A 57,248-nucleotide genomic window follows, 5' to 3' on the forward strand; every position below is an offset into this window, starting at 1 on the left:
CGACTTCGCAATCAAGTACGGCTACCAACGATTCAACACACCGGTGCTGTTCGTCGCAGTCGTGATCTTGATCGTGCTGGTGCAGGCAATCCAGTCGACCGGCGATCTCGTGGTTCGTTCAATGGCGCACAAGCGGTAACTGATCAGCTCGAGACCATCGCGATCGCTGTTCGCAGTCCGCGCCGCTTACCCGTCTGCGGATCGACGCCGAACACTTCCTTGATTCCGCCTCGGATGCGGAACTTCAACTCCGAGTGCGTCTCCGGAGCGTCGTCCTGGGAAGCCGAGAGAAACCTGTTGGGCAGCGACAACTTCCAGATGGTGCGCAGAGTCAATCCGTACTGCTTCCACAGCGGCCCGGTCGTGTACGGGAGGTCGTACTTGTCACACAAGTCCCGCAGCGGCACCGCGATTTCCGAGTACCGATTGCTCGGCAGATCCGGGAAGCAGTGATGCTCGATCTGGTAGCAGAGGTTGCCGCTCATGAAGGCCATGACGGGACCGGCATGAAAGTTGGCAGAGCCCAGCATCTGTCGTAGGTACCACTGAGCGCGCGATTCGTTCTCGAATTCCTCGAGCGTGAACTTCTCGGCACCGTCGGGAAAGTGCCCGCAGAAGATGACGGCGTAACTCCAGTAGTTTCGGATGAGGTTCGCAACGACGTTCGCCGTCAACGTGGTCTTCCACGCGGGGCCGGTCAGGGCGGGGAACAGGATGTAATCTTTCGCCACCTGACGCGCGATCTTCTTACCGACGTCCTTGGCCATCTCCGATTTCTCGGACCACTTCACCTCACCCTTGCGGAGTTTGTCCGTTTCGAGGTGATGCAGTGCCACTCCCCACTCGAAGAGGGTCGCGAGCACAAAATTCGTGATCGGTTGAAAGAGGTAGTCGGCGTGCCACTTTTGATCGCGCGTGACGCGCATGATTCCGTAGCCCACGTCGTTGTCCAGTCCGACGATGTTGGTGAACTTGTGATGGGTGAAGTTGTGCGAGTGCTTCCATCCCGAGGACGGGCAGGTGTTGTCCCACTCCCAGTTGCTCGAGTGAATCTCGGGATCGTTCATCCAGTCCCACTGGCCGTGGATGATGTTGTGGCCGAGTTCCATGTTCTCGATGATCTTGCCGACCCCCAGCAGCGCAGTCCCCAGAATCCAGGCAGGCTTCTTCTTGCTGGCGAACAAGACGATGCGGCCGGCCACCATCAGAGAGCGCTGAAACGCGATCGTCCGCTGGATGTATCGAGCGTCGTGCGCGCCGCGCTTCTCCTCGATGTCGAGCCGAATGGCATCCAGCTCGCGCCCGAGTGCCTCGACGTCTTCCTCGGTCAGATGGGCATATTCCTTGATGTCGGTGATCGCCACAGTGTTTCTCCGTATCGGTTTTCTCCGTGCCGCAGGACTGGTCCGTCGGGCGGTACCCCTGGGAGCCGGTGCGGAAACGTCAGCCCCGATATTCATGTGCGTCTTCACGCAATCTATGCCAGAGTCGATATACGTGAGCCCCGAAAACAAGATCACCATCCGCACCGCTACCGAGAGCGACTGGCCGGCTCTCCAACTACTCGACTCGGTGGGGTTCGGTTTTCACCCGTCTCCCGCGGTCAGCGAACTGACGAAGGCGCTCTACAAGCCCGAGGACATCATCCTCGCCGTCGACGGTGACCTACCCGTCGGCGTGGCCATCGAAATCGACATGGAATTCACCGTGCCCGGCGGACGCCAACTCCCCACGCGCGGAATCACCTGGGTATCCGTCGCCCCGACTCACCGTCGACGTGGTGTCCTACGCTCGATGTTCACTGCACTTCACGCCCACATCGAGTCGACCGGAGCACCACTTGCCGCCCTGACGGCAAGCGAGGCCGGCATCTACAACCGCTTCGGATACGGCCCGGCCACCTTCAGCGAAGGCATCACCCTCGATCGCCGCTTCGCACGATTCCGCCCCGAGGTGCCCGACAACGGTGGCGTGTCCATCGTCGACATCAAAGCTGCCTCGACGCTTCTTCCCGAGATCTACGATCGCTGGCGGCTGCAGACACCCGGCGCTCAGGTCCGTCCGCAACCGCTCTGGGACCATATGTTCGCCGACCCGTCCGAGGATCGTGACGGCGCCTCCGGACTGTTCTTTCTGACACACGCGGACGGATACATCGCTTACCGGCACACGAGCGAGGGCCGCGACAGCATCGCCCGGATCGACGAGTTCGTGACGATCACCGAAGATGCGCACGCGGCGCTGTGGCGCACGATCTGCGGCCTCGACCTCGTCACCCGGATCGAGACACGCCAGCATCCTGCCGATCCACTCCGGCTGATGCTCACGGACTACCGCCTTGCCCGGACGACGACGCGCTCCGATCGACTGTGGCTGCGCATCATGGACGTTCCCGCGGCTCTCGAGGCTCGTGAATATGCTGCTGACCTGGACACAGTCATCAAGGTCGAAGATCCGTTCCTGAAGGCCGGCGGAACCTTCGCACTTCAGGTCAAGGACGGCAAGGCCACCTGTACGGCCACTGACGCGGTGCCTGCGATCACGATGCCCTCTGATGTCCTGAGCAGCTTGTACCTGGGCGAGCACCAGGCCAAGACCTTCGCGGCGGCGCACCGACTCCACGCGTCCGATCCGCAGGAGATCCTGAATTTCGACTTCGCTTTCAACGCGCAGAAGCCCGCAATTCTCGGGTACGGATTCTGATGATCTTGCCGACACGGGCATCGACGATTTGTGCCCTCGGTCGTATTCAGGGTTAGCCTCGAACAATGGCGTTTGTCGAAAAGATGGTCAATAGGCTTCCTGAGCGGGTTCTCGTGCGCGTCCTGCCGCACGCAGAAATGCTCAAGTTCCTGGTGGTCGGCGGCATCGCCTTCATCGTCACCACGGTGCTGTTCTTCGGCATCAAGTGGACGGTTCTGCCTCAGCACCCGGTGACGGCCAACATCCTTGCGGTCCTGATCGCGACGGTTCTGTCCTACGTCCTCAACCGCGAATGGTCGTTTGCGCAGCGCGGTGGTCGACAGCGCCATCACGAGGCCGCTCTGTTCTTCATCGTCGCGGGTATCGGTTTGGCCATCAACCAGGTACCACTCTGGACCTCCCGGTACGTGTTCCATCTGCGTCAACCCGAGGTGTCGGTGTTGATGGAAAACTTCGCGGACTTCATCAGCGGATCGATCATCGGGACCCTGCTGGCGACGGCCTTCCGCTGGTGGGCCATGCGTCGGTACGTCTTCCCCGAAGAAGCCACCGACAGCCAGGTCGTTCTCGACATCGAAGCGACTCCCGGCACCAAGACGCCGACAACCGACGCCACCGCCCTCGACTGACTCCCGGATCGACGCACCCGATCGCTCGCGCTTCGATCAGAGTTCGTCGATTGCGATCAACCCGTCCTGCAGCGCCCGCGCAAGCAGTGCCATCTTTGTCGGCGCGATGCTCCTGAACGGGCTGGCCCATCCCTGATCATCATCGGCGACAGGCTCTCCAGCCTGCAGTTTTCCCGCTCTGCACAACACGGTCACGACACAGTGATCACTGGTGCGTAGCCTCCGATTTCCAATTGGATTCGGAGGACCCATGGCTACTTGCAAAACTCGAGTTCTTGCGCTGTCGGCGGCAGGACTCATGCTCGTACTCGGCGCATGCAGCAAGGCCGAGTCGGCGAAAACGCCGACCGACCTCGACGTGACATCAGCGTCCGCCGGACACTACTCACTGGTCTGGGAACACGGCGGCTCGGAAAAGGTGCGTGTATTCGCCGCCACCGACCCGAAAAACCCAGCCGCAGAAGGAAAGGAAATTGGCACGGTCGACGGCTTCTCCACTGAGGTCGACGGCCTCGACCCACTGTCACGCTGGTACTTCGAGGTGATCGACGAGGACGGCAATTCCACCATCGCGTCAACCCGCCACGTGACGCTGCAGGGCGCAGCCAACGTGCGTGATGTCGGCGGATACGAGACAGCCGACGGCCGATCAGTCAAGTGGGGCCTGGTTTTTCGTGGCGACCGCTTGAGCGATCTGACTGCTGACGATCAACAAACGATCGAGAACGCAGGCATCCGGACCGTTGTCGATTTCCGAGGTGACAGCGAGATCGCAAAGGACGGAGCAGACAAGGTTCCCGCGAACGTGAAAGTGGTCAACACGGCAGTCCTGGATGCCGGCACTCAGGCTCTTGCCACAGCGATTACGAGTGCCCTGAAATCTGGTGACCCTGCAATCGTGGAGCAGGTGCTCGGGGGCGGTGAAGCCGTCCGGATCAGCGACACCGGCGCCGTCGACCAACTGTCCAAGCCTGACGGAATGACTGGGTATTCCCAAGCCCTACGGACCATCGCCGATTCCGAGTCCGCAGTCGCTTACCACTGCACGGCAGGCAAAGACCGCACTGGACTGATGACAGCTCTACTTCGGCATTCTGGGTGTTCCTGACAAGACCATCGTCGACGACTTCGTCCTGTCGAACACCTACAACAAAGCCAAGAACGAACAGACCTACACGTTTCTGTCTTCGAAAGGAATCGATGTCGATCTGTTGAAACCGTTGATGGAGCAGCGTCCCAGCCAGATTCAGCCAGTACTCGACAAGATTCGCGACCAGTTCGGTGGGTGGGAGAAGTTTTCGCAGGACGTGCTGAAACTTGACGCCGACACGATCGCAAAGCTCCGGAGCAAATTGCTGACCAAGCAATAACTGATCGACGTTCCGACAGCAATGACCGGCAGCCGCTCCGATGGCTGCCGGTCACGCCCGCACTCCTAGTTACTCAGCCCCAGCCGCTTCGAGCATTCGGCCATTTCGTCGATGATCAGTTCCAGCGACGTGCCACGACGACTGGCGGACAGCACGATTCGATCGGCTCCCAACCCGCGTGCCCACTCGAGTTTCGCTTCGTCGAGCCTGGGCAGTGTCGCACCGAGTACCAGCGAGACGTCGGCAGGATCTCGATCTGCCTTCACCGCAGCAGCTTTCATCGCTGCTACGGCCTTGTCGAGTTCTTCACCGGCCAGTCCCAGCGGCTGGAAACCGTCACCCAACCGGCCTGCTCGCCGAGCAGCAGCGAGACTGTGTCCACCGATGTAGAGCGGAACTCCGGATTCGCGGTGCGGCTTCGGCCAGCTGTACGCACCCTTGAACGAGAAGTAATCGCCGTCGAAATCGACCGCTTCCTTGCCCGCCCAGAGTGAGCGCATCACCGCGATGGCCTCATCGGCTACCTTGCCGCGGCGCTCGAAGTCACCGCCGCACGCCTCGATCTCTTCCTTCATCCACCCCAGGCCGAGGCAGATGCGCAATCGCCCACTGGAAAGGCGATCGAGCGTCGCCAATCTTTTGGCGAGCACTACCGGATTGTGATTGGGCAGCACCAGAACTCCAGTGGACAAGCCCAAGGTGGTTGTGGCACCCGCCACGAACGAAAGCAGTTCGAGCGGATCCGGGATGTCGCAGTCATCGGGAAGATGCGATTTGCCGGTCGGAGAATAGGGGTACTCGCTCGCGGTGTCGGCGATGACCACCGAGTGCTCCACTGCCGAGATCTCGTCGAAACCCAGCGACTCGGCCGCACGGGCGAATTGCAGAATCCAATCAGGGTCTCCGCTTCGACCCAGTTCGACCGGAACGACCACGCCGAGCTTCATACCGTTTCCTCCAGTGTCGCCATCAATTTCGGACCATCCACGACGCGACCGAGGTACCGGTCCGCATCGGGATCTGTTGCAAGCCACACCGCCGCTGCAGCGGGTACGGATGCCGGTGTGGCCGCAAATCCGGCGTCCACGATTGCGTCCGCGCCACCACGGGCTTTCCCTGATTCCGTGATGACAAATCCCGGACTCAGGTTGAACGCTTTGATTCCGGCGTCTCGGTACTCGGAGTTGATCGCTCCGGCAATACGTCCGAACGACGCCTTCGACGCGGCGTACGACAGACCCCAACCACCCTCGCCGGGAGGCGCAGGCGGATCCATGGTCGCCGAACCCGATGCCAGATTGACCACTACGCCGTTGCCGCTCTTGATCATCGACGGGAGTATCACCTGGACCAGAGCGAGTTGGTGCAGATAATTCCCGATCGCCATCGCCTGAGCGTCGTCGATCTCGATGTCGAGCACCCGGTCCATGTTTCCGACAGTCTGCGCATAGGCGTTGTTCACCAGCACGTCGACACGTCCCCACTCGGCCAGCACCCGTTCACCGGCGCCGCGGACGGATGCCAGATCGAGCAGGTTCATCGGAACGGCCAATGCGCGCACACCGAAGGACTCGATCTCGGCAACCGTCGTCTCCAGGCTGCCGGGCACCGGAATCACTTGCTCGCCTTGCCTCGTTCGCGGGGCTGCCCGCCCCTCTCCTTCACGAACGGTGCGAGCAGTGATTGCAACGTCGAATCCGGCGCGCGCGAATGCCAGCGCGCACTCTCGGCCGATCCCCCGGGAAGCGCCGGTCACCAGCGCAACTTCACTCACAGGAACCGCGTGCGGCCGTGCGTCTCGAACTCCTTCTCCAGGTTCACCACGTCAGCTTCGGTCATCAACGTGTATTCGGGAGTGCCTCGGCCCACCCAGTGGAACACTGGTTCGTCGGTCCGCCAGCGATCGGCTTGAAGTTCACGTTTGAGTACCTTGTTGGAGCCCGTGACGGGCAGGTCGGTCGAAACGCGAACAAATCGTGGCGCTGCCTTGGTACCCAGATCCGCCTGCGCGGCAAGGTAGTCGGCGAACTCGACCGGATCGAAATCGGCGAGATCGGCGACCTCGATCGCAGCCATGACCTGATCACCCGAACGCGGATCCGGTACCGCGAAGACACCCGTGGCAATCACTTTGGGGTGCCGACGCAGGATGTGCTCGATCATCAAAGCCGAGGTGTTCTCACCGTCGACCCGGATCCAGTCGCCCTTGCGTCCCGCGAAGTAGATGAAGCCGGCCTCGTCGACGTAGCCGAGATCGCCTGTCCAGTACCAACCGTGGCGAATCTTCTCGGCGATCGCGTCTTCGTTCTTGTAGTACCCCTCGAACTTCTTCGATCCGGCCTTGTCGACCATCTCGCCGATGGATTCGTCGGGGTTCAGCACGTGACCGTGCTCGTCGAGAATTGCGCGGGGTCGCTCTTCGCGCGTATCGGGATCGACGATGACGATGTTCTCGCTCGCGGGACGGCCCAGCGCTCCGGCAGGTTGGTTCGGATCGAGCACTACTGAACCGGCACCTTCACTCGAACCGTATCCCTCGAAAAGTTGTGCACCGAAACGACGGATGAACTCTGCCTTGTCCCCCGGCGACGCCTCGGTCCCGAAGCCGTGGGTGAGGGTGTTCTCGATGTCGTCGGGCAGTTCCGGCGTCGCCATGAGATACCCCAAGGCCTTACCGACGTAGGTGAAATATGTTGCGCCGTAGAACCGAACGTCCGGCATGAATCCCGAGGCCGTGAACTTACGAACGAGGCAGACCGTAGCTCCCTGCGAAAGGGCCGGCGCCCACAGAGCCATCAACGCGTTGCCGTGGAAGAGCGGCATGCAGCAGTAGCAGACGTCGTCGCGGTCGATGTCGTACTTGGCGCAGTTCGCGTAGGCCAACCGCGTCAGACGCCCCTGGCTGCACCGCACTGCCTTGGACATTCCGGTGGTGCCCGAGGTGAAGAGAAGCAAGAACAGCGTCGACGCGTCGACACCGAGGTCGATCTGAGGCGACTCGACGCGATGTGCTGCAATCTTGTCCGGGTACGACGCGTCGTCGACGAGGACGAAACGATCTTCGGTCAGCCCGAGGTCCAGGCCGGCAAGCTTCTCGTAGCCTGCTTTGTCGGTGACGATCAGCTGGCAGTCGACGTACCGGACCTCAGCCTCGAGTTCAGCTCCACGCCTGGTCGGATTGATGCCGACGATCGTGGCCCCGGTCAGGGCCGCGCCGCCGAGCCAGAACAGGAACTCCGGATCGTTCTCGAGAAGTACTCCGATGTGAAACGGTCCGGGCGCGCGAAGCGACTTCGCCAGCGAGCCGCGCGCTGCGCTCTCGCGCACCACCTCGTCCCAGCTCCAGTCCTGCGTCCGCGTCCGCAGGCCCAGGTGCTGATCACCGAGACGGTCGATCAACATCTGCGCGACGTCCTCGCGCTGAGGAGCTGCAAGAGCTGCATTCGAAGATGCTTCGGTGGCGGTGTTCGTCATCGTGTCCTGTGTCCTAGTCGATATCGGAATGTCGATTACTCCAACTGCGATACGACTCGAACGTATCGACGCCTCAGAGCCGGAACCGTCCCAGTCTCGCTCAGTGGTAACCGCCGCCACAGATATGATTTTCTCGTGAGATTTTGTGACGTGAAAAGCGCCACAATACGAAAGGCCATTCCATGACTGCCCCCGCAGATCCGCAGTTGCTTCTGGACCAGGCGGTCTCACGCCTCACCGGTCCAGGTGGGCCATTCGAGATCGTCGAAGAAGAGGTTCTCGGCACCGTCATGCCTGTGATGAAGAACCGCGGTCACGCCATCGGTGAACTCATCTCGGCATCTCGCGCCTGGGGCGACGGCGACTATCTCGTCACCAGCGATCGTCGAATCTCGTTCACCGAGCATGCCGATTCCGTTGCCGCGCTGGCAACTGCTCTGCGGGACAAGTACGGAGTCCGCAAGGGCGACCGTGTGGGCATCCTCGCTGCCAACACTCCCGAATGGGTCATGACGTTCTTCGCGACGCAGGCGCTCGGCGCGATCGCAGTCGGTCTCAACGGTTGGTGGGTTCCGCGCGAGGTCACTCACGGGATCGAGCTCTCACGTCCGAAGGTTCTGGTCGTGGATGCCAAGCGCGGCGCCGCCCTCCCCGAACTGCCGGCAGACATCACGGTCCTCACCATGGAAGAGGATCTGCCCGCGCTCATCGCGGAGTATGCAGGCTCCGACGTGCCGAGCACCGACATCGACGAGGACGACCCTGCCGTCATCTTGTTCACCAGTGGTACCAGCGGCCGCCCCAAGGGCGCACTCCATTCGCACCGCAACGTGATGGCCGTCGTCGACTACCACAAGTACAGCGACGCCATCGGCGCCGCATTCACCGGCCGTGAGTACGACGCTTCCAAGCCGAGCCCACTGCGTTATCTACTCACCTCCCCGCTCTTCCACATCGCCAGCCTGCACAATCTGGTGGTTCCCCGTCTCGCGACGGGCAGTGCCGTCATCCTGACCGAGGGCGGCTTCGACGTCGACAAGGTGCTCGGGTTGGTCGAACGCGAGCGTGTCACCAACTGGGGTGCTGTCCCCACGATGGCATCGCGGCTACTCGAGCACGGCAACATCGCCAAGTACGACGTCTCTTCGTTGACTGCATTCTCGCTGGCATCCGCGCCGTCGTCGCCCGCGTTCAAAGAACGCCTCAAGGAGCAGGTGCCGTTCGCACGCAATGCTCTGGTCGACAGCTACGGCCTCACCGAATGCAGCACCGCCATTGCGGTCGCCGTCGGCGCCGAACTCGAAGAATTCCCAGGCACTCTCGGGCGTCCGATCATCACCGTCTCGATGGAGATTCGCGATCCCTTCGGCGAATGGCTGCCGGACGGCATCGAAGGTGAAGTGTGCGTACGCAGCCCCTTCGTCATGCTCGGATACTGGGAGAACGACGAGGCGACCGAGTCGGCAATTGCCCCCGGACGCTGGCTTCGCACCGGCGATTTCGGCGTAATCGAGAACGGGCGTCTCCGTCTCACCGGTCGTCGTTCCGACCTGATCCTGCGTGGCGGCGAGAACGTCTACCCCACCGAGATCGAGCAGACGCTCGACGAACACCCAGACGTGATCGAGTGCGCTGTCATCGGCATGCCGCACCCCGACCTCGGCCAGGAAGTGTCCGCCGTGGTTGTCCTGCGTCCCGGAGCCGCCACAACGGAGGCGGAGCTGCGTGATTACGCCGCCGAGCGACTGTCCTACTTCAAGGTGCCGTCGAAGTGGCGCATCACCAGCGATCTGTTGCCTCGCAATGCAACCGGCAAGATGGTTCGGCGCGAGATCACCGTATGACCGCGGAGCTGTCACGGATCGTCGCCGAGTCGGCGATCCGTGACCTGCTCTGCGAGTACACGCATCTGATCGATCAGGGCCGATTGCGTGAAGTCGCTGCATTGTTCGCCTCGTCCGACTACGGGCAGTGCGGGCCGGACGGGGTTGCCACCACGCTCATTTCGTCCGACGCCGACGCAGTGTTCGCAGCCTGCAGCGGCTTCATTCGAATGTACGGTGATCCGCCGGTTCCACGAACCAAACATCTGCTGACCAACACGCGAATCGCAGTCGACGGTGAATCAGCGACGGCACTCTCGTACGTCACGGTCATCCAAGGTACCGAAGATCTTGCCCTGCAACCCATTCTGGCGGGGCGCTACTTCGATCGCTTCACCTGCGTCGACGGGTCGTGGCAGTTCAGCTCGAGACTCTTCTGTCTGGACAACATGGGCGAGATGTCCGCGCATGCCAAGCGGGCACTGTAGAGGAACGACGACTGTGGAAATCGGCGTCAACATCTTGGGCCTCGAGGCCCTGTTCGACGGCAAGATTCGCCCGGTTCTGGACTTCGCCGCGCGTGCTGACCGTGCCGGGATCGATCTGATCTGCACCGGCGATCATCTCGGGTTCAATGCCGAAGCACACGCTCAGCGGGTAGCCGAATACAACTTCTTGTTCCCGTTGGATCACCCTTGGTACGAACCGATTTCACTTCTTTCCTCGATCGCCGCAGTGACCGAACGCGCTCGCCTCGGAGTATCGGTTCTGATCGCCACTGTTCGCCCAGCCGCCCTGCTTGCCAAACAAGTTGCAACTCTCGACTCATTGTCCGAAGGTCGAGCCGTCATGGGTTTCGGCGTCGGTTGGCAAGAAGCCGAATACACCGCTACCAACATGCCTTTCGACGCGCGATTCGGGCGCATGGAGGAGGCTGTCGCAGCGTGTCGCGAACTGTGGACCAATGCTCCGGCCACCTTCAAGGGACGCGACTTCGCCTTCGAGAACTACCACAGCCTCCCGCTGCCGATCCAAAATCGCGTACCGGTGCTCTTCGGTTTCGGACCAAGCCGGCGGAACTTCGACCGCATAGCACGCGTCGCCGACGGTTGGACCGTGAACCCGACCGACCTGGGAACGTTCACCGACAGTGTCACATTGCTGCGCAACACGTTCGAAGCCCACGACCGCGAGCCGGATACCGCACGTGTGCAAGTGTCTGCGGCGCCGGTTCGGCGCGACAATCGGTCCGTCGACCTCTCGGCAACCGCTGACAAGGTCCTGGACTGGTCCGACCGCGGCGCGTCTGCCGTGGTGCTTCGGCCTGCCGTATTCGATTGCGCTGCCGAAGAACTACCGGAATTACTCGACTGGATGACCAGCATCAAGGAGGCGTGACATGGACCAGGCACTGCAGGATCTCATCGACAAGCAGGCAATTCGTGAGGTGGTTCTGACGTACTGCCGCGGCATCGATCGCCTCGACTTCGATCTCGTCCGCAGCGCCTACCACCCGGACGCGATCGACCATCACACCGGATTCGACGGCACCATCGACGAGTACATCGCCTGGGCCACAACAAAACTCTCCGCGATCGGCGGCACGATGCACCACATCGGCAACCACCTGGTCGAACTGCACGGCGACCACGCGATCAGCGAGGCATATTCGATGTCCACACACTGGGGCGGGCCCGAAGACATCGGAATGATCAACTTCACCAGTGGTGCGCGGTTCATCGACCACATGGAGCGGCGCGACGGCCGTTGGGCGATCAAGGAGAGATGGGCCGTACGCGAGTGGACTCGCTCGGACGAGGGCCGCTTCGTCAACCCCGAAGGGCCTGGTCCGCGTGGGCGTCGAGATGCCTCGGATCCGCTCACCGCACTACGAAGGTCCCTTGAATAATTTGGGGTTCAGTCTGCGAGGTCGAATTCAACTCGCGCTCTCGCGAACAACATGCGGATATCCTTCCCGAACGTGACTGCTGCCGTTCCCAATGCATTGACCGCTGCGGTCAACGGGTCCGATTCGATCGCGTCGAAAATCGCATTGAGAGCGTAGGACGGGACATGAATATTCCCGTGATCGAACGGATTGGACTCCGGTTGCGACGAATGGTCCACTATCTCGATCTTGACTTCCAACTCCACATTGTCGGTCCCCGCACCGAATTCCTCCTCGTGTAGGTGCTCGAATGCCGTTGTGCGATTTCCGAAGGGTTCCGGAAGTTGTTGTCCCACATGCATAGCGTTGAGGGCCGGACGAACCCAATCCCTGTCGGCTAATCCCGCATGCTCATACGCCTGCACAGCGGCCCAAAACGCGAGTCGACGAAGAGTCGCGACGTTCATGCGGACGACCGCTTCGGCAAGTGGTCGGTCCATACGAGCTAGTTCTTTGCCGGACTGGAATCGTTCGAGTTCAGGCATCGGATCTCCTCCCCACTCCTGCCGCTCTCGTTCAGCAGCTTCGGCGCGGAGGTCACTGATTTGCACAACCCTGGACGGCTCGCCGTTCTCGCCGTAAATCGTTATCCATTTCGACTCGATGTCCCGTTGTGGACGAGGAATCGGTTCAGGTATCGGTTCGTCCACAGGAACGCCATATCCCGGCATGTCCCACTGCAGCGATGGCCGCACCTCGTCACCACCTGCAGGCCACATACGCACCCGCCAAACATCTCCGGGTTCCGTCGATCCGGGCCAGCCGTAGTTTACAAAACCGCGGCCGGCAATCTCAACCAGATATGACCCCTCGGGTACATCACAGACAATGAACTCCCCACCCGGAGGTGAATCAAAGCTGATTGACCCCTGCGGACCAACCGTCAGAAACGACTCACTGACCTGCTGCCATTTCTCGCGATCGGATGTGGGTCGGGAGGACCAGACTTCGACCGTTGTATGCATGTTGAAGTTGTTCTGGTGCGGGCTCAGGACAATCACAACTGTGCCGTCACTGTACGCAGGGCGCGAAGCCATCGCGAGTTCGAGCAGGTCCGTTTCCCTCCCGAAACCGTCGTCGTCGCCGTATATGTAAAACTGTCCATAGTCCATGAAGAGCACAAGCGACTGTTCACTGAGTTTCACCGCGTTGTCTGCCACAAGCCGATACTTACACAGTGGCACGACGATCATGTTCGAGTTTCGAATGAACAGGATCCAAAACGCAAGCACAATAAGCATTTCGGCCGATTCGGACTATTCCGACTGATTTGAGAATTCAGTTCACATCGAACACACATTCGAATATAATGGGTGCATGTTCAACCCGACAACAGAGCTCTTCGGTATCTCAGCACAGCTGACCGGTACCGAAACTGATTGTGCGCTGGTTGATCTCATGACCGATCTGCATGCATGCGAGGCGATGCTGGTCGAACGCAAGCTCGCTGTGATTGCCGAGTTCTTTTCGCGGCGAAGCTCGGAGCACGTCGCCAGTGGTGCGTGGTCGTCGACCGCACACGAGTTGGCGGAGTCGGAAGTCGGTGCGTCACTGACGATGGGTCGCGCGGCTGCCGGCAAGCTGATCGGGTTGGGGTTCTCGTTAAAGACTCGTCTGCATCGCACTCGCGCGGCGATGGCGCGTGGCGAGTTGGATCTGTACCGAGTTGGTTTGATCGATTCCGCGACCGCGAACGTGAAAGACGAATTGATCGACGAGGTGGAACGACTACTGCTCGAGCAGGTTCTCGCCCCACCAGTAGCAGGCGGAACGGGCTTGACGGGAAGACGACTGACAGCGGCGATCGATCGGATCGTGGCGATGGTGGACCCGGAAGGTATGCGAGAACGCCGACGCCGTGCTCTCACCGATCGGTTCGTCGGAGTCAGCGCTGCCGAGGACGGGATGGCAAAGATCTTGGGAAGCGTTCCGGCAGAGCAGGCTCGGGCATTCGACGGCCGACTACGCGAGTTGGCAGTGTCGGTATGCCGAAACGACTCACGAACGTACGAGCAGCGACGAGCCGACTCGCTCTTCGAGTTGACCAACGGATCACAATTCTTGCCGTGCAACTGTGGCCGAGATGATTGCCCGCAGGATCGTAGCGGTGGTGTTGTCGTTCGTCGGCCCGTGGTTCACGTCGTGATGACTGATTCCACTCTGCACGGTGGCGGTGAGCCCGCCCACCTCGACGGGTACGGGGTGATCAGCGCTGAGCATGCTCGCGATATCGCCCGTGACGCCGCAATTCGAAACGTCCGCGCACCTGCTGATGACGTCGCAGAGCCGGTGCCTGCTTCGGCGCGCGTCTACCGACCGGGCGCCGTTCTCGATACCTGGTTACGGATCATCGCGGGCAGCTGCCAATGGCTGCATTGTGATGTCCCGGCCTGGAATTCCGATCTGGACCACAATGAACCGTTCCATCACGGCGACCCCGAATGCGGCGGTAAAACGATCGCGTCGAATATGAGTGCGTTCTGCCGCAACCATCATCGCCTCAAGCATTCCGACCGGTGGCGGTTCGCGTCGAACGAGGATCGGACCATGTCGCTGACGTCGCCGACCGGGCATTGTTACCGAACGCGACCCGCAGGACTGATGGCTGGATCGCACGAACCGACACCGCCCCAGGGCGGTCGAAATCGGCGGACCCAGGCGGAGAACAAAGCTGCCCGTATCCAGAGTGAACGCAATCGCCAGCGCCGACGGATACAGAAACGAGCAGAGAAATACGTTCAATGTAGGCAGTGGAAATCACCGCCGGCTCACCGAGAACCCATCGATTTCGGAGACGACCCGCCACCGTTCTGAGATACCGAGCGGTGTCGAGGCGCGCCGACGGGTCGCAGGGTCAGTCTGACGTCGGCTTGGTGCCGTCTTCTGGTGCCGGATCGTCGTCGGCAAGCGGATCTATGGTGTCGACACCTTCGAGGACGGTCAGCTCTTCTTCCGCCTCGGCGAGGAGCCCTTTGGCTTCAGCTTCGACCTTCTTCACCCAATCGGACATCCCGAGCCTCTTCTCTTCCGAAGCGAGTTCCCGCTGTAACTGAACTCAGACTACGTCGCCGGCGACGAATTTCGCCGTCCCCTCGGGTCAGTACTCATGACCGAGTAATCATGATTCACGACGGACGGAGCACGCATGCCCGGACAGTTGGAAGGCAAAACCGCACTGATCACCGGGGCCGCCCGAGGTCAGGGCAGGAGCCACGCCGTGCGATTGGCGCAGGAGGGCGCGAACATCATTGCGCTCGACATCTGCCGTCAGATCGAATCGGTGGCCTACCCGATGGGAACCGCCGACGATTTGCGGCAGACAACAGCAGCGGTCGAGAACCTGGGACGAAGTATCGTCGCGCGAGAAGTGGATGTTCGCGATCTGTCCGCACTGCGAACTGCGGTATCCGAAGGAATTGCGGAGCTGGGCAGCGTCGACATCGTCCTGGCCAACGCCGGTATCGGCATGATGTCCCCGGATATCGACGATGCTCGCGCCTTCCGCGACCAGATGGAGGTCAACCTATTCGGCGTCTGGAATACCGTCCAGGCCGCAGCGCCCGCGATGATCGAACAAGGTACAGGTGGCGCAATAGTCCTTACCGGATCAACTCTGGGACTTGTCGGTCGTGGAGGTGACGGCACCGGCGGATCCGACGGCTACTGCGCGAGTAAACACGCCATCGTGGGGCTTGGGCGCACGTGGTCGCACTGGCTTGCTCCCCACAATATTCGTGTCAACTCCGTGCACCCGACTGGCGCGAATACACCGATGGTCGTCAACGACGCGGTCGCGAAGCTGTTTGCGGACTCCCCGACATCGAGCGGAGCCGACGTGGGCAACCTCTTGAACGTCGAGTTGATCGAAGCTGCCGACGTCAGCAACGCGATAGCCTGGCTGGTTTCGGATCAGGCTCGATACGTCACAGGTATCGCGTTGCCGGTCGACGCCGGGTTCACGGCCAAATAGACGCCGGATACACCGGCTGCGTCGCCGTCGATCAGTCGACGGTCGGCGCCCACTGCACGCCGTTGATGTGCCCACCACCGTCGACGAAGAGGGTGTTGCCGGTGACGTAACGGCTGTCGTCACTTGCCAGGAAGGCCGCAACGGGGCCGATGTCGTCGAGGGGATCGCCGATCCGCCCCATCGGGTTCTGTGCGGCCATCACTGCCACGTTCTCCGGATTGGCTTCGGCGACACGCTTGTACGCCGCACTCTGCGCACCGGGACAGATGACGTTGCAGTTCACCTGCTTGGGAGCCCACTCGCGGGCAGCAGTGCGAGTCAGGGTTCGCAATGCTTCCTTCGCCGCGTTGTACTGCACCGAGTACATGTGAGCATTCACGCCGTTGAGGCTGCACATGTTGATCACGCGGCCCGTGCCGTGACGCTCCAGTTCCGGCAGGGCAGCCTGCATCGCCCAGAATGCCGCCATCACTGCCATGTCGAAACCGCCGCGCAATTGCTCGTCGGTCATCTTCTCGAGCCGAGCGAAACCGAAAGTCCGCCAAGCATTGTTGACCAGGATGTCGAGGCGTCCGAACCGCTCGACGGACTTGTCGACCATGGCAACAACCTGAGCTTTGTCAGTGACGTCGGTCCGGACGAATTCCGCCTCCGCGCCCCATTCGTCCCGCAACCACTGGGTGGTTTCGAGGCCCGCTGCCTCGTCGATCTCGGCAACCAACACCGACGCGCCTTCACGCGCGAACGCGCCCGCCACTCCGCGCCCGATGCCCATACCGGCACCGGTGACCACTGCTACACGTCCGTCGAGCTTGCCCACTGGGCCCTCCTTCGTCAGAACCCCTGTGCGCCTTTTTGGTAGTTCCCACTACCAAAAAGGCGCACGGGGGCGAAGCCCCTACCTGGGGCGCGGCACGGTCTTGTCGATGAACAGTCCCTCTACCGACACACACAATTCGCCGTCCGCAGTTTTGATCTCACCGACGGTGTGAATCTTGCGGCCGTCCTTGGACAGGAATTTGCCGCTGATCGTGAGTGGCTCGAACAGCGGAGTCGGGCGATGGTACCGAGTGCTCAATTGTGCTGTCATGCCGGAAGTTCCACCCCAGGCGTTCGCGACGCCGAGAACGTGATCGAGCAGCAGCGCCGAAACACCGCCGTGCACATGGCCGGGAGGGCCCTGGTACGGCAGCGTCAACGTGACCACTCCCTGCACCGACCCGTCAGCGAGCCCTTCCAGAACGAGCGGCGGCGCAATGGCGTTCTCGGGGCCGGTCACGGGGTCGTGACGAGTCACGCCCTCACCGTTCCACATGTCGATCAAGCGCTCGGCCACCTCGGGTGAGTGCTGCTCGAGGTGCTCGGCAATGCTGTTGAGCTCCTCCGCAACCCGGTCCAGATTGGCGTTTCCGCGGTCGGTGCGCAGCATCGCGTCGACAACGCGACGCGCTGCTGCCGTGGCCCGGTCGACCGGGGCGTCCTGCGGCGGCGACGTCAGAATCGTGCCGCCCGGATGTGTCGCTGCTGTGGGGTGCGAACCGAGGTCCATCAGTTGATCTCCATTGTTGCGTGCGTGAGAACCGGGGAGTTCTCGCGTTCGGGGCACGTCGCCGCCAACGTCAGTGTGTTGCCGTCCTGCCATACCGAGGTGGTGATGGATTCGCCGGGGAAGAGCGAACCGGCAAACCGCACCGAGTAGTTCTTCACCCGCGTCGGATCTCCGTCGAGAATCCCGTCTACCACGGCCTTGCAGACGATGCCGTACGACGCGAGGCCGTGCAGAATCGGTGCATCGAAGCCCGCCATCTTCGCGAAGGAGGGATCAGCGTGCAGCGGGTTCATGTCTCCACTGAGTCGGTACACCAGCGCCTGTGAGGGACTCGTGCTCGACGTCAGTACCTTGTCGGGCGCTCGATCAGGCACCCCGGCAACAACTTCGGGTCCGGCGTTGCCGCCGAATCCACCTTCGCCGCGCGCCCAGATCTGCATTCCGGTGGTCCATAACGGATTCCCGTCCAGGTCCTCGGCCGCCGTCTCGAGAACGATCACAGCTGCCTTACCCTTGTCCCAGACATCGGCGACCCGAGAGGAAATACGGGCAGCACCCGTCGACGGGATGGGCGCGTGAAGTGCCAGCGACTGCCCACCGTGCAGGATCTTTCGCAGATCGATGTCGATTCCCGGCATACTCATCGACGGTGCGGGCAGTACACCCGCCGAAACTCCCTGGCCTGCAACCATTGCAAACGTCGGGAGTACCTTCAGCCCCTTTTCGTACACCCAGGTCAGTTCGGCGGGATCGAGAGCATTCACCCCTGCCCCGAGTCCCAATTGGTAGAGCATGACGTCGCGATCGGTCCACGACGCCTCGCGCACAGTCGGTTCGGCGGCCAACGCCACCTCGAGATCGATAGCCATCAGTTCTCCAAAGTTCCGGCTCGGTAGACCGTCACGACGCACGCGCCGCCCAGTCCGAGGTTGTGTTGCAAGCCAATACGAGCGCCTTCGACCTGCCGCGCATCCGCGGTCCCGCGGAGCTGCCACGTGAGTTCGGCGCACTGCGCCAAGCCCGTCGCGCCCAGCGGGTGTCCCTTCGAGATCAAACCACCCGACGGGTTGACGACCCACTGGCCGCCGTACGTGGTCGCGCCGGATTCGACGAGCTTTCCGCCTTCTCCGACCGCGCACATCCCCAGGCCCTCGTAGGTGATGATCTCGTTGATCGCGAAGCAGTCGTGCAGTTCGATGACGTCGACGTCATCGATGGTGATCCCGGCCTGCGCAAAGACCTGCTCTGCCGCAGCTGCCGTCATCGGCGCGCCGACCACGTCGATCATCGACTTCTCGGCGAACGCTGCCTCGGTGTCAGTGGTCAACGCCTGTGCGACGATTTCGATCGCCCGGTCTTCGAGGCCGTGCTCACGCACGAACTTCTCGCTCACGACGATCGCGGCTCCGGCGCCGTCCGAGGTCGGCGAGCACTGCGAACGTGTCAGCGGCTCGTGAATCATCTTGTCGCCGAGTACCTGTTCGAGGGTGTACTCGTCACGGAACTGTGCGTACGGATTGTTCACCGAATGCTTGTGATTCTTGACCGCCACCGCTGCGATCTGCTCGACCGTGGTGCCGTACTTCTTCATGTGCTCGACGGCAGCGTTACCGAACAGCTGAGCTGTCATCGGCGATCGGGCGAACCCGTAATCCTCGACCATGATCTTCAGCTGAGAGTCCAAGGTCGTGACCTTGGGCATCTCACCGTTACCGGTCAACGCCGTTTTGGTCATCTTCTCGAAGCCGACGGCCAAGGCGCACTCGGCTTGTCCGGCCTGGACCCACTCGCGCGCCATCATCAGCGCCGTCGAGCCGGTCGCGCAGTTGTTGTTGACGTTGAAGATCGGAATGCCGGTCAGACCGGTCTCGTAGAGAGCTCGCTGTCCTGCTGTCGACGCGTTGAACACGTAACCGACCGCAGCACGCTGAATCTGGCCGTAGCCGATCCCGGCATCGGTCAGGGCATTCGAGACGGCTTCGGTCACCATGTCCGGGTATTCCCAGTCGCGGGTCTCGATCTTCTCGAACTTGGTCATGCCGACGCCGATGACGAAGGTGCGATTGCTCATGTGCAGGTCACTTTCCCGGTTCAGGGTCGCGAGGCAGACCCAGGATTCGCTCACCGATGATGTTGAGCTGAACATTGGTTGTACCACCCGCGATGGACATGCACTGCGAGTTCAAGAACATCTGGGTTGCAGACATCCGATGCTGTTCGCCCAGAAGTGAACTCGGTCCGGCCCACTCCATTGCCACGTCCCAGACCTGCTGGATGTGCTCGACACCGATCAGCTTCGCCACCGAGGATTCGGCACCCGGCTGCGCGCCGGTGAGCGAGCGCAGCGTGGTGCGCAGACCGAGCAGACCACCGGATTGCGCGTCGCACAGCACCTTTCCGAGCACGGTCAGCTGCTCGTCGTCGATGCCACCGGGCAGTCCGTCGACCAGGCTCAGAAGAGCCTCGCCACCCGATCCGAGCGACGAGTCGTTGGACAGCGAGACACGCTCGTTGGCCAGCGTGGTGCGAGCGAGCTTCCAGCCGTCGCCTGGCTCGCCGACCAGGCACTCGTCGGGAACGAAGACGTCGTCGAAGAAGACTTCGTTGAACAGTGCTTCACCGGTGATCTCGCGAAGCGGGCGAATGTCGAGGCCGCTGTTCTTGATGTCGATCAGGAAGTAGGACAGACCCTTGTGCTTGGGGGCGTCGGCGTCGGTGCGCGCGAGGCAGATTCCCCAGTGCGCGTCGCGTGCCATCGACGTCCACACCTTCTGGCCCTGCAACTTCCAGCCACCATCAACCTTGGTGGCCTTGGTGCTCAGCGCCGCGAGGTCGGAACCTGCGCCGGGCTCGGAGAAGAGCTGGCACCAGACGATGTCGCCGCGCAGTGACGGCGGGACAAACTTGGCAAGTTGCTCTTCGTTGCCGTGCGCGATGAGCGTCGGGATGACCCAGTTGCCGATGATCATGTCGTGCGGCTTGATCTTCGCAGCGCGCAGCTCTTCGGCGATGACCAGCTGGCTGACGGCGTCGGCGGATTTGCCCCACGGAGCCGTGAAGTGCGGTGCGGTGTAGCCCTTTTCCGCGAGATACGTTTTCTGGGCGGCGCCTTCGAGTTCGAGTGCAGGAGCGAGCTCGGCTCGGACGTCGGCTCGGATCGCCTCGGCCTCGGGCGGCAGCTCGACGCTGAGCACGCGACGGGTTCCGGCAATGGTCAGCTCGGCAACGCGACGACGCCAGGATGCCGTGGAACCCAGCAGAATTCGCAGGGACTGCGCGCGGCGCAGGTACAGGTGCGCGTCGTGCTCCCACGTGTAGCCGATTCCGCCGAGCACCTGGATGCAGTCACGCGTGACGGAGAAGCCAGCCTCGAGGGCCGTGGCTCCGGCGACGGCTGCTGCGAGAGAAGCCTCTTCGGCACCGACGCCGTTGGCGGGAGTCAGCGCACGCGCAGCGTCCCAAGCGCAGACGCGTGCCTGTTCGGCAAGCGCGAGCATACGTGCAGCCTTGTGCTTGACACCCTGGAACTGGCCGATCGGGCGACCGAACTGCTGACGCACCTTCGCGTAGTCGGCCGACGTCGTGACTGCCCAGTCGGCCAAGCCTGATGCCTCGGCCGCGAACAGTGTTGCGGCAATGTCCAGTACACGCTGGGTATCGATGGCGAGGATCTCGGAATCGGTGAGCACCAAACCGTCGACGGTGACCTCGGAGTTACGACGCACGACGTCGTAGCTGGCCAAGTCCGTGACCTCGAGGCGGTCACGTCCGAGCAGAACGAATCCGCTGTCCGTCGCGAGGAGGAACAGGTCAGCGACATGGCCGCCGAGAATAAGGCTGGACGTTCCGCTGAGGGTGGTGTTGTCGCCGTCGCGGGTGATCTTCAGCGAACCCGGCTGTAGTGCAACAGCTCCGAGCGTGCTGCCATCCACGAGCGTCGGCAGTCTGTCCGTTTCTCCGGCATCGCTGAGAACAGCGCTGACCACTACCGTCGGCAGGAACGGTCCGGGAACCATCGAGCGTCCAAGTTCCTCGACGACGATGGCGAGTTCGACCAATCCGTATCCTGCGCCGCCGAATTCCTCGGCTACGTGTAGTCCGAGAAGCCCCTGCTCGGCAAGCCCGTTCCAGAGTTGGGGGCGAGTTTCGACCTTCGCCTCGACGGCTTCACGGACGACGGTGGGTGTTGCGTGACGCGCCGCCCAGCCCCGTACGGAGTCGCGGAGGTCACGATCTTCTTCACTCAATCCAATAGTCATGTCTACCTCGTCAATTCGACAGTGTCAGTACGGGTCAGATGCGTTCGATAATGGTGGCGGTCGAGAGAGCGCCACCGGCGCACATCGTGACCAGAGCCGTCGACTTGTTCGAGCGCTCGAGTTCGTGCAGCGCAGTGGTGATCAGACGAGCGCCCGTGGAACCGACGGGATGTCCGAGCGCGATCGCACCACCGTTGACGTTGACCTTGGACAGGTCTGCGCCGTGAACCTGCGCCCAGGAGAGCACGACCGAGGCAAAGGCTTCGTTGATTTCGACGAGATCGATGTCGTCCAAGGTCATTTTGGCCTTGTCGAGCACCATCTGGGTGGACTCGATCGGCCCGTCCAGGTGATAGAAGGGATCGGATCCGACCATGCCGGACGCGACGATCCGCGCGCGGGGCTTCAATCCCAGTTCCTGTGCGCGCTCTTCGCTCATCAGCAGTACCGCAGCCGCGCCATCACTGATCTGCGACGAGTTGCCGGCGGTGTGGATATGGCCTTCGATGACCGGCTTGAGCCCAGCCAGCGCTTCTGCCGTCGTCTCACGCAGTCCCCCGTCGCGAGTGACAGTGGCGATCTCACCGGTAGGCACGCCTTCCTTGTCCACCACGGGAGCCTTGACGGGCACGATCTCGCGGTCGAAGCGTCCTTCTGCCCAAGCCTTAGCTGCGCGGCGCTGCGATTCCAGACCGAACGCGTCGACGTCGGCGCGCGTGATCCCACGCTTCTCGGCAATTCGCTGCGCGGAGGTGAACTGGTCACCCATGTCGATGGTCCAGTCGTCCGGGTACGGGTTTCCCGTTCCCGGTGCGTTTGCCTGACCCAGGAACACACGGCTCATAGCCTCGACGCCGCAGCCGATACCGGCCGAGATCTGACCAGACGAAATCAGGCCGGAAATCAAATGCACTGCCTGCTGGGCGGATCCACAGGCGCAGTCGATAGTGGTTGCCGCGGTGCTGTACGGCAATCCGGCGTGCAGCCACGCCTGCCGCGTGACGTTGTTGGACTGCTCACCTGCCTGGGTGACACAGCCGCCGATGATCTGTCCGATGTCTTCCGGTGCGACGCCTGCCCGTTCGAGAACGCCGAGCTGCGCTGCTCCCAGAATCTCGGCGGGGTGCAGTCCCGCCAGGGCGCCGCGACGACGGCCGATCGGTGTCCGAGCGGCCTCGACGATGACTGCATGACCCATGATGTTCGCTCCTTCGTGGAGTTTTCGGTCGGTGAGCTGGCTCACCGTCTAATTTTCTGTAATTTATTCTATTAATGATGTCAGGGCAATGTCCGGATTGACATCAACTCTCAACTGATGCGGATTCAAAAATAGAATTGATTTCAATTTTGCGAACATGACGAACCCACCCCAGAGAGGGGCGAAGTCACGTCAGTGCCGTGAGAGATTCACCAGAAGCAGGTCGCATCCCTTGCGGATGTCGTACTCCGCATCGGGGATGGAGATTCGACCGTTGAGGCACGATTGGATGACCCCGAACCACAACTGCATCAGCAGACGCAACCCGGTGTTGTCTTCCTCGGTGGGGTTCTCGATCCTGGCCGCATCGAGAATGATCTGCCGGAAGCCGCGATCGATCTTTCCCACGTCCGGCACCGTCGCGACGTTGGCGGTACTGGACGACTGCAGCATCGCAGTCGAGAGAGCCGGCCGACGCAGTAACCCGCGAGTCGCGCGAACCAATACCTCGTACACCGCATCCTGCGGATTGTCCGACTGAACCTGATGCCTGACAAAGCTGGCACCGATCTGGTCGATCTGCTCGACCATCACAGCGACGAAGAGGTGCGTCTTCGAGGGGAAATAGCGATAAAGAGTGCCGATGGCCACGCCCGCCCGCTTGGCGACCTCGTGCATCTGTACCCGTGAGAGTTCCTTCTCGGTCCCCAATTCGGCTGCCGCTTCCAGCATCCGCACATGGCGCGCCCGCTGCTCGTCCGAACTGGGCTCTGCAGCGTCCCTGACCTCGGCAATTCTCGGCAACGTCGCCCCCATCATCGATTCTGTGTCCCGGTCGCGAACGACCTCGCCAATTCTCTCATCTCGACCACCCATCTCGGCATATTGCCCGCTCAGTGGGACCTGGCATGGCCTTCTCTCCCCGTGCGGTATTCCGTGGACACCCCACCCTCTTGGAGTTAGGACGCAATGATGCAGGACTGGACCACCGAGTGCGACGTGTTGGTAGTCGGCTCCGGCGGCGGCGCGCTGACCGGCGCATACACCGCGGCAGCTCGAGGATTGACGACGATCGTCCTCGAGAAAACCGATCGCTTCGGCGGAACTTCCGCGTACTCGGGCGCATCCATCTGGCTGCCGGGAACCCAAGTACAGGAACGTGCGGGACTCCCCGACTCGACGGAGAACGCACGCACCTATCTGCGCGCATTGCTCGGCGACGCCGAGTCCGAGCGCCAGGATGCCTATGTCGAGACCGCTCCCGATGTCGTCGCACTACTCGAGCAGAACCCGCACATCGAATTCGAGTTCCGTGCGTTCCCCGACTACTACAAGGCCGAAGGCCGGATGGACACGGGACGCTCCATCAACCCTCTCGATCTCGATCCCGCCGACATCGGTGACCTCGCCGGCAAGGTGCGTCCGGAACTCGACCAAGACCGCACCGGTCAGGATCATGCTCCCGGCCCGATGATCGGTGGGCGCGCACTGATCGGCCGACTGCTGGCCGCAGTCCAGAGCACCGGTAACGCAGAACTTCGTACCGAATCCATCCTCACCTCCCTGATCGTGGAAGACGGTCGGGTTGTCGGCGCCGAGGTCGAATCCGGCGGCGAAACCCAGCGAATCAAGGCGAACCGCGGTGTGCTGATGGCAGCGGGCGGCATCGAAGGCAACGCCGAGATGCGTGAGCAGGCCGGCACCCCCGGCAAAGCGATCTGGAGTATGGGTCCCTTCGGCGCCAACACCGGTGACGCGATCTCCGCCGGAATTGCTGTCGGTGGCGCAACCGCTTTGCTCGATCAGGCGTGGTTCTGCCCCGGCGTCGAGCAGCCGGACGGCAGCGCCGCATTCATGGTCGGCGTTCGCGGCGGACTCGTCGTCGACAACGCGGGCGAGCGTTACCTCAACGAGTCTCTCCCGTACGACCAGTTCGGCCGGGCCATGGATGCGCACGACGACAACGGTTCTGCAGTGCCGTCGTTCATGATCTTCGACTCGCGCGAGGGTGGCGGACTGCCTGCCATCTGCATCCCGAACACCGCGCCCGCCAAGCACCTCGAGGCCGGAACCTGGGTCGCCGCCGACACTCTCGAAGAACTCGCCGCCAAGACCGGACTGCCGGCCGACGCATTGCGCAGCACTGTCGAAAAGTTCAACGACGCCGCAAAGCTGGGAGTCGACGAAGAGTTCCATCGCGGCGAAGACCCGTACGACGCATTCTTCTGCCCACCCAACGGCGGCGCGAATGCGGCACTGACGGCGATCGAGAACGGTCCGTTCTACGCGGCCCGCATCGTCCTCAGTGACCTCGGCACCAAGGGCGGATTGGTCACCGACGTCAACGGTCGAGTCCTGCGTGCCGACGGCAGCGCCATCGACGGCCTGTACGCCGCCGGCAACACGAGCGCGTCACTGAGCGGCCGCTTCTACCCCGGTCCTGGCGTTCCGCTCGGCACGGCCATGGTCTTCTCGTACCGAGCAGCCCAGGACATGGCGAAGTAACCAGCACAACGAGGACGTGGGGCAGGCAATGTCAGAATCACCTGCCCCACACTCTTTCGCACGGCGACGCGATTTTGTATCACTCCAGGTCGATACCGGGCAACCCGTCCACACTCTTCGCGTTCTTCTCGGCGCGATAGGCGATGAGCCGCTCCGGCCCCCTCTTCTCCGCTACGCGGTCGAGCACGTCACGATCGGATTGGTAGTCCATCAGCGGTACTGCGTATCCGCACGAATCCGAAATGCGCGTCAGATCGACCACGACGATCGACCGCAGCCCCGTGTGCTCAGGGAACCTACCGACAAGCTCGTTGAACGGTTCCGACCCTGCAAGCAGAACGTGTCCGTGACCGTGCAGTCGTACGATCTTCGGTGGTCCGTCAAACGCCATGAACATCAGTGTTATTCGGGAGTTCTCGCGCACGTGCGCGATGGTTTCCACACCGCTGCCGGTGAGGTCGAGGTACGCCACCCGGTTGGATGTCAGCACCACAAACGATCCGACTCCCCCTTTGGGTGAGCAATTGACCAACCCGTCAGCAGACAACGGTGCGGTGGCAACGACGAACAGCGGTTGAGCCTGCAACCACGTGGTGAGCTTTTCATCGATGCCTTCGTAGACGCGCCCCATGTCGAGAGTGTAGTTCGCGCCGACTGGACGTCACGGGGCAGACGCTGCGGCGGCTCGAATCTCCTCACACATCGCTGCGAAGACGCGGTCGTCGGCGGGATTCGCCGGCACCGCCAGTGCAATGCCGTCGCAGAGACTCGCGTATTTCGAACTCAGCACCTCGGGGAGTTCGGCGTAGGTGCATTGCGTGACCAGCCTGTCGAGAACATCGTCGGTGAGGACGGCAGGTAGTCGAGCCCAATCACCTGCCCGCGCCATCACTGTCAGTTCTTCCCCGACCTCGGATAATCCGAGGACCTCCAGCGCGACTCGGTACGCCGGAGTGGAGTAGAGAAAGGCAAGTTCACTGCGCACCGCTTCTCGTTGAGCAAGTATCGCGGCAGGATCTTTGCCGGTGATCATCTTCGGAACGGCAATCAGTCGCGGCTTCCTTCCGCCCGCCGTCAACGATGGAATGATCCTCTCCGCGAGCACCTTCGGATGGGAGCTGGTGGGGTGAGAAACAAAACCGTCGGCGACGGCTCCCGCCAGTGAGCACATACGCGAGTTCACTCCCCCGGTCCAGATCTCCGGAGCCGGAACATCGAGCGGCCCCGGATTGAAGTAGGGCTGCAGCCGGTCGAAGGTGTAGTGCGTTCCGGCATGGTCGAGTTCACCGCCCTCCTGAAAAACTCGGAAGATCTCGCGTACAGCGCTGACGTAATCACGCAGTTGCGCAACAGGATCCGTCCACGGCATCGAGTACCGCCCAACGATGTTCCCACGCACCTGCGTCGCAAGCCCCAATTGAAATCGTCCACCCGAGAAACCCGCAAGATCCCAGGCAGCCAAAGCCGTCACCATGGGACTGCGCGCAAACGCGACAACCATCGACGTCCGGACAGTGAGAGTACTGCTGTGCTCGACGGCCAGGGCCGCCACCGCAAACGGATCACGAATGGTTTCGGAGATGTGCACCGTGTCGAAACCAAGGTTCTCGATGCGTCGGACGTGCTGAGCTACCTGCCGCAGCGGAGTGTCGGCAGGTAGCGAGGTCACCAATTCCATATCAGCTCAAAGGCTCCAGGCGAATCGACAGCAGCTTTCCTTCGGTAGCCACCTTGCGAGCGTGTTCATTGAAATCCGGGGCGGCACAAACGAACAGGGTACGACCGTCGGAACCGCCGAGTCCGCAAGCGAAGACACCGCTGTCGAAGGCAATTTCGTCGACTATCTCCCCGCTGACGCCCACATGAAGAACACGGCTTCCGAGGGCATCGGCCACCCACATCGAATCGTCTCCGTCGATACAACACCCGTCCGCCGCAACGACGATCTGAGCGAGGGTGGTCTCCATCTCGGGTCCACCAGGCACCGGCCCGAACGACGCCCAGTCGCGGCGTTCACCCAGAGAGCCGTCGGACTGGACGGCAAACGCACTGATTCGATTTCCCAGCGTTTCGTCCACGAGCAGATCTCCGGTCGACGTCAGAGCCATTCCGTTGGGGAAGTGGAGATCTCGCGCGACGACGTGCACCGATCCGTCCGGGTCGACGCGGAGGAGATCTGCCGTCTCGACCGGGGCCAGGTTCATCAGATCGAACCCGAAGTTGCCCACGTACGCTCGTCCCTGTGCGTCGACCAGCATGTCGTTGACGTTGGCACTGACGTACCCGGACAAGTCTGCGTGCACCACCAACTCGCCATCGGATTCTCGCCGCAGAATCTTCTGGTCCCGCATGGAGACGACCAGTAATCTGCCGTCCGGAAGCCACCCCAGCCCGGACGGCTGCCCTGGAACCTCCGCCTCGACGCGTATGTCTGTCCCGTCCTCGCAGGCCGAAATCACCTGGTAGGTGTAGAAGTCCGATACCCAGATCCGGTTCTCGTGCCAGCGCGGGCATTCGAAGTAGGTGTATCCCTCGAGAACTACCGCAACTTCTGGTGCCATCAGGCTCTCCTGCGTCGGTGAAGAATGGACTATCAGCCCCATTCAATCACCGGCACCGCTGTCGCGGTGTCCGATTCCCGACTAGTCGCCGGCGCGAACTTCGTCCAACACGTCGAAAGCGGATTCCCATCCGTCGTACACATTCCCGTCACCCTTGAATCCCGGAATTCCTACCAGGTGGAAGGTCATTTCGGTTTTGTCACCCCGTTCTGCGAGGGTGACCGTTATCCGAGGTGCGGCATCCACCGGATCACTCGGATTTCCCCAGGTGAAGACCAGCCTCTTCGGCTCGTCGACCTCGAGATAGGTTCCGCCGGTGGGATACTCGGCTCCGTTTTCGTCGTTGATCATCAGGTAGCGGTACGTTCCGCCAACTCTGGGATCGATCGTGACATGCTCACGGGGACTGCTGACGCCCTTCGGATGCCACCAGCGCGCCGCCTCGTCGGGGTCGGTCCATGCTTGCCAGACAAGGTCGCGCGGCGCGTCGAAGATCCGGGTGAGGGTGAATTCTGCAGTGGCATCGGCATTCCGGTCACTCATTGTCCTTCTCCTTCTTCGGTCGACGTTGCTTCAGCTCACGTAGACGCTCGTCGAGGAGGTCGAAGCGTTCGTTCCAGCCTCGCCGGTGTTCGTCGACCCAGGCGCTGGCGTCGTCGAGACCCTCTGCGCGAAGGGTGCACGTGCGCCATTGCGCGGTGGCGGTTCGTTCGATGAGACCGGCTCGCTCGAGCACCTTCAGATGCTGAGAGATGGCGGGTCGACTCATTTCGAACGGCTCCGCCAACTCACCGACGGTCATCGAACCATCAGTGAGGCGAGAGAGCATTTCACGCCTCGTCGGGTCGGCCAATGCGCTGAACACTGCATCGAGTCGGCCACTTCGCTCGTCCATGTAAGCAACTCCTTAATTAAGGAATAGCTTAAACATAGGACTCGACATCTTGCGCGTCAACCCTTTCAGCTCCAGGTATATCGAAGCCGCTCGACGGTTGTCGCCTCGTCCATCTGGGAGAAAGTCTCGCGCTCAACTCCCTTCACTGACACCATCGCTTCGATGATCGACTCCCCGAAGATTTCCTTCGCCACCGAGGAGGAGTTGAACTTCTGCACTATCTCGCGCAGATCGGTGGGGACTCGGGTCACCCCGCGCTCATCACGTTCCGCGTCCGTGAGAGTCGACGGGTTCACCACAATTTCCGGCGCCAATGGCGAGGCATTGCCGATACCGATATGCGAAAGGCCAAGTATCGCAGCAGTCGCCAGATACGGGTTGGCCGATGGATCGACGATTTTCACTTCGGCGTTGGCGCCGTGTGGATTCGACGGTGACTCGGCGCAGAACCTCAGTGCCGCTTCCCGGTTCTCGAGCCCCCAACAGACGTAGGCCCCCGACCAGTTGTCCGGTCGCAGCCTGACCCCGGAGAGCGGTGAGGACGCAAAGATGGCCGTGAATTCCGTGAGGTGAGAGAGGATTCCACCCAAAGCTGACGATCCTTTGTCGGTCATCCCGTACTCCTGCCCGCCACCGGAGAAGACGGGCCGCCCACCTGAGTTCAACGAAAAGTGCTGGTGTGCACCGTTCCCTGCACCTCCGACCGTAGGTATCGGCGAAAACGAGGCCGCCAATCCGTGGGCTCTGGCAGTGCGGCTGATCAAGATCCGGGCCAGTATCACCAGGTCGGCAGCCTGAACAGGAGTTGCCGGAGCGATGGAGATCTCGAATTGATCCGGTCCGTACTCTGCATGAACTTGCTCGATATGAAGTTGTGCGCGTTCGGCATTGCGCAGAAGGTCCTTGAGGAAGTCCTCGCGGCGCAGAACTGCACCTAACCCGTACGCCGACCACGCTCCGTCGCACGCATCACCGAAAAGAGTGAACTCGATCTCGTGACCCACCCGAGCTTCCAGTCCGTCGGCGGCAAGCCGCGCCACGACGGCAGTGAGTGCGGACCGAGTACACACGGCAGCCGTCGCACCGTCTTGCTCGTGCAACGTCGCCGGCGCCCACGACACGCCCCCGCCGAGATCACGGAGGTCGGAGCGGTCGATACGCAACCGGAGATCACCCACGACGGAAAAGGAATCGGTGAAGGCAATCCGATCGTCGCTACAGAAGACGTTCCAGCTCGGTGAGACTCCCGCACCGGCTTTCTCGAAGACACCGGTTCGGCCGGCCGGCATCACCTTCGCGCGCGCGACACCCGCCATGTCGACGATCGAGCCGATGGTCAGAGCCGGTACTTCCCTCATCCAAAGGCAAATACCCCACCCGGTGACGCGCCAACCCGTCAGATCAGGTTGTCCTCCACCGGCAGTCCGAACGCCGCCCGGCCGTAGAGCGCCAACGCGCGCTCGGGTTCGTTGGCAACGTGAACGCTGCCCGCATGAACGTCACGCCACGCACGCTCGATCGGGTTTCCGCGAGAGAGGGAGTTCCCGCCTGCCGTCTTGAAAAGCATGTCGATCGCTTCCACCGAGCGTTCCGTCGCACGAACCTGATCACGACGCGCACGCAGCCTCATCGAGAGTGGGAGCTCCTGACCGGCCACAGCAAGTTCGTACATCTCCCGGATATTGCGATCCATCTGCAAAATCGCAGCATCGATCTCCGACGACGCACGTGCGACGGCGACCTGAGCGAACTGATCCTCACTGAACCGTCCGCCACCCAAACTCAGACGGACGCGCTCACGCATCACGTCCAGGTACCCCTCGTAACAACCGGCGACGATGCCCACACACGGAGCGGCAACCGTCGAGGTGAAGATACTCCCGAACGGAAGCTTGTACAGCGGACCAGGATTGACTGCTTGGCCTGGGCCGCGAAGTTGTGCGGTTTCGTAGTTGCGCTTCAATCGGTGCTCGGGAACGAAGGCCTTGTCGACCACGATCTCGTTGCTCGCGGTGCCGCGCATCCCCACGACATCCCAGACATCTCGGATCTCGTAATCGGTGCGCGGCACCAACACCGTCATGAAATCGACCGGCCGGCCGTCCATCCCGACCACCATCGCGCCCAGCAATGCCCAACTCGCGTGATCACAGCCGGAAGAGAAGCCCCACTGGCCCGACAGTTCGTAACCACCGTCCACCGCCGTCAGTCGACCGACCGGCGCATAGGCGGACGAGATGAGCGTCGTCTGATCCTCTCCCCACACGTCGGCCTGCGCTCGGTCGTCGAAAAGTGCAAGATGCCACGGGTGCACCCCCACCACCGACGCGACCCAACCGGTCGAGCCGCAGGCAGCCGAGATGGCCCTGACCACTTCGTAGAACTGAACCGGGTCGCTCTCGGCACCTCCGTATCTTTTCGGCGCCAGCATGGAGAAGACGCCGGCTTCGGACAGCTCCCGGATGGTCCGTTCGGAGATCCTGCGCGAATCGTCGACCTTCTGAGCGCGGGCCGCGATCTTCGGGAGCAGATCACGGACTGAACTCAGAACCTTGTTGACCATGGGAGACACTCCTCGCACCGAACCGTGAGGGAGCGGATCGGCAGATAGACATAACGGCTGCCCCGTCACGATATGTCGGTCACGCGTTCCGGTGATCGGAAGTCCCGGAGGCCGGGATCAGCCGCCGGATCCTCGCGCTCGCCGCTGGTCCCGGCCAGTGAGACGAGACCCCAGAGGCAATTCACGCTCCCCTAGCGTCGGGCGTCGACACTGCCCCTGGAAAGGACGGGACTCATCGTGACGATCACTCAGTCCGACAACGACGAGGTTCGCGAGATCCAAGCTGGAACCGCGCCTACACGCTTTGCGCGTGGATGGCACTGCATTGGACTCACGGAGTCCTTCAAGGACGGCCAGCCGCACTCCATCGAGGCGTTCGGCACCAAACTGGTCGTCTTCGCCGACAGTGAAGGCAACGTCAAGATCCTCGACGCGTACTGCCGTCACATGGGTGGCGACTTGAGCCAGGGCACCATCAAGGGCGACGCCATTGCCTGTCCGTTCCACGATTGGCGCTGGGGCGGCAACGGCAAGTGCCAGAAGATTCCGTACGCACGCCGCGTCCCCCCGCTGGCCAAGACGCGCGCCTGGCAAACCCTCGACCAGGACGGCATGCTCTTCGTCTGGCACGACCCCGAGGGCAACCCGCCGACCGACGACGTGGCTATCCCCCGCATCGAAGGCGCGCTCAGCGACGAGTGGAGCGACTGGGTCTGGTACACCACGACCGTCGACACCAACTGCCGCGAAATCGTCGACAACATCGTCGACATGGCGCACTTCTTCTACGTGCACTACTCCTTCCCGACGTACTTCAAGAACGTCTTCGAAGGCCACGCCGCAACGCAGTACATGCGCGGCGTCGCTCGCTCGGACATGCGTCCCCACGCAGCAGGCACCCCGAAGATGGTCGGCAGCAACTCGGTTGCCACGTACTTCGGCCCCTCCTTCATGGTCGACGACCTGACCTACGAGTACGAGGACTACAACGTCGACTCTGTGCTCATCAACTGCCACTACCCGGTCAGCGCTGACAAGTTCGTCCTCCAGTACGGCATCATCGTCAAGAAGTCGGATCGCTTCCAGGGTGAAGCCGCCGACGCGATGGCCGCGAACTTCGGCACGTTCATCGCCAAGGGCTTCGAGCAGGACGTCGAGATCTGGAAGAACAAGACTCGCATCGAGAACCCGCTCCTGTGCGAAGAAGACGGCCCGGTCTACCAGCTCCGTCGCTGGTACGAACAGTTCTACGTCGATGTCGCGGACATCGCTCCCGAGATGACCGAGCGCTTCGAATTCGAACTCGACACCGCGCGACCCGTCGCCGCCTGGCAGAAGGAAGTCGAAGACAACCTCGCTGCAAAGAAGGCAGACGAAGATGCAGCCTCTTCAGTGCGCTGAGTGCAAGGCTCAGGTCCTGGTCCAGAAGAACAGTTGGGAACACACCACCGTTCAGTGGAGTGACCAGGCCCGCGCCCAGTGCCTCGAAATCGCCGACGACCGTGAATTCGGGCAGCGAGAGGGACGACCCGGTGCCCCTCGCAAGCAGTGCGGCGCCTTGATCGCGTCCATCGTGAACGCTGCAACAGCGGGCGAACTCGAGATCCTCAACGACGAGCCGGTGCCTCAGCCGATCGTCGACGACAGCGAACCCGTACCGACTCCGTTTCACTAGTCAAGCCAACATCTTTCGAAGAAGGTAGTAATGATCGATCCTCAGTACTACGGCCCGTGGGCAGTCATCGCCGGCGGTTCAGAAGGTGTCGGCGCAGGGTTCGCCGACGAGCTCAGCAAGATCGGCATCAACCTCGTTCTCATCGCCCGCAAGCCGGGCCCGCTCGAGGAGACCGCGGCCAAGGCACGCGCCAACGGCGTCGAAGTACGCACTCTCGCATTGGATCTGCTCGTTCCGGACGCGCTCGATCAGATCAAGGCTGTCACCGACGACGTCGAGGTCGGCCTGCTCATCTTCAACGCCGGCGCCAACAGCTACGGCCACGAGTTCGTGACCGGTGATCTGACGGGATTTGCCGGAGTCATCGAGCTGAACATCAACAAGCAGCTCGAACTCTCGCACCACTTCGGCGGATTGATGAAGGATCGCGGACGCGGCGGCATCATGCTGCTTGGTTCGCTGGCCGGATTCATGGGCTCCGAGCACCAGAGCATCTACGCGGCGTCCAAGGCATTCGGGCGCATCTTCGCCGAAAGCCTGTGGCTCGAACTCCAGCCGTACGGCGTTCACGTCGTCGAGTTCATTCTCGGTGTCACTCGCACACCCGCTATGATTCGCGCGGGACTGAACTTCGACATCCCGGGCATGAACGTCGCAGAGCCCGAAGATGTTGCACGTGAAGGTCTCGAACACCTTGCCGACGGCCCGATCTGGGTGGCTGCAGGAAACTACGAAGGCGCCAAGAAGCGCAGTGGCTTCCCCCGAGACAAGATGGTCAAGGGCGCTGCCGAAGCGATGCGCAAGCTGCTCAACCGCTGACATCTGCTGTGCGCCTTTATTAACCCCCCGACGTTAAGAAAGGCGCACAGCATGAGCATCGAAATCACCACTCTTCTCGACGAACGCGAGATCACCCGCTCCATCTTCGAGTTCGCCCGAGCCATGGATGCGCGGGACTGGGATGAACTCCACCGGATCATGACGCCGGACGCTACGGCAGAATTGGGCACCGGAACTCTGCGCGGACCCGCCGAGGTAGTGGCGTCCATCCGCTCGTTCCTCGACGAGTGCGGTCCCACCCAACATCTGATCGGTAACGTGCTGGTCGAGGTGGTCGGCGATCTCGCCACCAGCCGCTCCTATGTCAGCGACATGCATGTGGGCACCGGGAGCAAGGCTCACCTGAACTTCTTCACCCTCGGCGACTACCACGACTCATGGGCGCGGATCGACGGAAAGTGGCGAATGACGCACCGCACCAAGCATTCACACGCCAGTCAGGGATCCATCGAGGTTCTGGGCGCCGGCCCCAGCGGTTGGCGGAACTGATTCAGCTCAACATCGACGAACGGCCGGTCGCGAGCGGACTCTTGCTGGTGAGTCCGCCGTCGACCACCAGGGTCTGCCCCGTCATGTAGCGAGATTCGTCCGAAGCCAGGTAGACCATGGCATGCGCGATGTCTTCGGGTTCGCCGAGGTAAGGCAGGGCGTTTGCCTGCTTCATGCCGTCGATGACATCAGCGGGGATGTTGTCCACGAGAGCGGGTGTCATGATCGCGCCCGGCGCTACGGCATTGCACCGAACGCCGTTTGCTCCGTACTGGACTGCGATGTACTGCGTCAGACGAATGACTGCCGCTTTGGCGGATCCGTAGGCAGACTGCAGGGAATCCCCGATCAATCCACCTACCGAGGCCGTGTTGACGATCGATCCTCCACCGGCACTGTTCATGTGCGGAATGGCAAGTCGTGAAGCGACGACAGTGCTGCGGACGTTGAGCGACATCACGCGATCCCACTCGTCCAAGTCCATCCGGAGCAGGTCGAGATCCTTGCGCGGGTTACTACCGCCCACGTGATTACACAGGACGTTGATGCCGCCGAATTCGGCGACCGCCTTTTCGATCATCGCTGCCAGAGAGTCCTCGTTCATGACATCGACGCCGAAACCCAGCGCAGTGCCGCCGGTCTCGCGTATCGCCGCCGCCGCTTCCTCCGCTCGAGCTGGATCGAGGTCGGCGACCAGTACCTTGGCGCCTTCTGCCGCCATGAGTTGTGCTGCTGCACGACCGATTCCGCTGGCGGCGCCGGTGATCACTACATTTTTGCCTTCGAGCCTGTTCATATTCATTCCCTTCGCGGGGAATCGCCGTACCCGGATCTCATGTGCCCGAAGTTGACAGCTCGGCGATTACCCGATCACTACCAGTGAACGCAGGATCGACAGCCGCGTCCAACTTTCTTGAATGAACTCACAAGTACGTGACCACGGCCCGCGCACCTGCTACACCGCCGAAATCGAGTGGCGACAGAAGACTCCACTGTGCTGAAGTGGCACTATGCAGAATTCTGTTCGACCGCTGTCCATCGACGACCTCGACCGTGCCGCCGAGGTTCTCGGCGAGGCGTTTGCCGACTACCCCTGGACGAACTGGTGCGTCGCCGAGGACGCCCACGTGGAACGCGTCGCGACTCTGCAACGGATCTATCTCGAACACCTGGCACTACCGTTCGGGCGTTCCTACATCGACGATTCCGTCAACGGCGTCATCGCAGTCCTGCCGCCGGACGCTCCAGAGCCTGATGAAGCGACCGTCGAGAAGATCGTCGAACTGCACGGAGATCGGTTCGAGCGCGTTCTTCAGGCTGACGAACAACTGTCTGCGCTTCCCGTCCCCGACAACGCGTGGTCGTTGGCAACGATCGGTACGACGCCGCGCTCACGCGGAACCGGATTGGGTTCTGCGCTACTGAAACATGCTTTGGCGGAACTGGATCGAACCGAACAGAATTGCTGGCTCGATACGTCGACCGAACGAAATCTACCGCTGTACCAACGGTTCGGTTTCACGATCGTCGGCCAGACCTCGCTCCCCGACGGACCGGACGTATGGCGGATGCATCGACTTCAGGGCTGATTGTTCGACTTCAGCACTCGCCGAATCATTTTCGACAACGACGCGTATTGGGTGATCGTGTTGACGGCGATCCACCTCGAGACCGGCCACGTCCGGGTCCACGAGAAAACCCCGACCGACAGCAGTTGATCGTCGTCAAGGGTCTCGATGTAGTTGCGCAACATCGCAACAGCAGCTCCCAAGCGGTCACGAAGCTCCTGAGCCGGAATGTCGATGCTCGCGTCGACAACCGACTGGTTCAGTGCGGGTGTTTGCGTCCACTTGTAACCCGCCGCCGGCGTCTGCGGAGCCTCGTCTCGCAGCCCGGCACCTATCCACTCTGCGACGGCCTCTGCCCACCAGACACGCACAGCGAGTACGTCGTGCACCGTCCACGCGTCGACGGCAACGGCGTCGAACGCATCGGCCTCGGCGACGCCGTCGAGTAACGCTTCGAGTTTCGAATACGCCGAGTCCAGCTCGCTCACCAGTTCTTCGCGTGACCAGGTCTGCGCCACAATGCCTCCGAACGATCAGTGGAGAAGAAAGAAGCGGGACCATCTCGACTCGATGGCCCCGCCTCCAACTTTAACGTCCTCCCGGATTCAGTTCAGCTCACCCAAGAACCTTCCGAGGTTCTCGGCGATTTCCTTCGACCTGGTGTGGTGCAGGTAGTGGTCTCCGTCCAGCAAGATCACCTCTCCGTGATCGACGGAGGCTGCCTGCCCCTCGTGCAGCTCTGTCCAGCCCTGAACTTCTGAATTGTTCACGGCGAACAACAGAATCGGAAGATCGGCTGGGAACGTCTTGCCGATTGCTTCAGCGAAGTTACTGGAAAGATGATCCATCTCGTTGAGATAGGTATCGCTGAAGTTGTTCTTCGCAGTCAACTGTCGCATCTCGTCCTTTGCGGCGGGATCGAGGTACTCGTCCGAGGCTTCACCACCGACGACCTTGGACAGCAATTCCGCCAAGCCCAATTGCCTTCCAACTCGGAGTGCGTCGATCGGGAATTTGGTATCCATGTTCGGCTGCCCTGGAACACTGCTGTCGATACCCACGAATGCGGTGACCTCGTCACGGTACTTCGCGGTGTAGTCCAGCGCATAGAGACCAGTGATCGAGTGCCCCATGAGGATGTATTCGTCAATTCCCAGCGACTGTACTGCCGTATGAATCTCTTCGACGATGTTCGCAGTCGTGCGGTCCTTGTCCGTTCCGTCACTGTAGCCGTAACCGAAGGGCTCGATCGTGACGACGCGGTAGTCGGGTGCGAGCTCGTTGACAAGCGGTGTGAAGTCGAGAATCGGTGCGGACGTTCCGAACCCGGGTAACAGCACTATGGTCTGATCGCCGTTGCCGCGGATCGAGTAGCTCATGTTCTTTCCGTCGACGGACACGAACTGGTTGCCCGTCTCCCCGGCCGGAACGCTCGCTTTGCTGGAGCCGACATTGAATACGAGCGCTATCGATACCAGCACAACCAGAACTACGGACACCGAAGCAACCAGCTTCAGTGCAACGGTACGAATCTTCTTCATTCTCATCCTCATCTTCTCGGGCGTCGATACGGCTAGGAAAGGCTCGACATCGAGGCCGCACTGGTCTCGTCGAGCACACGCAACACGTTGTTGCCCATCAGCTTTGCCAAGTCCTCCGCGGACCAACCGCGTTCCGCCAGACGGTCTATCAACACCGCGAAACCGGATACGTCCTGCATACCGTCCGGAAAGTCGTCGAACCCATCGTAGTCACTGCCCAAACCGATGTGGTCGATGCCCGCGACGTCTCGGGCATGCTCGACGTGGTCGGCGAGATGGTCCACTGTCATCGCCGGTCGTGGGCCGACTCGCCCGCCTTTGAACCACTCGTTGTACTCGGCAGAAAGGAACATGGGTACAAAGGCGATCATGATGACCCCGCCGTTGTCCGCGAGCAGTCGCATGACGTCGTCGGGAACATTACGGGGGTGACCGCATAGCTGAGAGCACGACGAATGGCTGAAAATCACCGGCGCCGACGACGTCTCGATGGCATCTCTCATCGTTTCCACCGAGACGTGCGACAGGTCGACGAGTACGCCGAGCCGATTCATTTCGCGCACGATCTCGCGACCGAAGTCGGTCAGCCCGCCGTGTACTCGAGTGTCCGTCGCGGAGTCCGCCCACCCGGTGTTGTCGTTGTGCGTCAGCGTCATGTACCGAAGACCAAGGCGCGCCATCATTCTCAGGACACCGAGCGAGCTGCCGATGCTGTGACCGCCCTCCGCGCCCAACAAGGACGCGACCTTGCCCTCGCTCCAGATGCGACGCACGTCGTCACCTGTACGCGCGAATTCGAAAGTATCCGGATATCGCTCGATCATCCGGTACACGTAGTCGATCTGTTCGAGTGTGTACTGAACCGCCTCTGGCTCCGTCCTGTCACACGGGGTGTAAACCGACCAGAACTGCGCACCGACGCCGCCGCGACCGAGTTTGTCGATGTCGGTTTGGAAGATGGAATCCTTCTCGAGATTCTCCACCGAGTATGCGGCAGTTTCGCGAGCCGTCCAGGCCAGATCGTTGTGACCGTCGATGACCGGCGCAAGGCCGTAAGCATCCAGTGCCGCGGGGTGATTCACGTCCGGAAAAGGAGCGAGAGGTTTCATCATGAGTTTTCCTCGAAAAGTAGTGCGGGCAGGTCGAGGGCCCTCATCGCCTTCGACCTGCCCGAGATTTCATTCAGCGGAGAGAATCATCTCGCCGCGACTAGTCGGAAATCTTCTTGAAAAGCCTTGTCATGTAGAGATATTGCTCGCCATCGATCGTGAGATGAGCCATCTCACCCGAAGCGCTCTCGTTACTGATCAAGAACCTGGAGGCGGACAGAGGTACGACCTTGGTGGGCGGAGCCGGCGGCTCGCCGTCGATCTCGACCTTGGCGAAGTTCTGCACCTGGAATCCGCCGTCCTCGCCGCGCGTGAGTTCGATTCGCACGGTTGTCGATTCATAGGTTCCGAGAATGTGCGACAGGTCGATGTCTTCCGCATTCGGCTCGGACTTCGGTTCCGGCAGAACGAGATCGAGCTCCTGGGCGATCTCCTTCTCGATGTCGTGGGCCAGGGCGCCGCCGCCACGCGAGTTGGTCACCACGGCCATGGCGAGACCGAGCTCGGGGAAGGTGTGAAAACGAGTGATCTGGCCGATCGTCGCACCACCGTGCTGCGCGGACGTCACGCCGCCCCAGTCGGACAGGATCCAGCCGAGGCCCCAGGCCTGATCGACGCTCGAGACCGCGGTCAGGTCGAATTGCGGAGTGCGCATCAGGCGCGCGGATTCTTCGGACAGAATGCGTTCACCCGTCAATGCGAGTCCGTCACGCATGTGTGCAGCACCGAAGGTCAGGAGCGAGCTGACCGATCCGGTGATGATCCCGGCCGGACCGATACCGCGCGGAAGCAGCCACTGCTTGGTCGGAATCACCTTGTCCGGCGACGTCCGATCCGGGTTGGCCACGTGGCCGACGGCCGTGCGGAACAGCGGCGCGTCCTTGGCCTTGGTGATGATGTGCGTCAATCCGAGTGGCTTCCAGAGATATTCGACCAACGCCTCGTCCCACGTCATCTCACGAAGGACCTCGACGATGCGGCCGGCAACGGCAAAACCCGCGTTGCTGTAACTCAGATGCCCGCCGGGCTCGGTGACGCTGATCGCGGTCGCGAGTTCGTCGACGTACTTCTCGACGCAGTCGTCACCGTCACCGGTGTCGTTGAACAGGTCTCCGTCGATACCGCTTGTGTGCGTGAGCAACTGGCGGATCGTGATTTCCTTCGTGTTGGAAGGATCCGCGATCGTGAACTCCGGAAGCACCTCCACCACCAGGGTGTCCAGCGTCAGCTTGCCCTCGTCGACGAGCTGCATGATCAGCGTCGTCGTCCAGATCTTGCTCGCGGATCCGTACTGGAACAGGGTGTCTGCGTCGACGTCAACGCGCGTGTTCAGGCTCGTCACTCCGGTGGTGATGACACGGATGTCCGCTGCGCCGTCTTCGCCCAGCGCGATCACACCGACCTGCGCGCCCGGTACCGAATGCTTGGCTGCCAGTTCGTCGAGGCGTTCCTGCCACTTCGGGGCGACAAGTAGGTCCTTGGGCAAGTCGGTCACAGGTCGAACTCCTTCGATCATGGAAGCGAGCGGCGTAGACGGCGTTGCTGGGATCCGCTCAGGTCTCACTCGTCGGGAAGTGAGGTTGCGGAAGCAATAACCGTCCACCCATGATCTCAGTGTGCTCGCAGTCACGTCCTGGTCGATTGCACCGAAGTCGGCCCCGAAAATGGTGCAATCCGACGAGCGAGTGTTCAGGATTCGCCATTCGAAACGATCAACGCTCGAAGGTTCCTTCCAAGCGATTGCGTGAACCCGGATGGATCAAGCGCGCCGCGCTGACCAATCCGTTAGCCGACCACGTGCGGCGGCGAATCAGCAGGCACGGTTCCCCGCGATCGATGCGTAACAGCTCGCATTCGTCCGGGCTACCCAACACCGCTTCCACGACATGCTCGCCGCGAACCAGAGGCGCAACGTCACTCAAGTAGTTGTTGGGGGTGATCGCGGTGAAGTCCTGGCGCAGATAGTCTGGCGCCTCGTTCGGATTCACGAATCGGTCTTCCACCTGAATCGGAGTTTCGTCCTCGAAGTGCACCATCAGCGAATGGAACACCCGTTTGCCCACCGATTCACGAAGGAACGTCTGCCCGTGGTCGGTTTCTTCCTCACGAACGAAGACGACCTCGGTTCGATGACGGTGGCCGCGGCGCTGAATCTCGTCGGCGATGTTCTTGACTTCGAACAGCGGGGACGCGGTCTTCGTGGCGGCGACAAAAGTACCGACCCCCATCATCCGCACGATCAGACCGTCGCTGGTGAGTTCGCGAAGCGCTCGATTGATCGTCATTCGTGACAACCCCAGCGCACTGACCAGTTGATTCTCCGAAGGCAGCTGATCGCCTTCGGTCCACCGACCCGAGTTGATCTGCGAGACCACGAGGTTCTTGACCCGTTCGTAGGCAGGGGCGGACTCGCCGCCTGCCTCGTTGAACAGCACGGCGAGTTCTGCGTCCACTTCGGCAATCGCCATCGCCACCACCCGTTCGTCGAAAACCACCGAGTCGGTTCTCCCGTTCGGCCTCCGAAGTCTATCCGCCTCGTGCACCTTTCCGATCCATCCGCGAGCGTCCGCGCCGGACCTAACCCACCATGCGCCGCAATTGGCTCGTCGCAACCGAAAGCGCAGCAAGATCGTGTTGCCCGGACGCCTCGATCTCTGCGAGCGCGAGAGTGGACCTCTCGATTCTCGACGCATTCCTTTCTTCCCACCTCGAGAGTTTTTCCGCTGTCGTGTCACCCGCTTCCGCGTCGGCCAAGACGTCGAGGGTCAGGGCCCGCACCGTCGAGTACAACTCGTCCCGCAACGACAACCTCGCCAACGCGTTCCATTTTCCGTCCTTGCTCAATGCCGACACTCGATTGAGCATCGGGACGAGCCCAACATGCTCACCGAGCCGGAAATAGAGTTCGCCGGTCTCCGAGATCGTCCGATCGGCAAGGTCCGCGATCTCCACCACGTCGAGCAGTCCGAACTGATCGAGCAATATCTCCACTCGCCTGACCAGGTTCTCCGGCGCGCCCTTGTCCGTGATGAGGACCGTTCGCGCAGCCAGGTTCCGCTGATCTGCGCCTACCAGCCAGTCATCGAGCTCTGCCGACGCCTCCGCGATGCGATCACCGAATCTGCTGATCTCGGCCCCGACGGCCAGCGGTTGCGGACGACGTGTCAGCATCCACCGTGACGCCCGGTCGAGCAGTCGCCTGGTGAGCAGGATCAACTCGTCGGACACTGCGGTCGAGAGCGAGGCTTCGCTGATGTCGTGCCACAACTTCCACAGTCCGAACACCTCGGAGACCACAGTGAAGGCACGTACTGCGTCTTCCGGATCAGCGCCGACTTCTTCACCGAGCCGATACACATAGGTGATGCCGCCTCGATCGATGACGTTGTTCGTCAGCACTGTCGCGACGATCTCGCGACGAAGTGGGTGCCGGTCGAGGGCGTCACCCCCTGCAACTCGAACGCCCTCCGGAAAATAGTTCGCCAGCACCTGGCGGTAGATCTGGTTGTCGATCGAGCTTCCCGCCAACAGCGTGGATTTCAGATCGAGCTTGACGTGGGCCATCAGTGTGGCGAGTTCCGGCGACGTCAGCCCCGTTCCCGACTTCTCGGCCGCGGCGAACTGCTTCTTGGTCGGAAACCCTTCGATGACACGGTCGACGATCCCGCGCGATTCGAGGTTGGAAATCACTCTGCCGTGCACACCGATCATCGCCCCCGCATCCGCCCGCGTGGTACCCATCAGTTCGTTCTGCGAACGGTTGTCTGCGAGAACGAGTTCTGCGACCTGGTCGGTCAGCGATTCGAGTAGTGCGTCACGACGTGAGTCCGTGACGACGCCTGAGCTGATCAGGGAGTCGAGAAGGATTTTGATGTTCACCTCGTGGTCGGAACAATCGACTCCGGCCGAATTGTCGAGGGCGTCTGTGTTGATCCGTCCACCGCCGCGTGCGTATTCGATCCGTCCGGCCTGGGTGAGGCCGAGATTGCCTCCTTCACCGATCACTCGGGCACGCACTTCGTTGCCGTTCACCCGAACGGCGTCGTTGCTCTTGTCGCCGACTTCGAGGTCGGACTCACCGGAGGCCTTGACGTACGTTCCGATGCCGCCGTTCCACAACAGATCTGCCGGGGACCGCAAAATCGCCCGAACCAGTTGCGGTGGAGTCAGGTCGGTGACGTCGTCCTCGAGGCCCAGTGCCTCTCGTATCTCGTCACTGATCGGAACGCGCTTCGCCGAGCGTTCCCACACTCCGCCGCCGGCACTGATCAAGGTCGGGTCGTAGTCGGCCCACGAGGATCGGGGGAGCGCAAAGAGACGTGATCGCTCGTCGTACGAGCGCTCAGGCGACGGGTCCGGATCGACGAACACGTGCCGATGATCGAACGCCGCGATCAGGCGAATGTGCTTGCTGCACAACATACCGTTGCCGAAGACGTCGCCACTCATGTCTCCGATCCCCACCGCGGTGAAGTCATCGTGCTGGGTATCGACGCCGAGCTCACGGAAGTGCCGCTTGACACTTTCCCAGGCGCCCTTCGCCGTGATACCCATGGCTTTGTGGTCGTAGCCGACCGACCCGCCGGACGCGAAGGCGTCGCCGAGCCAGAATCCGTACTCCGCGGCAACCTCGTTCGCGATGTCGGAGAACTTCGCAGTTCCCTTGTCCGCGGCGACAACAAGATACGTGTCGTCTCCGTCGTGGCGAACGACCCGCCGCGCCGCGACAACGGCCCCGCTCTGCTTGTCGACGTTGTCGGTCAGATCGAGTAGTCCGCGAATGAAGGATCGGTAGCAATCGATCCCGGCCGCCAACGCGGCTTCTCGGTCTGCGTCTGCGCCCAGCCCTGGAACCGGTGGGCGTTTGACGACAAATCCGCCCTTCGCTCCGACAGGCACGATGACTGCGTTCTTGACTGCCTGCGCCTTCACCAATCCCAGTACCTCGGTGCGAAAGTCCTCTTTCCGATCCGACCAGCGCAAGCCGCCGCGAGCCACCGTACCGAAACGAAGGTGCACACCTGCTACATCGGGTGAGTACACGAATATCTCGAACTTCGGTCGAGGGAAAGGCAATACGGACAGCTTCTCCGAATCGAACTTCAACGAGAGCGCGCCGAGCGATTGAGTGGGATACACGAAATAGTTGGTACGCAACGTGTTACGGACCAGTTCGGACAATGCGCGCAGGATCCGATCGGCGTCGAGTCCTTGCACCTGCGCCACGGCCGTTTCCACGTCCGCTGCTGCACGTGCACCTCGATCTCCGTCGACGACGCCAGGATCGAAACGGCTCTCGAACAATTCGCACAATCTGCCGGCGATCTCGGGATGATCGGCAAGTACCTCGGCGACGCGACCGGTGCTGTAAGGAAATCCCGCTTGCTGCAAGAACTCCGCGTATGCCCGCAGCACCACTACCTGTTTCCAGCCGAGTCCCGCGATCGCGACCAATTCGTTGAACGAGTCCGGCTCGGCGTCACCGTTTCGAACCGCGGCAAACGTCGCCGCGAATCGCGCGGCAAAGTTGTCGAAGCCTTCGACCGGAGCACTCGGATAGTCGAGCGTGAACTCGTAGATCCTGGACTGTTCGGTTCCCACCGGTGCGATCTCGTACGGACGTTCGTCGACCACTTCGACGCCCAGGCTCTGCAATACGGGCAGCACCTCGCCCAGCGAGAGCGGATCACCCGAGACGTACAGCCCGAGACGGTGAGTACCCGGTCCGTCGACAGATCGGGCCAACCGTGGACTTACTTCTCCGGGCGCGAGGCCCTCGAACACCGCCATGTCCTCGGCGGCTCGGACAGCGTCGAAATCCTGCTTGTATGCCGCCGGAACTCGCTCGGCGAACCGAGCACGCCTGCGCCGCTCGTCGTAGTGCGAAGCATCCAGAACGAATCGTTCGTCCCACGTCAGGCACGCGTCGACGACGAGGTCCCGAATCTCCCGTGCTTGTCGCGCCGACGCGAAGTTCGCGCCGCCGCCGACTGTGGCCGTGAAATGTACGACGGCCAAGGGGGATTCCGAGACTCGACTGGAGAACTCGATATTGTGGGCACCGAGTGCGTCGGAGAGTACCGACTCGGCCGTTGTTCTGATCGTCGTACTGAATTTCTCGCGCGGAACGAAGAGCAAAGCCGACAACTCTTGATCTCGCCCTGTCGCCGGGGAACTTCCCACCGGTTGCAAGAACAGATGGATCGATGTGCGGCCGTCCACGGAAGTGAGTTCGTCCAGCGCGTCCGCGATTCGGGCCGGCTCGGCCGCCAGGAGCACTGTGACCGGAATCGACTGAATCACTGCCAGCATCGATTGTCCGACAAACGAATCGACGGTGGATCCTGAGGCCTCGAAGATGTCTGCGACGCGTCCTCGCACGAGCGGGGTTAGCCTGACGTCGGCGACGATACCGGTCGCGGTGAAGAACCCGACGAATCGGTACGCACGGTCGCCGACGGACACGTCGATCTCGGTGGCGTATTCGGATCCACCGAACCCTTGCCGGAGGTACACCACTGCAATCGCGAGGGGCGCCGCTTTCGAATCCGAAGAGCCGGTTGGATCGGGGAGCACGCCGATGGCGTACGGCTCGTCACTGTCGACAGTTCGCGCACCACCGATGACACTGAAGTTTCCGGCGCTGCACCACCGGAGAAAGTCAGCTTCTTCGGCGTAGCCGTTCGAGTCCAGTTGCTCGCGCGCCTCGTCGACGAGGTCCCGCAGGGGCACGGAATCGCGGAAGGCACGCGCGATACGGTCGAGGATTCCGGCGACGTCGTCCGCGATCACCTGCGCCTGCGCGTCCGAACAGTGTGCGGGTAGTCCTATGTGGATCCATGATTCGGTGCGCTCCCCGGCCCGGGCGTCTTCGGTGCTGTGCGCCGGTTGTACGGCTGTGCGAAGCACGGGGTGCACCACGAATTCAGGTTCCACGCGGGCACGGGCAAGTGTCGCCAAGACCGCTTCGACGAGCTGCGGCATGTCGTCGCCGACGTATTGAATCGCGGGGCCATCCCCTAACTCCCCGGCCGGCGCGAGTCGCGAGATCGACGAGTTGTGTCCTCGTCGACGCGAAAGGTCCATGTGCGCGGCGACAATCGCCAGCTTGCGGTCTTCGGCGAGCGCAGCGTATCGATCCGCCGACAAGCCCTCGAAATACGTACTGGACACCCTCCTCACATTCTCGGAGTCCGGTGTCGTGTCGACTGAAACGAGGCTCATGTCAGCACCTTCCGTCGAAAGCCACGCTGCTTCCGACTTGTAGTGGGTTCGATCCGCAATCAACTTGTCTATACAGGCTTAGACAAGTTGATCATTGCAGAACGTGAGCCGCGACACAACAAATTCACCCCTGGACAAATTCGCCACCCTCGGCCATAGTCAGTCCATGCCAACTAGTGGCAATTAGATTTCATTAGATGAAATTCGTAACTATTCCGCCTCGAAGGAGCCCCCGTGACTACCCAGACCGCGCCCGACACCGACAGCGTCGATCTCGCAGAGTTCCGCAGCACTGTCCGAGCCTTCGCCAACGCCGAGATCCACCCAGGAGCAGCCGCACGCGACGAGTCCAAGGAGTTCCCGGCGCAGCTGGTCAAGCGCCTCGGGCAGCAGGACCTCATGGGCATTTCCGTGCCCGAGGAATTCGGCGGCCTGGGTCTGTCGACACGAACCCAACTGGTCGCCATCGAAGAAGTTGCACGCACCGACGCCGCGCTGGCATCGATCTACACCGCCCACTACCTGGGCCTCGAGCCGATTCTCGTCGGCGGCTCCGAAGAGCAGAAGCATCGCTGGTTGCCCCAGCTCGCGTCGGGCGAACTACTGGCCGGCTTTGCACTCACAGAACCCGATGCCGGCTCCGACATCGCCTCGATGCGTACCGTCGCCCGACGCGAGGACGACGGCTGGCATCTCTCCGGATCGAAGACGTACATCTCCAACGCCAAGGAAGCCGACCTGGTCGTGCTCTTCGCCAAGACGGACCCGAGCGCAGGATTCCGAGGCATCACCGCCTTCGTAGTCCCCAAGGGAACTCCGGGAATCAGCTACTCGGAGCCGCAGGACAAGATGGGAATTCGTTCGGCCCCGACGTACACCGTCTACCTCGACGACGTCGTTCTGCCGCTCGACTCCGTGATCGGCACCGAAGGTCGCGGCGGCAACATTGCCTTGACCGCCCTGAACCGAGCACGCATCGACGTAGCGGCAATGGCAAACGGCATCGCTCTGCGCGCTTGGGAACTGGGACGCGAGTACGCAACGGAGCGAAAGCAGTTCGGCACGCCGATCTTCGACTTCCAGGCAATCCAGCTACTCCTCGGTGGCTGCGACGCGCAACTTGTCGCATCACGCGTCACCGCAGACTGGGCCGCCGACGTCAAGGACGCCGGTCAGGACATCCGCCGCGCCGCATCGATTTCGAAGTACGTCGCCACCGAAGCCTGCTTCTCGATCGTCGATCAAACCGTACAGATCCACGGTGGCGCAGGTTTCATGCGCGAATCGGAAATCGAACGCCTGTACCGCGATTGCCGCATTCTCCGCATCTTCGAGGGCACCTCGCAGATCCAGTTGCTCACCATTGCCGGCAATGCTCCGTCGCCGCGTTCCACCGAGTTCTGAAAGGCGCGGACATGACTGCACTTCCCCCACTCGACGGCATCCGGGTCATCGACCTCTCGCGCGTCCTTGCCGGACCCTACTGCACCGCACTGCTTTCCGACGCCGGTGCGGACGTCGTCAAGATCGAATCCGAACACGGTGAAGACTCTCGGCACCTCGGCCCGTTCCGCGACGGCGAGAGCATCTACTTCAACGTGCTCAATCGTGGCAAGCGTTCGGTGGCACTCAACCTCAAGAACGACGAGGACCGTGAGGCGCTGCTGACGCTCATCGAGACCGCCGACGTCGTCGTCGAAAACTTTCGCCCCGGCGTCACCAAGCGCCTGGGAATCGACTACGAGGCTGCGCGGGCTCGCAATCCGCGGATCGTGTACGCGTCCATCTCCGGTTTCGGACAGGACGGGCCCATGTCCGGAGCCGCCGCCTACGACCTTGTAGTCCAGGCTCTTTCGGGAATCATGAGCATCACCGGTTCGGAGGAATCCGGGCCGACACGGTTGGGTGAGTCGTTCGGAGACCTGGTCGCCGGGCTGTTCGCCGCCTGGGGAATCAGTACCGCCCTGCTGAGTGCACGGGCGAGCGGACTCGGGCAGCACCTTGACGTCGCGATGTTCGACAGCATGCTCGCCATGCTGCCGACAGCACACAGCCAACTGCAATCCACCGGGCTCACTCCCCCACGCGTCGGCAACCGTCATCCGGTGTCAACACCGTTCGACACCTACAAGGCCGACGACGGACTCTTCGTCCTCGCGGTTGCGAGCCAGTCGGGTTTCGAGAAGCTGGCGCAGACGATGAATCGCGTCGACCTGATCGCAGATCCCCGATTTGCCGACGACACCGCCCGGACCGAGAACGAACCGGCACTGCGCAAGGAGATCGAAAACTGGGCTGCCGGAAAGACCGTCGCCGACGTGGTCGGTATTCTCGGCGACGCGGGCCTCGCCGGCTCGGAAATCTGGGACGTCCAGCAGGCACTCACCTCCGCGCAGGCCGAGTATCGCGGAGTCGTCGAATCGTTCGAGCACCCGGTAGCAGGAAAAATCTCCTACGTACGACAACCCGTCGTGTTCGGTGATAGCCGACGCCCCGATGTCCGCCGCAGTCCCCTGCTGGACGAGCACCACGGTGAGGTACTGCCGGGCTCGCGATAGATTCAGCGCAGACATCCCTCGGCACTTGGAGTAGGACATGGCCCCCGGCGACGTGACCCGCAGCGCGAATCGCACGTTCGAACTTCTCGGTGCGATCGTCGAGCACGGCGGGTTGACGCTCGGCGACGCCGCCAAGGCAACCGATCTGGCAACCAGTACCGCGCTTCGCCTGATCAGAAGCCTCGAACAAACCGAGTTCGTCGTCCGCGGCGAGGACAACGTCTATCGCGTCGGCCCGCGGCTACTACAGATCGGGGCTCGCGCTCTCGGTGACAATCAACTGTTGCCGAGAGCGCGGCCCGCGATGAAGGCCATCGCCGAAACCACCAGAGAGTCGACCTACCTGTCGACGAAGGGACCGAAAGACACTGCGCTGTATCTCGATCAGATCGAGGGCACGCACGCGATCCGCCACATGGGGTGGGTGGGCCAGAGCGTTCCCCTGGACGGCACCGCCGTCGGCGCAGCGTTGAGCGGCAAGGTAGGCGAGAGCGGGTACGCCATTGCGCACGACACCATCGAGGATCACTCGACCGGAGTTGCCGCGCCGATCTACAACGCGGTCGGTCAGATAGCCGGAGCGCTCAGCGTCGTCGGCCCGACATTCCGTCTGACGGACGAGGTCTGCGCCAGCCACGGTCGTGTCTTGGTGGAGCACTGCGCCCGGTTGTCCGCGGAACTCGGCAGCCAGACACCCTGACCACCCCGAGCACTTGGCGATTCAGTCTCGTATCCGAGACAATGTGGTTCCCCGCTCCCACCTCAGCCCTACCCGTAAGGACACACCCCATATGACGACGAGCCGCGTGAAATCTGCTGAGCGCGTGCTCGACGTGCTCGATCTCCTGGCCCGCCGGGGTGTGCCGCTGGCGACGGCAGAAATCTCCAGCGCCCTCGAGCTGCCGAAGAGTACGACGCATCACCTCCTCAATGTCATGCGGGATCGACGGTTCGTCTCGTACTGGGCTGATCAACGCGCCTGGACCCTGGGTGTCTCGGCGTTCGAAGTCGGTGCGTCGTACATGCGGTCCGGCCCACTTCACCGTGAGGGCCAACGATTCATGCTGGCACTCACTCAGTCGACCGACGAGACCTCCCATCTGGCGGTACTTCAGGGTTCTGACGTCATCTACCTCGACAAACGTGAACCTCTGAAGCCCGGCGTTCGGTTGGTGACCGAGATCGGGACCCGCCTTCCGGCGCATCTCACCGCAGTCGGGCGGGCGATTCTGAGCCGTCTGGATGCGGAACAGATCAGCGCGCTCTACGAGGGGTACACCTGGCCGACGCGGACCGGAACGGGTCCGTCGACGCTCGCCGAACTGCGAGAACTGCTCGCCGCAGCACGTGAGAGCGGATATGCGGTCGAAGAGAATGCGACGACATCCGGGATCAACTGCATCGCCAGCCCCGTGATCACACGGGACGGTCGTCCGGTCGCAGCTCTCGGCGTCACCTTCCTCTCCGGCTCCAAATCGGCCGAGGAGAGTGCCCTGATCGCCGACCGAGTGCGCGCCGTCAGCGCCGAGTTCTCCGCCGATCTCGGAGATCGAATGGTGGAGACCCCGACCGCAGACATGTAGCCAATTTCTCCGTTCCGTACTTTGCGGGCCTTGTTTTCGTCTCATATTCAAGACTAGAGTCTCGTATACAAGACTTTGTTAGATAGCCACGCATCATCATTGGAGTCCCATGAACGCCACCCCTGCCACCCAGACAGCCACCCGAACCATCGAGGTCGGAATCGGCGCTGTCACCATCGCCGACGTCGTCGACGTCGCGCGCAACGGATACGGCGTTGCATTGACCGCGGAATCACTGGCCGCGATCGCCGAAAGTCGTGCACGCATCGAAGCCCTGGCCGCAGACCCCACACCGGTCTACGGAGTTTCCACCGGATTCGGCGCACTTGCCACCCGGCACATTCCGGCGCATCTGCGGACACAGTTGCAGCGCAGCCTGATCCGCTCACATGCGGCAGGTTCGGGACCGGAAGTCGAACGCGAAGTGATCCGGGCCTTGATGCTTCTGCGTCTGTCGACGCTCGCCACCGGGCGGACCGGAGTGCGCCCTGTAGTCGCACAGGCGTACGCCGACCTACTCACCGCAGGCATCACCCCGGTGGTGCACGAATACGGCAGCCTCGGATGCTCGGGAGATCTGGCACCACTGGCGCATGTGGCGATGGCAATCATCGGTGAAGGTTTCGTCCGCACCGCCGACGGTGAACTCACCGATGCGGCAACGGCATTGGCTGCCCATGGTCTCGAACCGGTGGTTCTGGCCGAGAAGGAAGGCCTCGCACTGATCAACGGTACCGACGGGATGCTCGGTCAACTGGCCCTTGCGATCACCGATCTCGATCATCTGCTCAAGTTGGCCGACATCGCTGCCGCTATGAGCGTCGAGGGCTTGCTCGGCACCGATCAAGTGTTCGCCGCCGATCTTCAGGCGCTTCGCCCCCACCCCGGACAGGGCGCGGCCGCCTCGAACATGGTGCGCTTGCTTGCCGACTCCCCGATCGTCGCCAGCCATGCGGGCCCTGACTGCACCAGAGTTCAGGACGCGTACTCACTGCGGTGCGCACCGCAGGTTGCCGGCGGCGCACGCGACACCGTCGATCACGCCCGACTGGTTGCCGGGCGCGAATTGGCCAGTGCTGTCGACAATCCCGTCGTCACTCTCGACGGAAGGGTTCGGTCGAACGGTAACTTCCACGGAGCTCCCGTGGCCTACGTCTTGGACTTTCTCGCCATCGTGACCGCGGATGTCGCGGGTATCAGCGAACGCCGAACCGACCGCTTCCTCGACGTAGCACGCAATCACGGTCTGACCCCCTTCCTCGCCGACGACCCCGGTGTCGACAGCGGACTGATGATCGCGCAGTACACACAAGCTGCCATCGTGTCCGAACTCAAGCGACTCGCGAGCCCGGCCAGTGTCGATTCGATTCCCTCCTCGGCCATGCAGGAAGATCACGTCTCCATGGGATGGTCGGGTGCACGCAAGCTCCGCCGGTCCATCGACGGTCTCACCCGAGTTCTCGCGATCGAGATACTGACTGCAGCACGAGGAATCGATTTGCGCTCCCCACTCGAGCCCTCCCCCGCCACCGGAGCCGTCCTTCGGACCCTGCGCGAGAAGGTGCAGGGGCCGGGTACCGATCGCTTTCTGTCCCCCGAGATCGAGGCCGCGGTGGACTTGGCGGCATCGGGTGCACTTGTTGCGGCCGCGGAGAACGCGATCGGCGCCCTGGCATGAGCGCGCCCGGTGCGCTGAGGCCTCGCCCCCGACCCGAAATCGAAGCACTCCCTCGATACTCCAAAGCCGCCGGCCTCGAGCAGGTTCGGTGGCGGGCGTCGAGCAACGAGTCGACGGTTGCACCCTCGGCGGCCATTCTCGAGGCCGTCAATCTCGCGGCCTCACACTCGCACTTGTATCCGTCGCTGTTCGGCGACACGCTGATCGCTCGGTTGAGCGACCGTCTGGGCGTGGGCGACGACCAGGTATTGGTCGGCGCCGGGTCGTTGGCACTGCTCCAGCAGGTATTGACTGCGTACACGGGTCCGGGCACCGAGGTCGTCTACCCGTGGCGCAGCTACGAGGCGTACCCGATACTGATCGGAATCGCCGGGGCGAGCGGTGTACCCGTCGCACTCGATTCCGAACATCGGCACGATCTGAGTGCAATGGCGGCGGCGGTGACGCCGCAGACCCGCGCGGTACTCGTCTGCAACCCCAACAATCCGACCGGTAGCGAGTTCTCGACCGCCGAGTTCGTCTCGTTCGCCCGTGCAATCCCGGGTGACGTCCTCATCCTTCTGGACGAGGCTTACCGGGAGTTCGCGACCAGCGATGTCGACGGCGTCGACCTGCTTCGAGCCTTTCCCAACATCGTCGTCTTCCGAACCTTCTCCAAGGCTTACGGATTGGCCGGACTTCGTGCCGGCTATGCCGTCACCAACTCGGCGATCGCAGCGGATCTTCGCAGCGCTGCACCGCCCTTCGGGCTCAGCGCCGTTGCCGAGGCCGCAGCCTGCGCGGCCCTGACCGATCCGGCACACACCGATTCGATAGTCGAAACGGTGACCGCGGGTCGTTCTCACCTACGTGAGCAATTGGCTCTGCGCGGCGTCGAGACGGTCCCGAGCGGTGCCAACTTCGTGTGGATTCCTCTCGGCAAGAGAGCTTCTGCACTCGAAGCGGCCTGCGTCGCGCAGGGTGTCTCGGTCCGGATGTTCCCCGGCGAGGGAGTGCGGGTGACCGTAGGTGAGCGGGCAGCAGAAGACGCCGTGATCGCCGCTGTGGATGCACTCGCACACAACCTTTGACCGACTGGAGAAAAGAATGTCCGTCCACGAACTTGCTCGGTCGATCGGTTCGAGTCGCCTGATCACCGACCCTGCGGTAATGGACTCGTACCGCCGTGACGAGGCCCATCTCGCCGAACCCGGCCATCCGGTAGCCTTCATGCTCGCCGAAACTGCGGCCGACATTTCCGAGGCTCTGAAATGGGCTACTGCTCACCGTGTCCCGGTGGTAACCCGCGGTGCGGGAACCGGTTTGGCGGGCGGCGGGGTAGCCGTCGAGGGCTGCCTGGTCATCTCGACCACTCGCATGCGCTCGATTCTCGAGGTCAATCCGGACGATCAACTCGCTGTCGTGGAAGCCGGGGTGATCAACGCCGACATCAGTCGAGCAGCAGACGAGTACGGGCTGATGTACGCCCCTGATCCGAGCAGTTTCGAGATCTCCACGATCGGCGGAAACATCGCCACCAACGCCGGTGGACTGCGTTGCGTGAAGTACGGCGTCACCCGCGATTCAGTCCTGGGTCTCGAGGTTGTGCTCGCCGACGGTCGGATCGTGCGGACAGGCCGAAGGACCGTCAAAGGTGTTGCGGGATACGACTTGACCAGTCTTCTCGTCGGTTCGGAGGGAACACTCGGAGTCGTCACGAGTGCCACGCTGAAGTTGCAGCCCAAGCCCAAGAGAGCACCGGTCACCGTCGTCGGCAGTTTCGATTCTCTCCGCTCCGCAGCGGACGCGGTTGCCGCGGTCGTTCGCGACGGGATCGGACCGAGCCTGCTGGAGCTGATCGATCGAGCAACGCTGCGCGCAGTCGACGACTGGAAACGAATCGGGTTGGAAGACAACACCGCCGCGATGCTGATCGCACAGGCCGACGGGGTCGATGCCGACGCAGCAGCCGCAGCGATGCAGAAACACTTCGAGAGGGCGGGCGCCGATTTCGTCGCCGTCTCGCAGGACGCGGCAGAAGCCGCACAGTTACTCGAGATTCGCCGACTCGCCTATCCGGCTTCCGAACGACTCGGGCAATGTCTCGTGGAAGACGTCGGGGTCCCGCGGTCGAAACTGCCCGACATGCTCGAGAGTATCGACCGAGCGGCCGCCGAGCACATGGTCAAGATCATGACTGTCGCGCATGCTGGTGACGGCAACGTCCATCCGACCTTCGTCTTCGACCGCACTGCCGACGGCTCGGTCCCCGAAGCCGTGTGGACCGCCGCGGACGAGGTCTTCCGGCGTGCTCTCGAACTCGGCGGAACTCTGACCGGAGAGCACGGCGTCGGCGTTCTGAAGCGTCGCTGGCTCTCTCTCGAGCTCGGCGAGGACAGCATGCAACTGCACCGATCGATCAAGGCGGCCTTCGACCCGCTCGGAATCCTCAACCCGGGTAAGGGTTTCTGATTTCTCGCGCGGTGTTACACAGCATTTACGCGAAAACGGGTCCCGGGTATTGACGCCTGTATATACAGGCATATACATTTATCCGCAGTGACAGTGACCCAGCGCACAAAGCACAAGGTGCAAAGCACCAAGCACGAAGAAGGTGGGCAATACCCCGACGTCGATTCCGTCGCTCGACGGGCTCGCAGCAGAAAGACAGGCCTATGACTCACGATGGACCGGCCGAGGTCATCCTCACTCCGGAACGACGCACTATCGACGTCGTCCCGGATGCAGAACGACACGGCACCCCGCGCAGCCAGTTCACTCTCTGGTTCGGCGCCAACATGCAGATCACTGCAATCGTCGACGGCGCTCTCGCCGTCGTATTCGGCGCGGACGCCATCTGGGCGATCGTCGGACTTCTGATCGGCAACATCTTCGGTGGCGCTGTCATGGCGCTTCACTCCGCCCAGGGCCCGCGTATGGGTCTCCCCCAGATGATCTCGAGTCGCGCCCAGTTCGGCGTCAAGGGAGCAGTCGTACCGCTTGTTCTCGTCATCCTGATGTACCTCGGCTTCGCTGCCACCGGCACCGTGTTGGCCGGACAGGCCGTCAACAAGATCCTGCACATCGACAGCCCCACCGTCGGCATCGTCGTCTTCGGTCTCCTCACCGCATTCGTCGCGGTCACCGGCTACAAGCTGATCCACATCGTCGGCAGGATCGCCACCGTCGTGGGCATCGTCGGATTCTCCTACCTGGCCGTTCGACTGTTCCTCGAGTACGACGTCGCCTCGTACGTCGGCATCAAGGGCTTCGACATAGTCACCTTCCTGCTCGCGATCTCGCTGGGTGCCGGTTGGCAGCTCACCTTCGGCCCGTACGTCGCCGACTACTCGCGTTACCTGCCGCGCAGCACTTCCGAGAGCACCACGTTCTGGTCGACGTTCCTCGGTAGTGTCATCGGATCGCAGTGGTCCATGACCTTCGGCGCTCTCGTCGCGGCCTGCGCCGGCGACGCGTTCCTGGGTAACCAGGTCGGCTTCATGGGAGATCTGGCCGGACCCGCTGCCATCGCCTTCCTGATCTACTTCGTCATCCTGGTCGGCAAGCTGACGGTGAACGTGCTCAACGCCTACGGCGGATTCATGTCGATCCTGACCACCGTCACCGCCTTCAACGGACAGTCTCGAATCTCGAGCACCGCGCGCACCCTCTACATCCTCGGTTTCACTGCGGTCTCGGTCTTGATCGCCATCGCCGCCAGCGCCGACTTCCTGGACAACTTCAAGAACTTCGTCCTGGTGTTGCTGATGGTGTTCACGCCGTGGAGTGCGATCAATCTGATCGACTACTACCTGATCTCCAAGGAACGCATCGACATTCCGGCGCTGTACGACGTCAACGGTCGATACGGAGCATGGAACTTCACCGCATTGGCTTGCTACGCCGCCGGCGTTCTCGCCCAGATCCCGTTCCTCGCCCAGAAGATGTACACCGGCCCCGTCACGGACATGCTCGGCGGCGCCGACATCTCGTGGCTCGTCGGCATCGTGTTCACCGGGCTGATCTATTACCCACTCGCCAAGCGCACGAGCAATCCCCCTTCGTCGATGATCTACCCCGATCACACCGCGATGACCGACTCTCGCGTCTGATCCCCCAACGTCTTTCGAACTTCAGCAAGCTAGGAGAACACAATGGAAATCAGCACCCCCGGCCACGAGCCGCGCCCCGTCCGCGCTCCCCGCGGCCCCGAGCTCACGACGCTCGGTTGGCAGCAGGAGGGTGCCCTGCGCATGCTCATGAACAACCTCGACCCCGATGTTGCCGAGCACCCGGACAGCCTCGTCGTCTACGGCGGAACCGGTCGCGCAGCGCGTAGTTGGGCTGCCTTCGACGCCATGGTCGCCACGCTGAAGACGCTGAAGAACGACGAGACCATGCTGGTGCAGTCCGGCAAGCCGGTCGGTGTCTTCCGCACCAACGAGTGGGCACCGCGAGTGCTGATCGCCAACTCCAACCTGGTCGGTGACTGGGCGAACTGGGAAGAGTTTCGCCGTCTCGAAGACATCGGCCTGACCATGTACGGCCAGATGACCGCAGGCTCCTGGATTTACATCGGCACCCAGGGAATCCTGCAGGGTACGTACGAGACCTTCGGCGCCATCGCGAAGAAGCGCTACAACGGCTCACTCGCCGGAACGATCACCCTCACTGCGGGTCTCGGCGGCATGGGCGGCGCTCAGCCTCTCGCCGTCACTATGAACGACGGCGTCGCGATCTGCGTCGACTGCGACATCACCCGCATCGACCGTCGTATCGCCCACAAGTACCTCGACACCAAGGCAGACAGCATCGAGCACGCGCTCGAACTGGCGACCGCGGCACGCGATGCCAAGAAGCCACTCTCCATCGGCCTCGAAGGCAATGCGGCAGAGATCTTCCCGGCGCTGCTGGAGATGAAGGCCCCCATCGACATCGTGACCGACCAGACCTCGGCGCACGATCCCCTCGCCTACCTGCCGATCGGCATCGACTTCGGCGACATGAAGACCATGTCGGAGAAGGATCCGCAGCAGTTCACCGAAGATTCCCGCAACGCGATGGCCGCACACGTCAAGGCCATGGTCGGATTCATGGACGCCGGCGCCGAGGTATTCGACTACGGCAACTCCATCCGCGACGAGGCCCGCAAGGCCGGCTACGACCGTGCATTCGACTTCCCCGGATTCGTTCCCGCCTACATCCGTCCGCTCTTCGAAGAAGGCCTCGGCCCCTTCCGCTGGGCAGCGCTCTCGGGTGATCCCAAGGACATCGAGGCCACCGACAAGGCCATCCTCGAACTCTTCCCCGAGAACGAGCACCTGCGCCGCTGGATCACCATGGCCGGCGAAAAGGTTGCCTTCGAAGGCCTTCCGGCTCGTATCTGCTGGCTCGGATACGGTGAGCGCCACCTCGCCGGCCTCAAGTTCAACGAGATGGTGGCCTCGGGCGAGCTCTCCGCACCGATCGCCATCGGCCGCGATCACCTCGACTCCGGATCGGTCGCCTCGCCGTACCGCGAAACCGAATCGATGATCGACGGGTCCGACGCGATCGC

52 protein-coding genes and 1 pseudogene (2 of these 53 running past the window's edge) are annotated in these 57,248 nt (G+C 62.1%); 25 read left to right on the plus strand and 28 right to left on the minus strand.

Annotated elements, in window-relative coordinates:
• On the plus strand, positions 1-139 hold the final stretch of the coding sequence (locus A0W34_RS24550; RefSeq protein ID WP_042448389.1) for a methionine ABC transporter permease. It extends 530 nt beyond the left edge of the window; 139 of the gene's 669 nt are visible here — the last part of the coding sequence; the start codon falls outside the window, past its left edge; its stop codon occupies positions 137-139.
• A gap of 4 nt (positions 140-143) precedes the next feature.
• Here the strand turns inward: A0W34_RS24550 and A0W34_RS24555 are convergent, their stop codons facing one another.
• Positions 144-1,364: a fatty acid desaturase family protein gene (locus tag A0W34_RS24555; protein WP_007732653.1), complete on the minus strand. Its 1,221-nt coding sequence runs from the start codon at positions 1,362-1,364 to the stop codon at positions 144-146.
• A gap of 133 nt (positions 1,365-1,497) precedes the next feature.
• Between A0W34_RS24555 and A0W34_RS24560 the strand changes: the two genes are divergently transcribed.
• Together A0W34_RS24560 and A0W34_RS24565 are read left to right on the plus strand one after the other, a co-directional pair.
• Positions 1,498-2,703 carry an enhanced intracellular survival protein Eis gene (locus A0W34_RS24560; protein WP_042924862.1) on the plus strand — a complete coding sequence of 402 codons (1,206 nt, stop codon included), beginning with the start codon at positions 1,498-1,500 and terminating at the stop codon, positions 2,701-2,703.
• A 65-nt stretch (positions 2,704-2,768) separates the two neighbouring features.
• Positions 2,769-3,332 (plus strand): GtrA family protein, encoded by a 564-nt coding sequence (locus A0W34_RS24565; RefSeq protein WP_003939753.1) that lies wholly within the window; start codon positions 2,769-2,771, stop codon positions 3,330-3,332.
• Positions 3,333-3,368: 36 nt separating this feature from the next.
• Here the strand turns inward: A0W34_RS24565 and A0W34_RS33475 are convergent, their stop codons facing one another.
• Positions 3,369-3,527 (minus strand): hypothetical protein, encoded by a 159-nt coding sequence (locus A0W34_RS33475; protein WP_232329917.1) that lies wholly within the window; start codon positions 3,525-3,527, stop codon positions 3,369-3,371.
• 103 nt (positions 3,528-3,630) lie between these two features.
• Between A0W34_RS33475 and A0W34_RS24570 the strand changes: the two are divergent.
• Positions 3,631-4,702: pseudogene (locus A0W34_RS24570) on the plus strand (tyrosine-protein phosphatase).
• Positions 4,703-4,767: 65 nt separating this feature from the next.
• Here A0W34_RS24570 and A0W34_RS24580 read toward each other — a convergent pair.
• Genes A0W34_RS24580 through A0W34_RS24590 form a run of 3 tightly spaced genes read right to left on the minus strand, consistent with a single transcriptional unit; the run spans position 4,768 to position 8,104 of the window.
• Positions 4,768-5,649, minus strand: coding sequence for an LLM class F420-dependent oxidoreductase (locus A0W34_RS24580; protein ID WP_081558432.1), 882 nt, complete (start codon positions 5,647-5,649; stop codon positions 4,768-4,770).
• Positions 5,646-6,476: an SDR family NAD(P)-dependent oxidoreductase gene (locus A0W34_RS24585; RefSeq protein ID WP_030536994.1), complete on the minus strand. Its 831-nt coding sequence runs from the start codon at positions 6,474-6,476 to the stop codon at positions 5,646-5,648. The genes A0W34_RS24580 and A0W34_RS24585 overlap by 4 nt, the downstream gene beginning before the upstream one ends.
• Complete coding sequence (locus A0W34_RS24590) at positions 6,473-8,104, minus strand: AMP-binding protein (protein WP_442971951.1); 1,632 nt, start codon at positions 8,102-8,104, stop codon at positions 6,473-6,475. Before A0W34_RS24590 ends, A0W34_RS24585 begins: the two co-directional genes overlap by 4 nt.
• 254 nt (positions 8,105-8,358) lie before the next feature.
• Here A0W34_RS24590 and A0W34_RS24595 point away from each other — a divergent pair, with 254 nt between their 5' ends.
• Genes A0W34_RS24595 through A0W34_RS24610 form a run of 4 tightly spaced genes read left to right on the plus strand, consistent with a single transcriptional unit; the run spans position 8,359 to position 11,908 of the window.
• Positions 8,359-10,020 carry a class I adenylate-forming enzyme family protein gene (locus A0W34_RS24595; RefSeq protein WP_007732670.1) on the plus strand — a complete coding sequence of 554 codons (1,662 nt, stop codon included), beginning with the start codon at positions 8,359-8,361 and terminating at the stop codon, positions 10,018-10,020.
• Positions 10,017-10,487, plus strand: a complete 471-nt coding sequence (locus A0W34_RS24600; protein WP_030536992.1) for a nuclear transport factor 2 family protein — start codon at positions 10,017-10,019, stop codon at positions 10,485-10,487. Before A0W34_RS24595 ends, A0W34_RS24600 begins: the two co-directional genes overlap by 4 nt.
• Positions 10,488-10,500: 13 nt before the next feature.
• Positions 10,501-11,397, plus strand: a complete 897-nt coding sequence (locus A0W34_RS24605; RefSeq protein WP_081558434.1) for a TIGR03619 family F420-dependent LLM class oxidoreductase — start codon at positions 10,501-10,503, stop codon at positions 11,395-11,397.
• A gap of 1 nt (position 11,398) precedes the next feature.
• Positions 11,399-11,908, plus strand: a complete 510-nt coding sequence (locus A0W34_RS24610; protein ID WP_042924821.1) for a nuclear transport factor 2 family protein — start codon at positions 11,399-11,401, stop codon at positions 11,906-11,908.
• An 8-nt stretch (positions 11,909-11,916) separates the two neighbouring features.
• Here the strand turns inward: A0W34_RS24610 and A0W34_RS33480 are convergent, their stop codons facing one another.
• Positions 11,917-12,432 carry a hypothetical protein gene (locus A0W34_RS33480; protein WP_232329918.1) on the minus strand — a complete coding sequence of 172 codons (516 nt, stop codon included), beginning with the start codon at positions 12,430-12,432 and terminating at the stop codon, positions 11,917-11,919.
• An 832-nt stretch (positions 12,433-13,264) separates the two neighbouring features.
• Here A0W34_RS33480 and A0W34_RS24620 point away from each other — a divergent pair.
• The gene (locus tag A0W34_RS24620) at positions 13,265-14,761 is read left to right on the plus strand and encodes a DUF222 domain-containing protein (RefSeq protein ID WP_081558436.1); all 1,497 of its coding nucleotides are present in this window, start codon (positions 13,265-13,267) and stop codon (positions 14,759-14,761) included.
• Positions 14,762-14,801: 40 nt separating this feature from the next.
• On the opposite strand, the gene A0W34_RS33240 is transcribed toward A0W34_RS24620, so the two are convergent.
• Entirely contained in the window at positions 14,802-14,957 is a 156-nt protein-coding gene (locus A0W34_RS33240) for a hypothetical protein (protein ID WP_003940615.1), read from the minus strand.
• Between the two features lie 135 nt (positions 14,958-15,092).
• Between A0W34_RS33240 and A0W34_RS24625 the strand changes: the two genes are divergently transcribed.
• A complete protein-coding gene (locus A0W34_RS24625; protein ID WP_003940537.1) occupies positions 15,093-15,917 on the plus strand; it encodes a mycofactocin-coupled SDR family oxidoreductase in 825 nt (274 codons plus the stop codon).
• A gap of 31 nt (positions 15,918-15,948) precedes the next feature.
• On the opposite strand, the gene A0W34_RS24630 is transcribed toward A0W34_RS24625, so the two are convergent.
• From A0W34_RS24630 to A0W34_RS24660, 7 genes are all read right to left on the minus strand, one after another.
• On the minus strand, positions 15,949-16,737 hold the full coding sequence (locus tag A0W34_RS24630; RefSeq protein ID WP_007732675.1) for an SDR family NAD(P)-dependent oxidoreductase: 789 nt from the start codon (positions 16,735-16,737) through the stop codon (positions 15,949-15,951).
• Positions 16,738-16,815: 78 nt separating this feature from the next.
• Entirely contained in the window at positions 16,816-17,466 is a 651-nt protein-coding gene (locus A0W34_RS24635) for a PaaI family thioesterase (RefSeq protein WP_003940283.1), read from the minus strand.
• Complete coding sequence (locus A0W34_RS24640) at positions 17,466-18,335, minus strand: MaoC/PaaZ C-terminal domain-containing protein (RefSeq protein ID WP_042448411.1); 870 nt, start codon at positions 18,333-18,335, stop codon at positions 17,466-17,468. The genes A0W34_RS24635 and A0W34_RS24640 overlap by 1 nt, the downstream gene beginning before the upstream one ends.
• Positions 18,335-19,537 carry a lipid-transfer protein gene (locus A0W34_RS24645; RefSeq protein WP_003940027.1) on the minus strand — a complete coding sequence of 401 codons (1,203 nt, stop codon included), beginning with the start codon at positions 19,535-19,537 and terminating at the stop codon, positions 18,335-18,337. Before A0W34_RS24645 ends, A0W34_RS24640 begins: the two co-directional genes overlap by 1 nt.
• 7 nt (positions 19,538-19,544) lie before the next feature.
• Positions 19,545-21,725, minus strand: a complete 2,181-nt coding sequence (locus A0W34_RS24650; RefSeq protein WP_081558437.1) for an acyl-CoA dehydrogenase — start codon at positions 21,723-21,725, stop codon at positions 19,545-19,547.
• Positions 21,726-21,759: 34 nt separating this feature from the next.
• A complete protein-coding gene (locus A0W34_RS24655; protein ID WP_064688117.1) occupies positions 21,760-22,923 on the minus strand; it encodes a steroid 3-ketoacyl-CoA thiolase in 1,164 nt (387 codons plus the stop codon).
• A gap of 192 nt (positions 22,924-23,115) precedes the next feature.
• Positions 23,116-23,742: a TetR family transcriptional regulator gene (locus A0W34_RS24660; RefSeq protein ID WP_064688118.1), complete on the minus strand. Its 627-nt coding sequence runs from the start codon at positions 23,740-23,742 to the stop codon at positions 23,116-23,118.
• A 153-nt stretch (positions 23,743-23,895) separates the two neighbouring features.
• Here A0W34_RS24660 and A0W34_RS24665 point away from each other — a divergent pair, with 153 nt between their 5' ends.
• A complete protein-coding gene (locus A0W34_RS24665; RefSeq protein ID WP_037128865.1) occupies positions 23,896-25,428 on the plus strand; it encodes an FAD-dependent oxidoreductase in 1,533 nt (510 codons plus the stop codon).
• Between the two features lie 79 nt (positions 25,429-25,507).
• Here A0W34_RS24665 and A0W34_RS24670 read toward each other — a convergent pair whose 3' ends face one another.
• From A0W34_RS24670 to hsaA, 7 genes are all read right to left on the minus strand, one after another.
• Positions 25,508-26,059: a pyridoxamine 5'-phosphate oxidase family protein gene (locus A0W34_RS24670; RefSeq protein ID WP_081558438.1), complete on the minus strand. Its 552-nt coding sequence runs from the start codon at positions 26,057-26,059 to the stop codon at positions 25,508-25,510.
• 30 nt (positions 26,060-26,089) lie between these two features.
• A complete protein-coding gene (locus A0W34_RS24675; RefSeq protein ID WP_050656598.1) occupies positions 26,090-27,106 on the minus strand; it encodes a TIGR03617 family F420-dependent LLM class oxidoreductase in 1,017 nt (338 codons plus the stop codon).
• A gap of 1 nt (position 27,107) precedes the next feature.
• On the minus strand, positions 27,108-27,989 hold the full coding sequence (locus A0W34_RS24680) for an SMP-30/gluconolactonase/LRE family protein (protein ID WP_075834416.1): 882 nt from the start codon (positions 27,987-27,989) through the stop codon (positions 27,108-27,110).
• Between the two features lie 81 nt (positions 27,990-28,070).
• Complete coding sequence (locus A0W34_RS24685; protein WP_081558439.1) at positions 28,071-28,532, minus strand: SRPBCC family protein; 462 nt, start codon at positions 28,530-28,532, stop codon at positions 28,071-28,073.
• The gene (locus A0W34_RS24690) at positions 28,525-28,884 is read right to left on the minus strand and encodes an ArsR/SmtB family transcription factor (RefSeq protein WP_003940373.1); all 360 of its coding nucleotides are present in this window, start codon (positions 28,882-28,884) and stop codon (positions 28,525-28,527) included. Before A0W34_RS24690 ends, A0W34_RS24685 begins: the two co-directional genes overlap by 8 nt.
• 65 nt (positions 28,885-28,949) lie before the next feature.
• Positions 28,950-30,242 (minus strand): glutamine synthetase family protein, encoded by a 1,293-nt coding sequence (locus A0W34_RS24695; protein WP_081558440.1) that lies wholly within the window; start codon positions 30,240-30,242, stop codon positions 28,950-28,952.
• A 38-nt stretch (positions 30,243-30,280) separates the two neighbouring features.
• Complete coding sequence (hsaA, locus tag A0W34_RS24700) at positions 30,281-31,447, minus strand: 3-hydroxy-9,10-secoandrosta-1,3,5(10)-triene-9,17-dione monooxygenase oxygenase subunit (RefSeq protein WP_081558441.1); 1,167 nt, start codon at positions 31,445-31,447, stop codon at positions 30,281-30,283.
• Between the two features lie 237 nt (positions 31,448-31,684).
• On the opposite strand from hsaA, the gene A0W34_RS24705 reads away from it, so the two are divergent.
• Genes A0W34_RS24705 through A0W34_RS24720 form a run of 4 tightly spaced genes read left to right on the plus strand, consistent with a single transcriptional unit; the run spans position 31,685 to position 34,451 of the window.
• The gene (locus tag A0W34_RS24705) at positions 31,685-32,848 is read left to right on the plus strand and encodes a Rieske 2Fe-2S domain-containing protein (protein ID WP_003940257.1); all 1,164 of its coding nucleotides are present in this window, start codon (positions 31,685-31,687) and stop codon (positions 32,846-32,848) included.
• A complete protein-coding gene (locus A0W34_RS24710) occupies positions 32,826-33,122 on the plus strand; it encodes a hypothetical protein (protein WP_003940353.1) in 297 nt (98 codons plus the stop codon). Before A0W34_RS24705 ends, A0W34_RS24710 begins: the two co-directional genes overlap by 23 nt.
• 30 nt (positions 33,123-33,152) lie before the next feature.
• Entirely contained in the window at positions 33,153-33,941 is a 789-nt protein-coding gene (locus A0W34_RS24715; RefSeq protein ID WP_020909164.1) for an SDR family NAD(P)-dependent oxidoreductase, read from the plus strand.
• 51 nt (positions 33,942-33,992) lie between these two features.
• A complete protein-coding gene (locus A0W34_RS24720) occupies positions 33,993-34,451 on the plus strand; it encodes a nuclear transport factor 2 family protein (protein WP_081558442.1) in 459 nt (152 codons plus the stop codon).
• A 1-nt stretch (position 34,452) separates the two neighbouring features.
• Here the strand turns inward: A0W34_RS24720 and A0W34_RS24725 are convergent, their stop codons facing one another.
• Positions 34,453-35,247: an SDR family NAD(P)-dependent oxidoreductase gene (locus A0W34_RS24725; protein ID WP_081558443.1), complete on the minus strand. Its 795-nt coding sequence runs from the start codon at positions 35,245-35,247 to the stop codon at positions 34,453-34,455.
• Positions 35,248-35,461: 214 nt separating this feature from the next.
• On the opposite strand from A0W34_RS24725, the gene A0W34_RS24730 reads away from it, so the two are divergent.
• Positions 35,462-36,040: a GNAT family N-acetyltransferase gene (locus tag A0W34_RS24730; protein ID WP_081558444.1), complete on the plus strand. Its 579-nt coding sequence runs from the start codon at positions 35,462-35,464 to the stop codon at positions 36,038-36,040.
• Here A0W34_RS24730 and A0W34_RS24735 read toward each other — a convergent pair.
• The 6 genes from A0W34_RS24735 to A0W34_RS24760 form a co-directional block, all read right to left on the minus strand.
• The gene (locus A0W34_RS24735; protein WP_064443723.1) at positions 36,031-36,537 is read right to left on the minus strand and encodes a ClbS/DfsB family four-helix bundle protein; all 507 of its coding nucleotides are present in this window, start codon (positions 36,535-36,537) and stop codon (positions 36,031-36,033) included. The two genes, A0W34_RS24730 and A0W34_RS24735, sit on opposite strands and share 10 nt — an antisense overlap.
• 87 nt (positions 36,538-36,624) lie before the next feature.
• Positions 36,625-37,560, minus strand: coding sequence for an alpha/beta fold hydrolase (locus A0W34_RS24740; protein ID WP_007732711.1), 936 nt, complete (start codon positions 37,558-37,560; stop codon positions 36,625-36,627).
• Between the two features lie 32 nt (positions 37,561-37,592).
• On the minus strand, positions 37,593-38,672 hold the full coding sequence (locus A0W34_RS24745) for a dipeptidase (RefSeq protein ID WP_007732718.1): 1,080 nt from the start codon (positions 38,670-38,672) through the stop codon (positions 37,593-37,595).
• 97 nt (positions 38,673-38,769) lie between these two features.
• A complete protein-coding gene (locus A0W34_RS24750; RefSeq protein ID WP_003940270.1) occupies positions 38,770-40,164 on the minus strand; it encodes a serine hydrolase domain-containing protein in 1,395 nt (464 codons plus the stop codon).
• 217 nt (positions 40,165-40,381) lie between these two features.
• The gene (hutC, locus tag A0W34_RS24755; protein ID WP_024487384.1) at positions 40,382-41,137 is read right to left on the minus strand and encodes a histidine utilization repressor; all 756 of its coding nucleotides are present in this window, start codon (positions 41,135-41,137) and stop codon (positions 40,382-40,384) included.
• A gap of 109 nt (positions 41,138-41,246) precedes the next feature.
• Positions 41,247-45,893 (minus strand): NAD-glutamate dehydrogenase, encoded by a 4,647-nt coding sequence (locus A0W34_RS24760; protein WP_232329919.1) that lies wholly within the window; start codon positions 45,891-45,893, stop codon positions 41,247-41,249.
• A 234-nt stretch (positions 45,894-46,127) separates the two neighbouring features.
• On the opposite strand from A0W34_RS24760, the gene A0W34_RS24765 reads away from it, so the two are divergent.
• From A0W34_RS24765 to hutU, 9 genes are all read left to right on the plus strand, one after another.
• The gene (locus tag A0W34_RS24765; protein ID WP_007732726.1) at positions 46,128-47,297 is read left to right on the plus strand and encodes an acyl-CoA dehydrogenase family protein; all 1,170 of its coding nucleotides are present in this window, start codon (positions 46,128-46,130) and stop codon (positions 47,295-47,297) included.
• Between the two features lie 11 nt (positions 47,298-47,308).
• A complete protein-coding gene (locus tag A0W34_RS24770) occupies positions 47,309-48,451 on the plus strand; it encodes a CaiB/BaiF CoA transferase family protein (RefSeq protein WP_003940060.1) in 1,143 nt (380 codons plus the stop codon).
• Positions 48,452-48,488: 37 nt separating this feature from the next.
• On the plus strand, positions 48,489-49,151 hold the full coding sequence (locus A0W34_RS24775; protein WP_003939923.1) for an IclR family transcriptional regulator: 663 nt from the start codon (positions 48,489-48,491) through the stop codon (positions 49,149-49,151).
• Positions 49,152-49,242: 91 nt separating this feature from the next.
• The gene (locus A0W34_RS24780) at positions 49,243-50,034 is read left to right on the plus strand and encodes an IclR family transcriptional regulator (RefSeq protein ID WP_007732728.1); all 792 of its coding nucleotides are present in this window, start codon (positions 49,243-49,245) and stop codon (positions 50,032-50,034) included.
• Positions 50,035-50,143: 109 nt separating this feature from the next.
• Positions 50,144-51,712: a histidine ammonia-lyase gene (gene hutH, locus A0W34_RS24785; protein WP_054187468.1), complete on the plus strand. Its 1,569-nt coding sequence runs from the start codon at positions 50,144-50,146 to the stop codon at positions 51,710-51,712.
• Positions 51,709-52,782 (plus strand): histidinol-phosphate transaminase, encoded by a 1,074-nt coding sequence (locus A0W34_RS24790; RefSeq protein ID WP_064687733.1) that lies wholly within the window; start codon positions 51,709-51,711, stop codon positions 52,780-52,782. The genes hutH and A0W34_RS24790 overlap by 4 nt, the downstream gene beginning before the upstream one ends.
• Before the next feature lie 16 nt (positions 52,783-52,798).
• Positions 52,799-54,163: an FAD-binding oxidoreductase gene (locus A0W34_RS24795; protein ID WP_081558445.1), complete on the plus strand. Its 1,365-nt coding sequence runs from the start codon at positions 52,799-52,801 to the stop codon at positions 54,161-54,163.
• A gap of 203 nt (positions 54,164-54,366) precedes the next feature.
• Complete coding sequence (locus A0W34_RS24800; RefSeq protein ID WP_003940251.1) at positions 54,367-55,803, plus strand: purine-cytosine permease family protein; 1,437 nt, start codon at positions 54,367-54,369, stop codon at positions 55,801-55,803.
• 42 nt (positions 55,804-55,845) lie between these two features.
• Positions 55,846-57,248 carry the 5' portion of a urocanate hydratase gene (hutU, locus tag A0W34_RS24805; protein WP_064687734.1) on the plus strand. Its footprint extends 271 nt past the window's final position, so only the first 1,403 of its 1,674 coding nucleotides appear in the window; the start codon lies at positions 55,846-55,848; the stop codon falls past the right edge of the window.

This window comes from Rhodococcus sp. BH4 (assembly GCF_002079265.1).
Taxonomy (GTDB): Bacteria; Actinomycetota; Actinomycetes; order Mycobacteriales; family Mycobacteriaceae; genus Rhodococcus_F; species Rhodococcus_F qingshengii.

What these genes read in the sequence shown, in the direction of transcription:
- A0W34_RS24745 (WP_007732718.1), bottom strand. Translation starts at nt 38,672, where the DNA reads ATGATGAAACCTCTCGCTCCTTTTCCGGACGTGAATCACCCCGCGGCA.
- A0W34_RS24565 (WP_003939753.1), top strand. Translation starts at nt 2,769, where the DNA reads ATGGCGTTTGTCGAAAAGATGGTCAATAGGCTTCCTGAGCGGGTTCTC.
- A0W34_RS24770 (WP_003940060.1), top strand. Translation starts at nt 47,309, where the DNA reads ATGACTGCACTTCCCCCACTCGACGGCATCCGGGTCATCGACCTCTCG.
- A0W34_RS24595 (WP_007732670.1), top strand. Translation starts at nt 8,359, where the DNA reads ATGACTGCCCCCGCAGATCCGCAGTTGCTTCTGGACCAGGCGGTCTCA.
- A0W34_RS24665 (WP_037128865.1), top strand. Translation starts at nt 23,896, where the DNA reads ATGCAGGACTGGACCACCGAGTGCGACGTGTTGGTAGTCGGCTCCGGC.
- A0W34_RS24680 (WP_075834416.1), bottom strand. Translation starts at nt 27,989, where the DNA reads ATGGCACCAGAAGTTGCGGTAGTTCTCGAGGGATACACCTACTTCGAA.
- A0W34_RS24625 (WP_003940537.1), top strand. Translation starts at nt 15,093, where the DNA reads ATGCCCGGACAGTTGGAAGGCAAAACCGCACTGATCACCGGGGCCGCC.
- A0W34_RS24675 (WP_050656598.1), bottom strand. Translation starts at nt 27,106, where the DNA reads ATGGAATTGGTGACCTCGCTACCTGCCGACACTCCGCTGCGGCAGGTA.
- A0W34_RS24650 (WP_081558437.1), bottom strand. Translation starts at nt 21,725, where the DNA reads ATGACTATTGGATTGAGTGAAGAAGATCGTGACCTCCGCGACTCCGTA.
- A0W34_RS24640 (WP_042448411.1), bottom strand. Translation starts at nt 18,335, where the DNA reads ATGGCTATCGATCTCGAGGTGGCGTTGGCCGCCGAACCGACTGTGCGC.
- A0W34_RS24690 (WP_003940373.1), bottom strand. Translation starts at nt 28,884, where the DNA reads ATGGACGAGCGAAGTGGCCGACTCGATGCAGTGTTCAGCGCATTGGCC.
- hutH (WP_054187468.1), top strand. Translation starts at nt 50,144, where the DNA reads ATGAACGCCACCCCTGCCACCCAGACAGCCACCCGAACCATCGAGGTC.
- A0W34_RS24645 (WP_003940027.1), bottom strand. Translation starts at nt 19,537, where the DNA reads ATGAGCAATCGCACCTTCGTCATCGGCGTCGGCATGACCAAGTTCGAG.
- A0W34_RS24740 (WP_007732711.1), bottom strand. Translation starts at nt 37,560, where the DNA reads ATGAAGAAGATTCGTACCGTTGCACTGAAGCTGGTTGCTTCGGTGTCC.
- A0W34_RS33480 (WP_232329918.1), bottom strand. Translation starts at nt 12,432, where the DNA reads ATGCCTGAACTCGAACGATTCCAGTCCGGCAAAGAACTAGCTCGTATG.
- hutC (WP_024487384.1), bottom strand. Translation starts at nt 41,137, where the DNA reads ATGGCGATTGCCGAAGTGGACGCAGAACTCGCCGTGCTGTTCAACGAG.
- A0W34_RS24685 (WP_081558439.1), bottom strand. Translation starts at nt 28,532, where the DNA reads ATGAGTGACCGGAATGCCGATGCCACTGCAGAATTCACCCTCACCCGG.
- A0W34_RS24720 (WP_081558442.1), top strand. Translation starts at nt 33,993, where the DNA reads ATGAGCATCGAAATCACCACTCTTCTCGACGAACGCGAGATCACCCGC.
- A0W34_RS24730 (WP_081558444.1), top strand. Translation starts at nt 35,462, where the DNA reads ATGCAGAATTCTGTTCGACCGCTGTCCATCGACGACCTCGACCGTGCC.
- A0W34_RS24790 (WP_064687733.1), top strand. Translation starts at nt 51,709, where the DNA reads ATGAGCGCGCCCGGTGCGCTGAGGCCTCGCCCCCGACCCGAAATCGAA.
- A0W34_RS24635 (WP_003940283.1), bottom strand. Translation starts at nt 17,466, where the DNA reads ATGGACCTCGGTTCGCACCCCACAGCAGCGACACATCCGGGCGGCACG.
- A0W34_RS24580 (WP_081558432.1), bottom strand. Translation starts at nt 5,649, where the DNA reads ATGAAGCTCGGCGTGGTCGTTCCGGTCGAACTGGGTCGAAGCGGAGAC.
- A0W34_RS24660 (WP_064688118.1), bottom strand. Translation starts at nt 23,742, where the DNA reads ATGATGGGGGCGACGTTGCCGAGAATTGCCGAGGTCAGGGACGCTGCA.
- A0W34_RS24780 (WP_007732728.1), top strand. Translation starts at nt 49,243, where the DNA reads ATGACGACGAGCCGCGTGAAATCTGCTGAGCGCGTGCTCGACGTGCTC.
- A0W34_RS33240 (WP_003940615.1), bottom strand. Translation starts at nt 14,957, where the DNA reads ATGTCCGATTGGGTGAAGAAGGTCGAAGCTGAAGCCAAAGGGCTCCTC.
- A0W34_RS24610 (WP_042924821.1), top strand. Translation starts at nt 11,399, where the DNA reads ATGGACCAGGCACTGCAGGATCTCATCGACAAGCAGGCAATTCGTGAG.
- A0W34_RS24715 (WP_020909164.1), top strand. Translation starts at nt 33,153, where the DNA reads ATGATCGATCCTCAGTACTACGGCCCGTGGGCAGTCATCGCCGGCGGT.
- hsaA (WP_081558441.1), bottom strand. Translation starts at nt 31,447, where the DNA reads ATGGTCAACAAGGTTCTGAGTTCAGTCCGTGATCTGCTCCCGAAGATC.
- A0W34_RS24600 (WP_030536992.1), top strand. Translation starts at nt 10,017, where the DNA reads ATGACCGCGGAGCTGTCACGGATCGTCGCCGAGTCGGCGATCCGTGAC.
- A0W34_RS24725 (WP_081558443.1), bottom strand. Translation starts at nt 35,247, where the DNA reads ATGAACAGGCTCGAAGGCAAAAATGTAGTGATCACCGGCGCCGCCAGC.
- A0W34_RS24710 (WP_003940353.1), top strand. Translation starts at nt 32,826, where the DNA reads ATGCAGCCTCTTCAGTGCGCTGAGTGCAAGGCTCAGGTCCTGGTCCAG.
- A0W34_RS24655 (WP_064688117.1), bottom strand. Translation starts at nt 22,923, where the DNA reads ATGGGTCATGCAGTCATCGTCGAGGCCGCTCGGACACCGATCGGCCGT.
- A0W34_RS24775 (WP_003939923.1), top strand. Translation starts at nt 48,489, where the DNA reads ATGGCCCCCGGCGACGTGACCCGCAGCGCGAATCGCACGTTCGAACTT.
- A0W34_RS24670 (WP_081558438.1), bottom strand. Translation starts at nt 26,059, where the DNA reads ATGGGGCGCGTCTACGAAGGCATCGATGAAAAGCTCACCACGTGGTTG.
- A0W34_RS24795 (WP_081558445.1), top strand. Translation starts at nt 52,799, where the DNA reads ATGTCCGTCCACGAACTTGCTCGGTCGATCGGTTCGAGTCGCCTGATC.
- A0W34_RS24590 (WP_442971951.1), bottom strand. Translation starts at nt 8,104, where the DNA reads ATGTTGATCGACCGTCTCGGTGATCAGCACCTGGGCCTGCGGACGCGG.
- A0W34_RS24760 (WP_232329919.1), bottom strand. Translation starts at nt 45,893, where the DNA reads ATGAGCCTCGTTTCAGTCGACACGACACCGGACTCCGAGAATGTGAGG.
- A0W34_RS24620 (WP_081558436.1), top strand. Translation starts at nt 13,265, where the DNA reads ATGTTCAACCCGACAACAGAGCTCTTCGGTATCTCAGCACAGCTGACC.
- A0W34_RS24800 (WP_003940251.1), top strand. Translation starts at nt 54,367, where the DNA reads ATGACTCACGATGGACCGGCCGAGGTCATCCTCACTCCGGAACGACGC.
- A0W34_RS24695 (WP_081558440.1), bottom strand. Translation starts at nt 30,242, where the DNA reads ATGAGGGAAGTACCGGCTCTGACCATCGGCTCGATCGTCGACATGGCG.